The organism is Flavobacterium terrigena (assembly GCF_900108955.1).
GTDB lineage: Bacteria > Bacteroidota > Bacteroidia > Flavobacteriales > Flavobacteriaceae > Flavobacterium > Flavobacterium terrigena.
Genome location: NZ_FNYA01000002.1, coordinates 1 through 57,671 on the forward strand (window position 1 = coordinate 1; position 57,671 = coordinate 57,671).

Annotated in this window: 58 protein-coding genes and 2 tRNA genes (1 of these 60 running past the window's edge); 31 read left to right on the forward strand and 29 right to left on the reverse strand. The window is 31.5% G+C overall.

Features of this window, described 5'->3' with window-relative positions; all coding sequences use genetic code 11:
* On the reverse strand, nt 1–3,488 hold a 3,488-nt coding region (locus BMX42_RS03570), incomplete at its 3' end, for a beta strand repeat-containing protein (protein WP_143055600.1).
* Between the two features lie 256 nt (nt 3,489–3,744).
* Here BMX42_RS03570 and folE point away from each other — a divergent pair.
* The 5 genes from folE to BMX42_RS03595 all read left to right on the forward strand — a co-directional run bounded on the left by folE (nt 3,745) and on the right by BMX42_RS03595 (nt 8,210).
* Complete coding sequence (folE, locus tag BMX42_RS03575; protein WP_091308845.1) at nt 3,745–4,416, forward strand: GTP cyclohydrolase I FolE; 672 nt, start codon at nt 3,745–3,747, stop codon at nt 4,414–4,416.
* Between the two features lie 127 nt (nt 4,417–4,543).
* A complete protein-coding gene (gene cysS, locus BMX42_RS03580) occupies nt 4,544–6,022 on the forward strand; it encodes a cysteine--tRNA ligase (protein WP_091308849.1) in 1,479 nt (492 codons plus the stop codon).
* Nucleotides 6,023–6,060: 38 nt separating this feature from the next.
* A complete protein-coding gene (gene yidD, locus BMX42_RS03585) occupies nt 6,061–6,282 on the forward strand; it encodes a membrane protein insertion efficiency factor YidD (protein ID WP_091308852.1) in 222 nt (73 codons plus the stop codon).
* A gap of 69 nt (nt 6,283–6,351) precedes the next feature.
* A complete protein-coding gene (gene lgt, locus BMX42_RS03590) occupies nt 6,352–7,275 on the forward strand; it encodes a prolipoprotein diacylglyceryl transferase (RefSeq protein WP_091308855.1) in 924 nt (307 codons plus the stop codon).
* An 83-nt stretch (nt 7,276–7,358) separates the two neighbouring features.
* Complete coding sequence (locus BMX42_RS03595; RefSeq protein WP_091308859.1) at nt 7,359–8,210, forward strand: dienelactone hydrolase family protein; 852 nt, start codon at nt 7,359–7,361, stop codon at nt 8,208–8,210.
* A gap of 59 nt (nt 8,211–8,269) precedes the next feature.
* On the opposite strand, the gene BMX42_RS03600 is transcribed toward BMX42_RS03595, so the two are convergent.
* The 7 genes from BMX42_RS03600 to proS form a co-directional block, all read right to left on the reverse strand.
* Nucleotides 8,270–8,707 carry a hypothetical protein gene (locus tag BMX42_RS03600; RefSeq protein WP_091308862.1) on the reverse strand — a complete coding sequence of 146 codons (438 nt, stop codon included), beginning with the start codon at nt 8,705–8,707 and terminating at the stop codon, nt 8,270–8,272.
* A 135-nt stretch (nt 8,708–8,842) separates the two neighbouring features.
* Nucleotides 8,843–11,476, reverse strand: coding sequence for a T9SS type A sorting domain-containing protein (locus tag BMX42_RS03605; RefSeq protein WP_091308867.1), 2,634 nt, complete (start codon nt 11,474–11,476; stop codon nt 8,843–8,845).
* 192 nt (nt 11,477–11,668) lie between these two features.
* The gene (gene typA, locus BMX42_RS03610; RefSeq protein WP_091308871.1) at nt 11,669–13,465 is read right to left on the reverse strand and encodes a translational GTPase TypA; all 1,797 of its coding nucleotides are present in this window, start codon (nt 13,463–13,465) and stop codon (nt 11,669–11,671) included.
* 294 nt (nt 13,466–13,759) lie between these two features.
* The gene (rpsT, locus tag BMX42_RS03615) at nt 13,760–14,011 is read right to left on the reverse strand and encodes a 30S ribosomal protein S20 (RefSeq protein ID WP_091308874.1); all 252 of its coding nucleotides are present in this window, start codon (nt 14,009–14,011) and stop codon (nt 13,760–13,762) included.
* A 160-nt stretch (nt 14,012–14,171) separates the two neighbouring features.
* Nucleotides 14,172–14,243: transfer RNA gene (locus BMX42_RS03620), tRNA-Glu, on the reverse strand.
* A 33-nt stretch (nt 14,244–14,276) separates the two neighbouring features.
* Nucleotides 14,277–14,348: transfer RNA gene (locus tag BMX42_RS03625), tRNA-Glu, on the reverse strand.
* Between the two features lie 198 nt (nt 14,349–14,546).
* A complete protein-coding gene (gene proS, locus BMX42_RS03630; protein WP_091308878.1) occupies nt 14,547–16,025 on the reverse strand; it encodes a proline--tRNA ligase in 1,479 nt (492 codons plus the stop codon).
* 96 nt (nt 16,026–16,121) lie between these two features.
* On the opposite strand from proS, the gene BMX42_RS03635 reads away from it, so the two are divergent.
* The 7 genes from BMX42_RS03635 to BMX42_RS03665 all read left to right on the forward strand — a co-directional run bounded on the left by BMX42_RS03635 (nt 16,122) and on the right by BMX42_RS03665 (nt 22,514).
* Nucleotides 16,122–17,225 carry a hypothetical protein gene (locus tag BMX42_RS03635; RefSeq protein WP_091308881.1) on the forward strand — a complete coding sequence of 368 codons (1,104 nt, stop codon included), beginning with the start codon at nt 16,122–16,124 and terminating at the stop codon, nt 17,223–17,225.
* A gap of 66 nt (nt 17,226–17,291) precedes the next feature.
* Nucleotides 17,292–18,845 (forward strand): OmpP1/FadL family transporter, encoded by a 1,554-nt coding sequence (locus tag BMX42_RS03640; protein WP_091308886.1) that lies wholly within the window; start codon nt 17,292–17,294, stop codon nt 18,843–18,845.
* Between the two features lie 90 nt (nt 18,846–18,935).
* Nucleotides 18,936–20,261 carry a 30S ribosomal protein S12 methylthiotransferase RimO gene (rimO, locus tag BMX42_RS03645; RefSeq protein ID WP_091308889.1) on the forward strand — a complete coding sequence of 442 codons (1,326 nt, stop codon included), beginning with the start codon at nt 18,936–18,938 and terminating at the stop codon, nt 20,259–20,261.
* Between the two features lie 14 nt (nt 20,262–20,275).
* Nucleotides 20,276–20,650 carry a hypothetical protein gene (locus BMX42_RS03650; protein WP_091308893.1) on the forward strand — a complete coding sequence of 125 codons (375 nt, stop codon included), beginning with the start codon at nt 20,276–20,278 and terminating at the stop codon, nt 20,648–20,650.
* Between the two features lie 3 nt (nt 20,651–20,653).
* The gene (locus tag BMX42_RS03655; RefSeq protein WP_091308897.1) at nt 20,654–21,643 is read left to right on the forward strand and encodes a metal-dependent hydrolase; all 990 of its coding nucleotides are present in this window, start codon (nt 20,654–20,656) and stop codon (nt 21,641–21,643) included.
* A gap of 72 nt (nt 21,644–21,715) precedes the next feature.
* Complete coding sequence (locus BMX42_RS03660) at nt 21,716–21,952, forward strand: HP1242/YdcH family protein (protein WP_177169113.1); 237 nt, start codon at nt 21,716–21,718, stop codon at nt 21,950–21,952.
* Nucleotides 21,953–22,037: 85 nt separating this feature from the next.
* Nucleotides 22,038–22,514, forward strand: a complete 477-nt coding sequence (locus tag BMX42_RS03665) for a GyrI-like domain-containing protein (protein ID WP_091308902.1) — start codon at nt 22,038–22,040, stop codon at nt 22,512–22,514.
* A gap of 58 nt (nt 22,515–22,572) precedes the next feature.
* On the opposite strand, the gene BMX42_RS03670 is transcribed toward BMX42_RS03665, so the two are convergent.
* On the reverse strand, nt 22,573–23,004 hold the full coding sequence (locus BMX42_RS03670; protein ID WP_245748228.1) for an excinuclease ABC subunit B: 432 nt from the start codon (nt 23,002–23,004) through the stop codon (nt 22,573–22,575).
* 9 nt (nt 23,005–23,013) lie between these two features.
* Here BMX42_RS03670 and BMX42_RS03675 point away from each other — a divergent pair, with 9 nt between their 5' ends.
* From BMX42_RS03675 to gloA2, 4 genes are all read left to right on the forward strand, one after another.
* Complete coding sequence (locus tag BMX42_RS03675; protein WP_091308909.1) at nt 23,014–23,808, forward strand: alpha/beta hydrolase; 795 nt, start codon at nt 23,014–23,016, stop codon at nt 23,806–23,808.
* A gap of 60 nt (nt 23,809–23,868) precedes the next feature.
* Nucleotides 23,869–24,396 carry a DUF1456 family protein gene (locus BMX42_RS03680; protein WP_091308913.1) on the forward strand — a complete coding sequence of 176 codons (528 nt, stop codon included), beginning with the start codon at nt 23,869–23,871 and terminating at the stop codon, nt 24,394–24,396.
* Between the two features lie 73 nt (nt 24,397–24,469).
* Nucleotides 24,470–24,937, forward strand: coding sequence for a DUF1572 domain-containing protein (locus tag BMX42_RS03685; RefSeq protein WP_091308916.1), 468 nt, complete (start codon nt 24,470–24,472; stop codon nt 24,935–24,937).
* A gap of 13 nt (nt 24,938–24,950) precedes the next feature.
* A complete protein-coding gene (gene gloA2, locus BMX42_RS03690; RefSeq protein ID WP_091308920.1) occupies nt 24,951–25,334 on the forward strand; it encodes an SMU1112c/YaeR family gloxylase I-like metalloprotein in 384 nt (127 codons plus the stop codon).
* A gap of 46 nt (nt 25,335–25,380) precedes the next feature.
* Here gloA2 and BMX42_RS03695 read toward each other — a convergent pair whose 3' ends face one another.
* Nucleotides 25,381–25,722, reverse strand: a complete 342-nt coding sequence (locus BMX42_RS03695; protein ID WP_091308923.1) for a DUF2853 family protein — start codon at nt 25,720–25,722, stop codon at nt 25,381–25,383.
* Between the two features lie 135 nt (nt 25,723–25,857).
* On the reverse strand, nt 25,858–27,519 hold the full coding sequence (menD, locus tag BMX42_RS03700) for a 2-succinyl-5-enolpyruvyl-6-hydroxy-3-cyclohexene-1-carboxylic-acid synthase (RefSeq protein ID WP_091308926.1): 1,662 nt from the start codon (nt 27,517–27,519) through the stop codon (nt 25,858–25,860).
* A gap of 90 nt (nt 27,520–27,609) precedes the next feature.
* On the opposite strand from menD, the gene BMX42_RS03705 reads away from it, so the two are divergent.
* A complete protein-coding gene (locus BMX42_RS03705) occupies nt 27,610–28,104 on the forward strand; it encodes a GNAT family N-acetyltransferase (RefSeq protein ID WP_091308931.1) in 495 nt (164 codons plus the stop codon).
* Between the two features lie 63 nt (nt 28,105–28,167).
* Here BMX42_RS03705 and BMX42_RS03710 read toward each other — a convergent pair whose 3' ends face one another.
* The 4 genes from BMX42_RS03710 to BMX42_RS03725 all read right to left on the reverse strand — a co-directional run bounded on the left by BMX42_RS03710 (nt 28,168) and on the right by BMX42_RS03725 (nt 33,717).
* Nucleotides 28,168–28,758 carry a glutathione peroxidase gene (locus BMX42_RS03710; protein ID WP_091308936.1) on the reverse strand — a complete coding sequence of 197 codons (591 nt, stop codon included), beginning with the start codon at nt 28,756–28,758 and terminating at the stop codon, nt 28,168–28,170.
* Nucleotides 28,759–28,913: 155 nt separating this feature from the next.
* Complete coding sequence (locus BMX42_RS03715) at nt 28,914–29,522, reverse strand: murein L,D-transpeptidase catalytic domain-containing protein (RefSeq protein WP_091308938.1); 609 nt, start codon at nt 29,520–29,522, stop codon at nt 28,914–28,916.
* 107 nt (nt 29,523–29,629) lie between these two features.
* Nucleotides 29,630–32,866, reverse strand: coding sequence for a cytochrome c biogenesis protein (gene ccsA / locus BMX42_RS03720; protein WP_091308941.1), 3,237 nt, complete (start codon nt 32,864–32,866; stop codon nt 29,630–29,632).
* A 119-nt stretch (nt 32,867–32,985) separates the two neighbouring features.
* On the reverse strand, nt 32,986–33,717 hold the full coding sequence (locus BMX42_RS03725; RefSeq protein ID WP_091308944.1) for a biotin--[acetyl-CoA-carboxylase] ligase: 732 nt from the start codon (nt 33,715–33,717) through the stop codon (nt 32,986–32,988).
* A gap of 84 nt (nt 33,718–33,801) precedes the next feature.
* Between BMX42_RS03725 and rsfS the strand changes: the two genes are divergently transcribed.
* From rsfS to BMX42_RS03760, 7 genes are all read left to right on the forward strand, one after another.
* Nucleotides 33,802–34,170 carry a ribosome silencing factor gene (gene rsfS, locus BMX42_RS03730; protein ID WP_091308947.1) on the forward strand — a complete coding sequence of 123 codons (369 nt, stop codon included), beginning with the start codon at nt 33,802–33,804 and terminating at the stop codon, nt 34,168–34,170.
* A gap of 8 nt (nt 34,171–34,178) precedes the next feature.
* A complete protein-coding gene (gene ftsH / locus BMX42_RS03735; protein ID WP_091308951.1) occupies nt 34,179–36,164 on the forward strand; it encodes an ATP-dependent zinc metalloprotease FtsH in 1,986 nt (661 codons plus the stop codon).
* A 98-nt stretch (nt 36,165–36,262) separates the two neighbouring features.
* Nucleotides 36,263–36,865, forward strand: a complete 603-nt coding sequence (locus BMX42_RS03740; protein ID WP_091308956.1) for a lactate utilization protein B/C — start codon at nt 36,263–36,265, stop codon at nt 36,863–36,865.
* 1 nt (nt 36,866) lies between these two features.
* A complete protein-coding gene (locus BMX42_RS03745) occupies nt 36,867–37,670 on the forward strand; it encodes a phosphatidate cytidylyltransferase (RefSeq protein WP_091308959.1) in 804 nt (267 codons plus the stop codon).
* Nucleotides 37,663–38,322 (forward strand): phosphatidylserine decarboxylase family protein, encoded by a 660-nt coding sequence (locus tag BMX42_RS03750; RefSeq protein WP_091308960.1) that lies wholly within the window; start codon nt 37,663–37,665, stop codon nt 38,320–38,322. The genes BMX42_RS03745 and BMX42_RS03750 overlap by 8 nt, the downstream gene beginning before the upstream one ends.
* Nucleotides 38,323–38,607, forward strand: a complete 285-nt coding sequence (locus BMX42_RS03755) for an acyl-CoA-binding protein (protein ID WP_091308962.1) — start codon at nt 38,323–38,325, stop codon at nt 38,605–38,607.
* 45 nt (nt 38,608–38,652) lie between these two features.
* Nucleotides 38,653–39,426, forward strand: coding sequence for a superoxide dismutase (locus BMX42_RS03760; RefSeq protein ID WP_091308964.1), 774 nt, complete (start codon nt 38,653–38,655; stop codon nt 39,424–39,426).
* A gap of 56 nt (nt 39,427–39,482) precedes the next feature.
* Here the strand turns inward: BMX42_RS03760 and BMX42_RS03765 are convergent, their stop codons facing one another.
* Nucleotides 39,483–40,379, reverse strand: coding sequence for a coiled-coil domain-containing protein (locus BMX42_RS03765; RefSeq protein ID WP_091308966.1), 897 nt, complete (start codon nt 40,377–40,379; stop codon nt 39,483–39,485).
* A gap of 117 nt (nt 40,380–40,496) precedes the next feature.
* On the opposite strand from BMX42_RS03765, the gene BMX42_RS03770 reads away from it, so the two are divergent.
* The 5 genes from BMX42_RS03770 to BMX42_RS03790 all read left to right on the forward strand — a co-directional run bounded on the left by BMX42_RS03770 (nt 40,497) and on the right by BMX42_RS03790 (nt 44,797).
* Nucleotides 40,497–41,537 carry a formimidoylglutamase gene (locus BMX42_RS03770; RefSeq protein WP_091310840.1) on the forward strand — a complete coding sequence of 347 codons (1,041 nt, stop codon included), beginning with the start codon at nt 40,497–40,499 and terminating at the stop codon, nt 41,535–41,537.
* A 104-nt stretch (nt 41,538–41,641) separates the two neighbouring features.
* On the forward strand, nt 41,642–41,932 hold the full coding sequence (locus BMX42_RS03775; RefSeq protein ID WP_091308968.1) for a hypothetical protein: 291 nt from the start codon (nt 41,642–41,644) through the stop codon (nt 41,930–41,932).
* 5 nt (nt 41,933–41,937) lie between these two features.
* Complete coding sequence (locus tag BMX42_RS03780; protein ID WP_091308970.1) at nt 41,938–42,231, forward strand: cell division protein ZapA; 294 nt, start codon at nt 41,938–41,940, stop codon at nt 42,229–42,231.
* A gap of 207 nt (nt 42,232–42,438) precedes the next feature.
* Complete coding sequence (gene rny, locus BMX42_RS03785; protein ID WP_091308972.1) at nt 42,439–44,001, forward strand: ribonuclease Y; 1,563 nt, start codon at nt 42,439–42,441, stop codon at nt 43,999–44,001.
* Nucleotides 44,002–44,206: 205 nt separating this feature from the next.
* Nucleotides 44,207–44,797, forward strand: coding sequence for a porin family protein (locus tag BMX42_RS03790; protein WP_091308974.1), 591 nt, complete (start codon nt 44,207–44,209; stop codon nt 44,795–44,797).
* Between the two features lie 81 nt (nt 44,798–44,878).
* Here the strand turns inward: BMX42_RS03790 and BMX42_RS03795 are convergent, their stop codons facing one another.
* From BMX42_RS03795 to BMX42_RS03835, 9 genes are all read right to left on the reverse strand, one after another.
* On the reverse strand, nt 44,879–45,076 hold the full coding sequence (locus BMX42_RS03795) for a hypothetical protein (RefSeq protein ID WP_143055601.1): 198 nt from the start codon (nt 45,074–45,076) through the stop codon (nt 44,879–44,881).
* A 32-nt stretch (nt 45,077–45,108) separates the two neighbouring features.
* Complete coding sequence (ftsY, locus tag BMX42_RS03800) at nt 45,109–46,089, reverse strand: signal recognition particle-docking protein FtsY (RefSeq protein WP_091308978.1); 981 nt, start codon at nt 46,087–46,089, stop codon at nt 45,109–45,111.
* A gap of 107 nt (nt 46,090–46,196) precedes the next feature.
* Nucleotides 46,197–46,349, reverse strand: coding sequence for a DUF4295 domain-containing protein (locus BMX42_RS03805; RefSeq protein WP_091308981.1), 153 nt, complete (start codon nt 46,347–46,349; stop codon nt 46,197–46,199).
* Between the two features lie 63 nt (nt 46,350–46,412).
* The gene (rpmG, locus tag BMX42_RS03810; RefSeq protein ID WP_091308983.1) at nt 46,413–46,595 is read right to left on the reverse strand and encodes a 50S ribosomal protein L33; all 183 of its coding nucleotides are present in this window, start codon (nt 46,593–46,595) and stop codon (nt 46,413–46,415) included.
* Between the two features lie 20 nt (nt 46,596–46,615).
* Entirely contained in the window at nt 46,616–46,858 is a 243-nt protein-coding gene (gene rpmB, locus BMX42_RS03815) for a 50S ribosomal protein L28 (protein ID WP_091308985.1), read from the reverse strand.
* Between the two features lie 79 nt (nt 46,859–46,937).
* Nucleotides 46,938–48,185 carry a competence/damage-inducible protein A gene (locus BMX42_RS03820; RefSeq protein WP_091308987.1) on the reverse strand — a complete coding sequence of 416 codons (1,248 nt, stop codon included), beginning with the start codon at nt 48,183–48,185 and terminating at the stop codon, nt 46,938–46,940.
* Between the two features lie 70 nt (nt 48,186–48,255).
* Nucleotides 48,256–48,600, reverse strand: a complete 345-nt coding sequence (locus tag BMX42_RS03825; protein WP_091308989.1) for an Hpt domain-containing protein — start codon at nt 48,598–48,600, stop codon at nt 48,256–48,258.
* On the reverse strand, nt 48,600–49,211 hold the full coding sequence (locus BMX42_RS03830) for a fumarylacetoacetate hydrolase family protein (protein ID WP_091308992.1): 612 nt from the start codon (nt 49,209–49,211) through the stop codon (nt 48,600–48,602). The genes BMX42_RS03825 and BMX42_RS03830 overlap by 1 nt, the downstream gene beginning before the upstream one ends.
* Before the next feature lie 4 nt (nt 49,212–49,215).
* Nucleotides 49,216–49,986, reverse strand: a complete 771-nt coding sequence (locus tag BMX42_RS03835) for a 3'-5' exonuclease (protein WP_091308994.1) — start codon at nt 49,984–49,986, stop codon at nt 49,216–49,218.
* 151 nt (nt 49,987–50,137) lie between these two features.
* On the opposite strand from BMX42_RS03835, the gene BMX42_RS03840 reads away from it, so the two are divergent.
* On the forward strand, nt 50,138–52,252 hold the full coding sequence (locus BMX42_RS03840) for an ATP-binding protein (RefSeq protein WP_091308996.1): 2,115 nt from the start codon (nt 50,138–50,140) through the stop codon (nt 52,250–52,252).
* Between the two features lie 4 nt (nt 52,253–52,256).
* Here BMX42_RS03840 and BMX42_RS03845 read toward each other — a convergent pair whose 3' ends face one another.
* From BMX42_RS03845 to BMX42_RS03860, 4 genes are all read right to left on the reverse strand, one after another.
* Complete coding sequence (locus BMX42_RS03845; RefSeq protein WP_091308998.1) at nt 52,257–52,907, reverse strand: DUF2306 domain-containing protein; 651 nt, start codon at nt 52,905–52,907, stop codon at nt 52,257–52,259.
* On the reverse strand, nt 52,907–53,944 hold the full coding sequence (locus BMX42_RS03850; protein ID WP_091308999.1) for a YARHG domain-containing protein: 1,038 nt from the start codon (nt 53,942–53,944) through the stop codon (nt 52,907–52,909). Before BMX42_RS03850 ends, BMX42_RS03845 begins: the two co-directional genes overlap by 1 nt.
* 69 nt (nt 53,945–54,013) lie before the next feature.
* Nucleotides 54,014–55,306 carry a dihydrolipoamide acetyltransferase family protein gene (locus tag BMX42_RS03855; protein WP_091309001.1) on the reverse strand — a complete coding sequence of 431 codons (1,293 nt, stop codon included), beginning with the start codon at nt 55,304–55,306 and terminating at the stop codon, nt 54,014–54,016.
* Between the two features lie 84 nt (nt 55,307–55,390).
* The gene (locus tag BMX42_RS03860; protein WP_091309003.1) at nt 55,391–56,515 is read right to left on the reverse strand and encodes a glycosyltransferase family 2 protein; all 1,125 of its coding nucleotides are present in this window, start codon (nt 56,513–56,515) and stop codon (nt 55,391–55,393) included.
* A gap of 110 nt (nt 56,516–56,625) precedes the next feature.
* Here BMX42_RS03860 and BMX42_RS03865 point away from each other — a divergent pair, with 110 nt between their 5' ends.
* A protein-coding gene (locus BMX42_RS03865) for a CocE/NonD family hydrolase (protein WP_091309005.1) crosses the window boundary here: on the forward strand, nt 56,626–57,671 show its 5' portion. The gene runs 805 nt beyond the window's last position; the window shows 1,046 of its 1,851 coding nt (coding positions 1–1,046); its start codon is at nt 56,626–56,628; its stop codon lies beyond the right edge, outside the window.

Here is a 57,671-nt window from a genome sequence, read left to right on the forward strand (position 1 = left end):
CAACCTCCAGTTAATGGAATTGTATAATTAAATGGACTACCAACTGCTGTACTTGGAGTACCAGTTATAGTAATCGTATTTCCAGACCATGAAGCTATAACTCCTGGTGGTAAATCTGTTGGCGTTCCAATTCCTGTTGCTCCTGTTGTAGTATGAGTAATAGGTGTTAACAAAGTATTCTCACATAATGTTGGAGTTGATGAAGCTGCTGTAACCGTATTAGTTGGATTAACAGTAATTGTTCCTGTTGCATTTCCTCCACAACCTCCAGTTAATGGAATTGTATAATTAAATGGACTTCCAACTGCTGTAGATGGTGTTCCACTAATAGTAACCACGTTTCCAGACCATGAAGCTATTACTCCAGGTGGTAAATTCGTTGGAGTTCCAATTCCTGTTGCTCCTGTTGTAGTATGTGTAATAGGTGTTAATACCGTATTTTCACATAATGTTGGAGTTGACGATGCAGCTGTAACTGTAATATCAGGGTTAACCGTAATTGTTCCAGTAGCATTAAACACCCCACAACCTCCAGTTAATGGAATTGAATAATTAAACGGACTACCAACTGCTGTTGATGGAGTACCACTAATTGTAATCGTATTACCAGACAATGAAGCAAAAACTCCTGCAGGTAAATTTATTGGAGTTCCAATTCCTGTTGCTCCTGTTGTAGTATGTGTTATAGGTGTTAATAAAGTATTCACACATAATGTTGGAGTTGATGATGCAGCTGTAACTGTATTATCTGGATTAACTGTAATTGTTCCTGTAGCATCAACCGTTCCACAACCTCCAGTTAATGGAATTGTATAATTAAATGGACTACCAACTGCTGTACTTGGAGTACCAGTTATAGTAATCGTATTTCCAGACCATGAAGCCGTAACTCCTGCTGGTAAATTTGTTGGTGTTCCTATTCCTGTTGCTCCTGTTGTAGTATGTGTAATTGCCAGAGTTAATGGTGTATTTACACATAATGTTGGAGACGAAGATGCTGCTGTAACCGTATTATCTGGCGTAACAGTAATAGTTCCTGTTGCATTGAATGTTCCACAACCTCCAGTTAATGGAATTGAATAATTAAATGGACTACCAACTGCAGTAGTTGGTGTTCCTGAAATTGTAATTACATCACCTGACCATGAAGCTGTAACTCCAGGAGGTAAATCGGTTGGAGTTCCAATCCCTGTTGCTCCTGTTGTATTGTGGGTAATTGACAAAGTTAACGGAGTATTTACACATAATGTTGGTGTTGTTGAAGCTGCACTAACAGTATTATTCAAGTTAACTGTAATCGTTCCTGTAGCATTAACCGCTCCACAACCTCCAGTTAATGGAATTGTATAATTAAATGGACTACCAACTGCTGTACTTGGAGTACCAGTAATTGTGATTGTATTACCCGACCATGAAGCTGTAACTCCTGGAGGTAAATTTATTGGAGTTCCAATACCAGTAGCCCCTGCAGTTGTATGTGTAATTGAAGTTGTTAATGCAGAATTCACACATAATGTTGGAGTTGATGAAGCAGCTGTAACTGTATTTTCTGGCGTAACAGAAATTGTTCCTGTTGCGTCAACTGTTCCACAACCTCCAGTTAATGGGATTGTATAATTAAATGGACTTCCAACTGCTGTAGTTGGTGTACCAGTAATTGTAATTATATTTCCAGACCAAGAAGCTGTAACTCCTGGTGGTAAATTTGTTGGAGTCCCAATACCAGAAGCCCCAGTAGTTGTATGTGTAATTGAAGTTGCTAATGCAGTATTCACACATAATGTTGGAGTTGATGAAGCAGCTGTAACTGTATTATTTGGTGTAACTGTAATTGTACCTGTTGCACTAACTGTTCCACAACCTCCTGTTAATGGAATTGTATAATTAAATGGACTTCCAACTGCAGTAGTTGGAGTACCACTAATAGTAATTGTATTACCTGACCACGAAGCTGTAACTCCAGGAGGTAAATCTGTTGGTGTTCCAATACCAGTAGCACCTGTAGTTGTATGCGTGATTGCTGGTGTTAATGGAGTAATTACACATAATGTTGGTGTAGCAGATGCAGCAGTAACTGTATTATTTGCAACAACAGTAATTGTAGCTAAATTATTAAGTGGTGTATTTACTACTGGTGTTCCTGCAGCAACGTTAGTTACAGTATAATTATATGTTCCTGCTGTCATAAACGCTGATGGGGTTGTCCATACATTCGAACCAGAACTATTTAAAGTTATATTATAAGTAGTAGTTCCGTCGGTATAGGTAACAACTGCATTAGGTGGACCAGAAAAAGTTAATTGCCCAGTATTTCCAACACAAATTGTATTTCCAACTGCAGTAGCATTATTAGTACAATTAACGTCTAATAAAAATGAGACATCATCAGAATCCACACATTCAGGTGAAGTATTATTTCTTGCTCTTACATAAATAACTGTATCTGCACTCACTTGAAAAGCAGAAGGATTTGTAATATTACCAGTAACTGGATAATCATAAACAATTGAAGCTCCTAAATCAGTATAAAAACTAACCGTATAATCCGCTGGATTTAAAGGCGCTAACATTCCCGGTATTAAAGCTGTTAGATCAAAAGTAGGATTACAATCTCCTACTGGACCAGCCTGAATTCCAGGTGAAGTTAAAACTGGTGTTGAACCAAAATAAATATTTACAGAATCCTCAGATGGAGTTCCACAATCAGGATGTGTAACCACAACTCTCCATAAACCAGATTGAGTAACCGTGATGGATTTTGTAGTTAAACCTGGTTGTAAAACTGGACCCAAATACCATTGATATGCTAAAGTAGCTTGGTTAACAGGAGGGTTTTGAAAATTACAATGTAAAGTATATGAAGTTGTAGCGGCATCACAAATTGAAACCGTATTAATTGCAGGTGGTTTTGGGAATATAGTAGTTGATGTAGGTCCTAAATCTACTCCACAAACAACATCACAGTTAGTTGAACCAGAACCAGGTACAGATGCATTTGTTTGTTCCATTACAAACTGACCAGCTTGTCCAGAAAAATTTGTAATTAATAAAATATAGTTTGAACCAGGATTTGCATTTGTAATTGTAATGGTTTCAGTAGCGGCACCAGAATAACTACAGGCAACAATATTATTAGGAGAAGCAGGCGCTGTTAAATCAGCTAAACTATTACAAGCAGTAGTAGCCATTTGAGCGTTAGTAAACGGTCCCCAACAGATATAATCAATATCTAAATTATTAAGTGCTGGAGGATTATTCCCTTGATGTAAATTAAAAATTAAATCTCCCGCAAATCCAACTTGAAAAGTATACCAGTTTCCATTTGGAGCAGAGCCCAAACAGCCTGGAGAACCTAAGTTAGGACCAGCTAAACTTGGTCGAGGAGTAATGTTTCCAGAACAAATTGGAGAAGTATCCGAACAAGTTGTCTGGGAAAAAATGGAATTAAAACTTAAAAAAGTAAAAATTAATAGTAGAAAATTTTTCATTTTTTATATTAAATTAGTAAAATATTAGTTGATTGTTAATAGCAAAAATATGAAAAAATTTAACTTTTCATTAATAAAACGTTTTTTTAACAATACCATATGCTTTTCGTCGAATTAATCTGCATTTTGTCGATTTTGTATTTTGTAGAATTATAACAATTATCGAAAAATATTTTATAATTTACTTTCAAAAAATTATAAAACTAATTTATTTAGAAATGTATATATTTGCAGTAATTTGCAAATTATAGGTATAATGATTAATAACGAGGAACATAACGACGAAATAGGTAATAATCATATTGCCACAAACACTCACAACCCAATAAGAGAGGACGCTTTCGATATTTCTGACGAAGAGAAAATAACAAGAATTAAAAAAGACGTTGAAAACATTTTATTAACATTAGGTATGGACTTAACTGACGACAGTTTAAAAGGCACACCTAACAGAGTAGCAAAAATGTTTGTTAAGGAAATTTTTGGAGGATTACACCCTAATAAAAAACCAAGTGCTTCTACTTTTGACAATAAGTACAAATATGGTGAGATGTTGGTGGAAAAAAACATTGTAGTTTATTCTACTTGTGAACACCATTTATTACCTATATATGGTAGAGCTCATATTGCTTATATTTCAAACGGAACAGTTGTAGGTTTATCTAAAATGAACAGAATTGTTGAATATTATGCGAAAAGACCACAAGTTCAAGAGCGTTTAACGATTCAAATTGTAAAAGAATTACAAAGTGTTTTAAATACTGAAGACGTTGCATGTGTAATTGATGCGAAACACATGTGTGTAAACTCTCGTGGAATTAAAGATATCGAAAGTAGCACCGTTACTTCAGAATTTGGAGGAAAATTCAAAGACGAAAAAACAAAAAGAGAATTCTTAGATTATATTAAATTAGATACTAGATTCTAAATCCTAGCCCTGATTGCAGTGAAAATCCTTTTTATTTGATGGTTATCAAAACCAGCAAATAAAAAGATTGTAACGGAAAGCAGGAAATAGCTTCAAAAAAAAATTACAAAACAATAAATTAGGTAAAATGCAGCTTTACAAAACCAATCCACTTCAAGTGTATAATTCTTTATCGGGAAAAAAAGAAAATTTTAAATCGATTCACGAAGGTCAAATTGGTATGTATGTTTGTGGACCAACGGTTTACAGCAATGTGCATTTAGGAAATGTGAGAACTTTTATGAGTTTTGACATGATTTATCGTTATTTATTGCATTTAGGTTACAAAGTGCGTTATGTACGAAATATTACAGATGCCGGGCATTTAACAGATGATGGTGATGTAGAAAATGACAGATTTGTAAAACAATCTCGTTTAGAAAAATTAGAACCGATGGAAATTGTGCAGAAATATACTGTTGATTTTCATAGAGTTTTAGAAACTTTCAACTTCCTACCTCCTACTATTGAACCAACGGCAACTGGTCATATTTTAGAACAAATAGAATTAACTCAAAAATTAATTGAAACTGGTTTTGCTTATGAAAGTCAGGGTTCCGTTTATTTTGATGTGTTAGAATACAATAAACGTGGTTTAAATTACGGCGAATTAAACAATAGAAATATTGAAGATTTACTAGCCAATACAAGAGATTTAGACGGACAATCGGAAAAGAAAAACCCACAAGATTTTGCTCTTTGGAAAAATGCTTCTCCAGCACATATTATGCGTTGGAATTCGCCTTGGGGAGCTGGTTTTCCAGGTTGGCATTTAGAATGTACAGCCATGAGTACGAAATACTTAGGTGAAACTTTCGATATTCACGGTGGTGGTTTAGATTTAAAATTCCCACATCACGAATGTGAAATTGCACAAGGAACAGCTTGTAATGGCGCAAGTCCAGTAAATTATTGGATGCACACCAACATGCTTACCATGAATGGTTTACGAATGAGTAAAAGTACTGGTAATTATATTTTACCAATGGAATTAATTAATGGTGAAAATGATTTCTTTGAAAAAGCATTTGATCCTAGCGTAGTTCGTTTTTGTTTTATGCAAGCGCATTATCGTGGTGTTTTAGATATTTCTAATGAAGCGATGGTAGCGAGTGAAAAAGGCTATAATCGTTTGATGGAAGCTATGGATGTTTTAACAAAAATTGAAACTAGCTCTACTTCTACTGTTGATATTGCGTCATGGAAAAAAGAGTGTTATGATGCGATGAATGACGATTTTAATACGACTATTTTAATTGCGCAATTATTTGAAGCGGTTAGAATTATCAATGTATTGAATGATAAAAAAGAAACGATTTCTGCAGCAGATTTAGCAGAATTAAAAGCGACTTTAGACATTTTTGTTTTTGATGTTTTAGGATTAACAAACAAAAAAGCAGAAGGCGATAATAATAAATTAGGAAGCGTTATTGAAATGCTTATCGAAATGAGAATGGAAGCCAGAGCGAATAAAAACTGGGCCTTATCTGATGAAATTAGAGATAAATTAGCCGTTTTAGACATTCAGTTGAAAGACGGAAAAGACGGAACGAGTTTTACTCTTTAATTTAGGATTTTGGATTTACGATTTACGAAATATAAAATATGAAGAAGATTTTAATTTTTCCGTTCATCGTAATTATTCGATTTTATCAAATCGTAATTTCACCGTTAACGCCAGCAGCTTGCAGGTTTGAACCTACTTGTTCAAGTTACAGCAAAGAAGCATTAGAAAAACACGGAATTTTAAAAGGAAGTTGGCTTGCCATTAAAAGAATAGCAAGTTGTCATCCTTGGGGAAGAAGTGGTTACGATCCGGTTCCTTGAGTTAAGCAAAAAGGCAAAAGGGATAAGTTTTAAGTAAAAAGTTTAAATACTAAAATAATAATATAAAATATGATTTGGAATCCAACAGAAGGTATCGATTTAGGTTTTTTCATGATTCGTTTTTACAGCTTAACATGGGTTTTAGCCTTTGCAATTGGCTGGTACATTACAAAATTCATCTTTGAAAGAGAAGGTGAATCGGTTCAAAAATTAGACAATTTATTTGTTTATACGATTGTTGCTACAATGATTGGTGCACGTTTAGGTCATGTTATTTTTTATCAACCAGAATTATTCACACAAGATCCTTTAAGTGTTTTATTACCCTTTAGCACAAAACCAGAATTTCATTTTACAGGTTTTAGCGGATTAGCGAGTCATGGTGCGGCAATTGCCATCATCATCACAATGTATTACATCAAAACAAAAGTTTTACAACGTCCGTTATTATGGATTCTAGATAGAATTGTAATTCCAGTTTCTTCTGGCGCAATTTTTATTCGTTTAGGAAACTTTATTAATTCTGAAATTTTCGGAAAAGTGACTTCTAAAGATAGTTTCATGGCTATGAAATTCATCAAAGGAGAAGATAATTTACCTCCGCAATTGGCTTCACAATTAACAAATATTCCTGACGGAACTCAAGCGTATAACGCGATTGCAAAAGATGTTCAGTTTAAAGAAATTTTAGAAAAGATTCCATACAGATATCCAGCGCAATTGTTTGAGGCTATATTATACGTTCCTGTTTTCTTCATCTTATTTTACATGTATTGGAGAACGGATGCTAGAAACAAATCGGGATTATTATTTGGAACGTTTTTAGTATTACTTTGGTCGGTTCGTTTCTTTGTAGAATTTGTAAAAGACAGTCAAGGTGGCTTTGAAGAATATCCAATGTTCAATGCCTTATCAACTGGACAATGGTTAAGTATTCCTTTTATCATTATCGGATTTTATTTCATTTATGCCTCACAAAAGAAAACAGTATAACAACAGTTAAAAAACACGAAACACGCTTAGGCGTGTTTTTTTTATTCGTAATTTTGAGTAAACCAATACAAAATTCATAAATCATGAAAAAAATAGTCGCACTACTTTCCGTTTTATTATTTTCTATATCGTCTTTTTCGCAAAGTTGTTGCCAATTGACATTTGCTTCCAATGAAGGAAATATGGCGAAATTTACTACTGATGAAAACTTTATAGCTTCTCATCAAATCCCTTTAGATTATAAACACAATTCTGTAGTTGGTGGTGAAATGATAACTTTCAAAACTATTGATGTGACTGATGGAAATGCGTATTTAGTGAAATCGAAAACCAAATCTAAAAAATGGCTTTTTGTATATCAAGAATGGTGGGGATTGAACGATTACATCAAAAGACAAGCGGATATTTTATACAATGAAATGGGTGGAAATGTAAATATTTTAGCTATTGACATGTATGATGGAAAAGTCGCAACAACTCGTGAAGATGCTGCTAAATACATGCAAGGCGCTGATGAAAAACGTTTAGAAAACATTGTAAATGGCGCTTTAGGTTATGTGGGTAAAAAAGCAAAAGTAGCAAGTATTGGCTGGTGTTTTGGTGGAGGTTGGTCTTTGAAATCGGCAATTTTATCTAAGAAACAAGCCATAGGCTCGGTTATGTATTATGGAATGCCGGTTCAAGATGTAGAAAAATTGAAAACTTTAAATTGTGAGGTTTTAGGTTTATTCGCCACAGAAGAATGGATTTCTAAAAAAGTCATTGAAGAATTTGCAGCCAATATGAAATTAGCCAATAAATCGTTAAACTATAAAATTTTTGAAGCTGCTCACGCTTTTGCGAATCCGAGCAATCCTAAATTTGATGAAAAAGCTTCAACTGAAGCCAATGCAATGGCTTTGAAATTTTTGAAAGAAAAATTCAATTTAAAATAAATTCTGAATTAAAATAAAAACGGCAAACTCTAAAGTAGATTTTGCCGTTTTTTTATGTTTTATCCTCTGAACTTCCATTCAAATTCGTCATTATCATTGATGATAGCGCCAATTTCAACCTCAACCACTTCGTCATAATCCACGTGGAAAAACAACCAATTGTCTTCGTTAAAATAAATATCGATTCCTTCTTCTGAATCTTTCTCAAATTTGGTAATTTTATTTAAAGCTAAATCGCCATTTACTAAATCCCAAGGCTGATTAATAATAGAAGAACCAAACAATTTAACTGCTGGATTTGTTGTTGTGATATAACCCAACTTCATATCTTCCTCTACATAAAACGTCAACTTCATACGTTCTTTATTGTATACGTAAATTGTGTTGTTCTCGTCGTCTGTAAACGTCTTATTTGGCTTACCACATAATGCTTCCACATATTTCGGAGTCATACCAAACTCTAATCTATCAATTCCGTTTTTTAATTTAATTTCCATGATTCAAGGTTTTTGTATAACAAAGTTAGGGCTTTTAAATATTGATTGTGCAAATTCTTACAAAATATTAATTATAGGCATAAAAAAACCACGAAAATCAAGTGAAATTCGTGGTTCTTAAACTATTTATAAAAATTACTTTTTAATAATTTGAATGGATTGACTGCCTGTTGCAGTAGTTAATTTTAAGAAATAGTTACCCGAATTTAAATTAGATTGCAATTCAATTGGCAAATCATGTTTACCTGCTAAAAAAGTTTTGTTTGTGGCAATTGTTTGTACCAATTTACCTTGCACGTCATAAATTTCAACAGTAAGAGTTTCTGAGTTGTTTAAAGTAAACTCAAAAGTAGCGTTTGTTTCTATTGGGTTTGGATAAATAGACAAAACATTTTCTGATGTAGAAAATTCTAAAGTTCCTAAAACAGTATTCGTAAAACGTGCTAAAACTGCTAATTTATAATCAGAGGTGATTTCACTACCACCAACTACAATTTTACCATCAGCTTGTAACAAAATATCATCAATTGCGGAACTTAATCCTAAAACAGTAGTTAATTCTCCGTTTGTACCAAAAGTAGTATCAACAGAACCATCCGCGTTATAGCGGCTTATTGAAAAATGATCGTTTCTAGAACCTGCTTTAAGATATTTCCCGTCCGATTGTAAACAAAAGTTATTGTTTTTTGTCCCTACAATATCGTCTGAAACACCATTGATACCAAAAGTGGAATCAACAGAACCATCACTACTTAATTTTAAAGTTTTATAAATATTCATTGGTGTAGAAGTCGAATAAAAATTAATTAATAATTTATTATCAGGCAATATTAATGAATTTACAATTTTAATATTATTTGCGCTAGGAAAGTAAACAATTCCATTATTACCATAAGTAGTATCAACTGTTCCATTAGGTAAAATTCTAACCACAAAATAACTCATATCTGAAAAACCCGAAACATTACTTTCTTTAGAAAATCCAGAAATTAAATATTTACCGTCACTTTGCAAGTTAATTGAAATAGGAACTTCTAAGTAATCATAAATTAAATTTGGGCTTATTCTAAAATTAAATATTCCATTTGTTCCAAAAGACAAATCTAATGTTCCATCTAAATTAAACTGTCTAAATCCTAAATTATGACTTCCATTAGGCATAAGCTCTTCACAAGAAATTAAAATTTTATTATTTGGAGTATACAACAACGCATCAGCATGGTAAAAATTAAAATTTGTTAAATCAACAGCAACCCCACCATTAAAACCTGAATCAAATGTTCCAGCAGAATTTAAAAGACCAAGTTTAATAGAAGAATTACCTCCTAAAATAATTTTTCCCGAATTATCAAATATAAAATCAGAATAGTAGTCATTCAAAACAACTTTTCCTAAGGCTCCAAAAGAAGTATCTAATTGACCAAAAGCATCATACTTATATAAAGTACTAATAGGAGTTTTAACCAAAACAAAAAAATCACCAGTAGCATTTTTTCTCAAAAGAATATGTTTATCAACACCTAAATATACATTTTTTGTATTTGTAGCTATTAAAGTTCCATTAGAACTCAATTCAATTTCTTTAATTTTCGCATCGCTATTCATTCCTGATGTAAAACTATTACCACTAATAATAATATTTCCATTTGTTTTTATTTGTGACACTGAAGGTAAATCCGTTTCAAAATTACTTGTAAAAGCACCATTTGTACCAAAAGTAGTATCTAAATTACCAGTTGCATCAGTTTTTACAACCGAATAATCTAAATTACTCGAACATGCTATTAAAAAGCCACCTGTGGCTAACACTTTTAGCTTTGGTATGTGGTGCAAATTTGTAGCAGCACCAGTTGTTTCTAAAGACATCGCTATACCTAACATTCTATCTCCTGTATCGTTAAACGAAGTATCATATGCACCTGAACTAGTATGTTTTATTAAAACTATACTAGAACCCGACTTTCCTAAAACTACTATTTTCCCGTCTGATAAAATTTGTACATCTCTACCATAATTATGCCAAACATTAATTACTACACCATTAGAACCAAAAGCCGTGTCTAATGCTCCGGTGGCTTCTAATCGTACTAACAAGATTTTTTTTGCACCTGTTGCTCCAGTATCACCAACCACCACAATTTTACCATCTGTTTGTATTTTATGAGAAAATCCTTGATCTATAGAAGTGGAATTATAAGTAAAAATACCATCCGAATCAAAAGTAGTATCTAAAGTACCATCTGTATTTAATCGAGCAACCGCTAAATCGTTATTCGTCCCGTTACTGATATAACCCGAAACCACAATTTTATTATCAGATTGTACAGAAGCACATTTAATATTCATGTTTTGTCCAGACAAACTAATTGCTTTTGTACCTATAGTATTAAATGAAGTATCCAAAGCACCTTCGCTTGTTAATCGGGTTACGTTGTTTAATCCTGCTACAATTATTTTACCATCATTTTGTAAAGATACAGTTTGTCCTATTTTACCAAATAAATTACTAAAACCAACATTGCTAAATGTAGTATCTTTTGTTCCATCAGAATTATATCTTACAATTAATCCATAGGTAATGCCATTTTCGAAATAACGTCCAACATATATCATTTTACCATCGGGCTGTAAAATACCATCATAGGCATTTTGTATTGAAGGAGTATTAGATATTGGATTATTTATCAAACCATCGCTATCAAAAGTTGTGTCTAAACTTTGTGCTTTGGCAATAATGGAAAATAAGAAGAAAAGTAGTATTTTTTTCATTTGTAAGAAAAGTTAAATTCCTACAAATTAAAAATAAAAAAAACACTTAACCTATTTTTTGTGTGAATTATTAGTTTTAATATTTTGGAATTAGCAATGCTGTTATTGCTTCGTTCCTCGCAATGACTGGACATAAAAAAACCACGAAAATCAAGTGAAATTCGTGGTTTAATATATTTATAAAAAATCTAATTAGATTTTAAAACGTTTTCTTTCTGTTTCCGTTAAATAAATTTTTCTTAAACGGATAGATTTTGGTGTACACTCCACATATTCATCTTTTTGAATGTACTCTAAAGCTTCTTCAAGAGAGAAAATAACTGGAGGAATAATTCTTGCTTTTTCATCATTTCCAGACGAACGTACGTTAGATTGTTTTTTCTCTTTCGTTACGTTTACACACATATCATCACCACGAGAGTTTTCACCAATAACTTGACCTTCATAGATTTTAGCATTTGGCTCCACGAAGAATTTACCTCTATCTTGTAATTTATCAATAGAATAAGGAATAGCTTTACCTTTTTCCATAGAAATTAACGAACCTTTGTTACGTCCAGAAATTTCACCTTTGTATGGTTCGTATCCAATAAAACGGTGTGCCATAATAGCTTCACCAGCAGTAGCAGTAAGTAATTGGTTACGTAATCCAATAATTCCACGAGATGGAATATTGAATTTAATAATCATACGTTCCCCTTTAGTTTCCATGCTTAACATTTCACCTTTACGTAAAGTAACAAACTCTACAGCTCTACCTGATAAACTTTCTGGCAAATCGATAGTTAATTCTTCAATTGGCTCACATTTAACACCATCAACTTCTTTAATGATAACTTGTGGTTGACCAATTTGTAATTCGTAACCTTCTCTTCTCATAGTTTCAATTAAAACCGATAAGTGTAATACACCACGACCAAAAACCATGAATTTATCAGCAGAATCAGTCTCACCCATTCTCATAGCTAAGTTTTTCTCTAATTCTTTTTCTAATCTTTCTCTAATATGACGAGACGTTACAAATTTACCTTCTTTACCAAAAAACGGAGAATCGTTAATTGTAAACAACATACTCATTGTTGGCTCATCAATAGCAATTGAAGTTAACGCTTCAGGATTTTCAAAATCAGCAATAGTATCACCAATTTCAAAACCATCTACACCAATAATTGCACAAATATCTCCAGCAATTACACTTTCTACTTTCTTACGACCTAAACCTTCAAAAGTGTGTAATTCTTTAATTTTTGATTTTGTAATAGAACCATCACGTTTTACTAACGAAATGTTCATACCTTCTTTTAATTCTCCTCTTTCTAATCTACCAATAGCGATACGACCTGTAAATGCAGAGAAATCTAAAGATGTAATTAACATTTGAGGCGTTCCTTGTCCAACATTTGGAGCTGGTACGTGCTCAATAACCATATCTAATAATGCTTCCACATTATCAGTTACGTTTTCCCAATGGTCAGACATCCAGTTGTTTTTAGCAGAACCATAAACAGCAGGGAAATCTAATTGAGCTTCAGTAGCACCTAATTCGAACATTAAGTCGAATACTTTTTCGTGAACTTCTTCTGGAGTACAGTTTTCTTTGTCCACTTTATTAATAACTACGCAAGGTTTTAAACCTAAATCGATAGCTTTTTGTAATACGAAACGAGTTTGTGGCATTGGTCCTTCAAAAGCATCTACTAACAAACATACACCATCGGCCATGTTTAATACACGCTCTACTTCACCACCAAAATCGGCGTGACCAGGAGTGTCAATAATATTAATTTTAGTTCCTTTATAAGAAACAGAAACGTTTTTAGAAGTAATAGTAATTCCTCTTTCACGTTCTAAGTCGTTATTATCTAAGATTAAATCTCCAGTATTTTCGTTATCACGGAATAATTGACAGTGATACATAATTTTATCAACCAATGTAGTTTTACCGTGGTCAACGTGGGCAATAATTGCAATGTTTCTAATAGATGACATATATTCTTTTTTTGAAAGTGCAAAGGTACGTTTATTATCTTGATAATCAAACAACTATTTGTTTTGTTTTTTATTTGATAACATTTGAAGCAAAACTATTCATTTTCAACACACTAACAGTCGTGTGTTCCGCTATATCTTTTGTTTAATTGTCTTGAACACAATTAAACAAAAGGATGCCGCTTCACCCACGGCTAGAGAAGAAAATTAGGGTTTCAGAGCAAAAATCAAAAATTCTAAAACAAAAAAAGTCCTGATTTTCATCAGGACTTTTAATTTATCTTAAATTACTAATTATAAACTAGCAACTAATTTTGTTAACTTAGATTTTAAGTTTGAAGCTTTGTTAGCGTGGATAATGTTTTTCTTAGCTAACTTGTCGATCATTGAAATAACTGTAGGTAATTTTGCAGCAGCTTCTGCTTTTACAGTTGCTAAACGAATTGCTTTAATAGCATTACGCGTAGTTTTGTGTTGGTATTTGTTTAATACTCTTCTTTTTTCGTTGCTTCTAATTCTTTTTAAAGCTGACTTATGATTTGCCATTTTCTTAATTTTTAAATTGTAATAACTTTATTTACTTATTAGTAAAAACAAGAAAAACCTCCCACAATTGATCTTTCAATCAATCACTTCAGTTTTAACTAACAAAACAAAAAAGGAGACACCATTTCTTGTTTTATAAAACTATTTCAAAACTAATTTGTAGTCCGTAGGGGAATCGAACCCCTCTTACCAGGATGAAAACCTGGCGTCCTAACCGATAGACGAACGGACCATTAACTGATTTATTGTTTCAGTAAAAACATTGTAGTCCGTAGGGGAATCGAACCCCTCTTACCAGGATGAAAACCTGGCGTCCTAACCGATAGACGAACGGACCATTGCATTTGCTGTAATGCGAGTGCAAAAATACAACTATTTTTTATTTGTGCAATACCTGAGGTAAAAATTTTGTATTTTTTTTCAAAACCTCAGCTTAAGCCCTTATTTATAAGATATTTAGCTATTTCAAAAAAAATTAATTTTTCAAAATCTCAAATATCAAATCGTAAATCACAAATTGTAAATCGTAAATTCCCTAATATGCTTTTGCGAAAAGAACTCTTCCTTTTGAAGGCGCTCCTGTTAAAACACAATCTCCAGCTTCTTCTACTCTATCCAAAGGAATACATCTAATAGTCGCTTTCGTTAAATCTTTTATTTTCTCTTCTGTTTCTGCCGTTCCATCCCAATGAGCCGACACAAAACCAGTTTTATTCTCTAAAACATCTTTAAACTCTTCAAATGAATTTACTTCCGTTGTATGAGCTGCTCTGTAATCCACCGCTTTATTAAATAAATCCCTTTGAATTTGTACTAATAAATCTTGGATATAACTTACAATTCCTTCCGCTGGTTTTACTTCTTTAGTTAACGTATCTCTACGAGCTACTTCAAAAGTTCCGTTTTCTAAATCTTTCGGACCAACCGCTAAACGAACCGGAACTCCTTTCAATTCCCATTCCGCAAATTTGAAACCTGGCTTTTGCGTCGTTCTATTATCAAATTTCACAGAAATGTTTAATTTCTTAAATTGAGCTACCAAACCATTTGCTACTTCAGAAATCCTATCAAATTCTTCATCCGTTTTAAAAATCGGCACAATAACTACTTGAATTGGTGCTACATTTGGAGGCAACACTAATCCGTTATCGTCTGAATGTGTCATCACTAACGCACCCATTAAACGAGTTGAAACTCCCCAAGAAGTTCCCCAAACAAATTCTTGTTTTCCTTCTTGATTCGTAAATTTCACATCAAATGCTTTAGCAAAATTTTGACCTAAAAAGTGAGACGTTCCTGCTTGTAACGCTTTTCCGTCTTGCATTAATGCTTCAATACAATATGTTTCATCTGCTCCAGCAAAACGTTCTGTTTCAGTTTTCAAACCTTTAACAACCGGAATTGCCATGAAATTTTCAGCAAAATCAGCATAAACATGCATCATTTTTTCAGATTCTTCAATTGCTTCTGCTTTAGTTGCGTGAGCTGTATGTCCTTCTTGCCATAAAAACTCAGCTGTTCTTAAAAACAAACGCGTTCTCATTTCCCAACGCACAACATTCGCCCATTGGTTAATCAATAAAGGTAAATCTCTATACGATTGCACCCATCCTTTATAAGTACTCCAAATAATCGCTTCAGAAGTTGGACGAACGATTAATTCTTCCTCTAATTTAGCATTTGGATCTACCATTAATTTCCCAGGTTTATCTGGATCGTTTTTCAATCTATAATGAGTTACAATTGCACATTCCTTTGCAAAACCTTCCGCATTTTTTTCTTCTGCTTCAAACATGCTTTTCGGAACAAATAAGGGGAAATACGCATTACTATGACCTGTTTCTTTAAACATTTTATCAAGTTCCGCCTGCATTTTTTCCCAAATTGCATAACCGTATGGCTTAATCACCATACAACCTCTTACTCCAGAATTCTCTGCTAAATCAGCCTTTACGACTAATTCATTATACCATGCAGAATAATCTTCGCTTCTAGTTGTTAAATTTTTACTCATTTTTATAATATTGGCACAAAATTTGTTTTATTTGTATTAATTTAGTGGTACAAAACTACTTAATTTTGTAAAGACCAACAATAAAATTTACCATATATGAAAACAAATTACATTTTTCAGCTAAAAACACTTAGATTTTTAAGTCTATTTGTTGGTGCAATCACAGTGACAGCTTGTGGTTCGTATCAAAATTCGTCATATTATGACAATGATGGCGTTTATGGACCTGACAAAACTGTTACATATGAGAGAACAACTCAAGACAATAACACGGTTGCAACAGATAACAAATATGCACAACAGTTTAAAGATATGGAGGCCGATTTTGGCCCAACAGAGGTTTTAACCGATGTAGACAACTACAAATCAACACAAGACACTGTATACGTTCAAGAATCCGAAACCAGATATGCTGGTTGGGGCGAAAACCAAACTAACAATGTTACCGTAAACGTTTATGGTAATTCTGGTTGGTACGGAAACGGTTGGTATGGCAACAACTGGGGTTGGAATAACGGATGGTACGGAAACAATTGGGGTTGGTACGGAAATGGATGGTATGGCAATAGCTGGGGCTGGAACAACGGTTGGTATGGAAATGGCTGGTATGGTGGGTATTACGGACCATATTGGGGTAATGGATATTATGGAGGCTACTATGGCGGATATTACGGAAATGGATGGTACAATAGCTACTATGCAAATGGATGGTACGGACGAGGAAATATAGCATACAATAGCAGTCCGCGTGGTGGAAATGGATACAGAAGCAATGGAAATGCTGGTAGATATTCTTCAGGAAGAAACGGAAATGTAATTGGAAACCCAAGAAATCAAACTTCTCAACCGAGAGGGAACGCTATTGGTAATCCTAGAAATCAAACTTCTCAACCAAGAGGAATTTCTACTCCAAGAGGAAATACAAATGTTGGTACGCCTAGAAATCAAACTTCTCAACCAAGAGTTATTATCTCTCAACCAAGAGGAAACAACAACTCTGGAACACCAAGAAATCAGACTTCTGAACCAAGATCTACTTCAACTCCTAGAATGGATACACCAAGAAATGATTCTCCAAGAAACGACTCTCCAAGAACAATATCTACACCAAGAAGTTCAGACTTCGGTGGCGGAAGAAGTTCTGGTGGCGGTTCAATGGGCGGTGGAAGATCTGGCGGCGGAGGTCGTGGTGGAAGATAATAAAAAAATAATTTCAAAAACCTGTTTGTAACTACAGGCAGGTTTTTTCAAACTATATAAAAACATATGAAAAAGATATTACTTTCCTTATTAATAGGTGGCTCTTTTATGGCTAACGCACAAGAACCTGCCATATCAGATGCTTTACGATATGGTGTACAAAATTTAAATGGAACAGCTCGCTTTAGAGCAATGGGTGGTGCTTTTGGAGCAATTGGTGGAGATATGTCTGCTATAAATATCAACCCTGCTGGTTCTTCAATTTTCAATTTCAACCAAGCAGCTATTTCATTATCTAGCATTAATAGAAGCAATAATGCTAGTTATTTTGGCACAAGTAGCACAACAAAAGAAAACACTTTAGACATCAATCAATTAGGTGCTGTTTTTGTTTTTAATGATAAAGCTTCAAAAAGTGGCTGGAAAAAATTTGCTTTAGGTCTAAACTATGAAAACGCCAATAATCTTGACGATTATATTGTTAGTGAAGGTGTTAATCCATACAATTCAATGGATAATTATTTTCTAAACAGAGCGCAAGGTTTTGAACTTCAATATTTACAAACACAACCCGGAGAATCTATCGGAAGTTTATATCAATACCTAGGAGAAAATCAAAATTTAGGTTTCGATGCACAACAAGCATTTTTAGGTTATCAATCCTATGTATTAAGTCCATTAGACGAAAGTGATGAGCATAATACAGATTATTTCACAAATGTACCTACTGGTGGAAATTACTATCATAAAAATACTATCCAAGCCAAAGGTTATAACGGAAAATTCACCGCTAACTTTTCTGGAGCTTACCAAGACAAATTATATGTGGGTATGAATATGAATTTCCATTTTACAGATTATGTAAGAACTTCTTCTTTATATGAAAGTAACTTAAATGATTTTTACGATGATGGTTATAGCATTGATGCTGTAAGATTTAATAATGAATTATACACTTATGGTTCAGGATTCTCTTTAAACTTAGGAGCTATTTACAAAGCGACAGAAAATGTTCGTGTGGGTTTAGCATATGAAACTCCAACTTGGTACCGTTTAAACGACGAACTAACACAAAGCATTTCATCAAATTTTTATGACGCCACAACAGATTCAATGAATCAATCTTATGTTAATCCAGGCATAGTAAATGTTTATCCAACCTACAAAATTCAAACTCCAAGTAAATTAACGGGTAGTGCAACAGTTTTATTCGGTAAAAAAGGTTTATTAAGTGTTGATTATTCAACAAAAAACTACGCAAAAACAGAATTTAAACCAAATAACGAAACCATTTATAGCAGGTTAAACACTCAAATGAAAGACCAGCTTCAAGATAGCTATGAGTTACGTGTTGGTGGAGAATACAAAATTCAAAAATGGAGTGTTAGAGGTGGTTACCGTTTTGAACAAAGTCCATATAAAACAGATTACGCTTTTGGTGATTTAATGAGTTATTCTGGTGGTTTAGGTTATAATTTCGGAAAATCTAAAATTGATATTTCATACACTAACGAACACCGCGCAAGAACAGAAGCTTTATTAACTTCTGGATTAAACGACACTGCTAGAATTAAAAATTACAACAACAATGTTACTTTATCATACGTGATAAATTTTTAAATAAAATACAAATATTTCACAAATGTCGCTTTACTTCAAGTTAAGCGACATTTTTTTATTAATTTTGCACCCTGAAATAAAACAAATACTATGAGAACCAAGTCTTTAAAGAAAAATAAAATTAACGTCATTACATTAGGTTGTTCTAAAAACGTATATGATAGTGAAGTTTTAATGGGACAACTTCGTGCCAACGGAAAAGAAGTAACACACGAAGCCACTAAAGACGAAGGAAACATTATTGTAATTAATACATGTGGTTTTATTGATAACGCCAAAGAAGAATCGGTAAATACGATTTTGGAATATGCCGAAAAAAAAGAACAAGGTTTAGTAGACAAAGTTTTTGTTACCGGTTGTTTGTCTGAACGTTACAGACCAGATTTAGAAAAAGAAATTCCAAATATTGATCAATTTTTCGGAACAACAGAATTGCCTTTATTATTAAAAGCATTAGGTGCCGATTATAAACACGAATTAATTGGAGAACGTTTAACTACAACTCCAAAAAATTACGCGTATTTAAAAATTGCCGAAGGTTGCGACAGACCTTGTAGTTTTTGTGCAATTCCATTAATGAGAGGAAAACATAAGTCGACTCCAATTGAACATTTAGTGATTGAAGCCGAAAAATTAGCTAAAAACGGTGTAAAAGAATTAATTTTAATCGCACAAGATTTAACGTATTACGGTTTAGATTTATACAAAAAAAGAAATTTAGCGGAACTTTTAGAAGCTTTAGTTAAGATTGAAGGAATTGAATGGATTCGTTTGCATTACGCCTTCCCTACTGGTTTCCCGATGGACGTTTTAGAATTAATGAAACGTGAACCAAAAATTTGTAATTACTTAGATATTCCATTACAACATATTTCTGATAGTGTCTTAAAATCGATGCGTCGTGGAACTACTCAAGAAAAAACGACTAAATTAATTCAAGAATTTAGAGCCTTAGTTCCAGAAATGACAATAAGAACGACTTTAATCGTTGGTTATCCTGGTGAAACGGAAGAAGATTTCAATACTCTTAAAAATTGGGTGGAAGAAATGCGTTTCGAACGTTTAGGATGTTTTACTTATTCTCACGAAGAAAACACACATGCTTATTTATTAGAAGATGATGTTCCAGAAGAAGTAAAACAAGATAGAGCCGCTCAAATTATGGATATTCAAGCACAAATTTCTTGGGATTTAAATCAAGAAAAAATCGGACAAACGTTCAAATGTGTTATTGATAGAAAAGAAGGTGAACATTTTGTAGGAAGAACAGAATTTGATAGTCCAGATGTAGATAATGAAGTATTGATTGACGCTTCAAAATTCTATTTAAAAACGGGTGATTTTGTAGATTTAAAAATCATCGACGCAACAGAATTTGATTTATATGCAGAACCGGTAGAGGTTAGTTCAAAATAATCATCTTAACAACAATGAAGAATTATATTATTTGGTTATTAGTACTGTTTTCAAACGTTTTACTTGCTCAAAATAAAAGTAATTTAGTTTTTGAAGATGGTATATATTCTGTAGAAATTCAAATTGAAAACGGAAAAGACTATTTAAAATTAGATAAGGAAAACAAATTTCAAATAGTAACTAAAAATATTGATCCTGTAAATCTGATGTGTTCGGGACGAAATTTAAAAAGAGGCGAATTATCAACAGATAAGAACATCACTAATTGGTCTTTAACCATTATTAAAGAAGGTCTTAAAGACGAAAAGTATTCCTTATCTATTTCTTTTAGAGGTAAAAAAGGAAAATTATTTACACATCAATTTCTAATTCCAGTAAAACAAAACTAATCAATGGATTCATTATCGCAAATTGTCTTAGGAGCTGCGACTTTTGCATTAATAAAAGACAAAGAAATCGGTAAAAAAGCTTTGCTTTATGGTGCTATTTTAGGTACTATTCCCGATTTAGATGTATTAATAAATCCTTTTTTTAACAAAATTGAACAACTTTCTATTCATAGAGCGTTTTCGCATTCCATATTTTTCTCCTTAATTTTAAGTTGGCTCTTTGGAAAATGGTTTGCTAAAAAATACAATTCCCCATTTAAATCATGGTTTTTGGCAAGTTTCTTAGCTTTATTTACTCATCCATTACTCGACATTTGTACCACATACGGAACTAGAATTTTATATCCTTTAAGTATGGATTTCTATTCTTTAGATAATGTTTTTGTAATTGATCCATTATATACAACTTGGCTACTTATAGGTTGCATTACTTTATGGATTATGAAAAATACGAATCCCAATCGACAAAAAGTTATTCATTATTCCTTAATTCTTTCTACAGGATACTTACTTTTTGGTTTAGTAATAAATTTATATGTGAAAAATATTTTCGTGAATCAATTAAAAGAAAAAAACATCACTTACGAGAAAATAAAAATTGTACCAACACCTTTTAACACCATACTTTGGGAAGCCATTATAAAAACAAAAGATGGCTTATATTATAGCGATTATAGTTTATTAGACAAACATTTACCAACACAATTTCATTTTGAAAAAAACGATATTAATTTCATTGCTGAAAAGAAAAAAATTAAAGCTTTAGAACCGTTTTTTAATTTCACAGAAGGTTATGAATTAGCACGAATGGAAAACGGAAAAATGAATATTTACGGTACAAAATTTGGTCCAATTGATATTCAAAACAATAAAGCGGAATTCTTTTTTCCTTTAGTTTTCAATGCGAACGGAACTTATAGTTCTGTAGACAAGCAACCTAATAATTACAGTGAAATTTTCAGTAAACTTTGGATTAGAATTCAGGGTAAATAACTGTATGACAAATATCATATTTATTGCGTTTTAATTTTCAGAACTTTGATATAGAAAATTAAAACAAAGATTATGATAACCAAACACAATTTAACCCAAGAATTTCCAGAGTACGAAACAAAAATTAACAATTTAAAAATTGAAAATCCACATTTCAAAAAGTTATTTCACGAGTTTGACGAATTAGACCATGAAATCTACAGAGTTGAAAGCGATTCAGAACCCGCTTCAGACGATACTTTGAACGATTTAAGAAAAAAAAGAGTGCATTTAAAAGATGAAATTTACCAGTTTTTAACGAATAATTAATCTCCCCTTTTTTATTTTGATAGAATCTCTGCAAGCCTATTTTTTGCAGGGATTTTTTTATATATTTGATTTTTATTCATACACTATGACACCAAAAATCCTAACTATAGCACCAAAAAAACTAATCGGATATTCTGTTGAAATGTCTTTAATAGATAATAAAACATTTAGTATTTTCAGTCAATTAATGCCTCGTTTAAAAGAAATCAAAAATCCAAAAAGTGCTGACATTTTTTGTGTTCAAGTTTATCAACCAGATTATTTTACCAATTTCACTCCAGAAACCCTTTTTACAAAATGGGCTGCTGTGGAAGTTAAAGACTTTGACAACATTCCTGAAGGATTTGAAAAACTAGAATTAACTGGTGAAAAATACGCTGTTTTTTTATATAAAGGTACATCTGAAATGTTTCCAAAAACTGCACAATATATTTATGGAGAATGGCTACCAAATTCAGGTTTTCAATTAGATAACAGACCTCATTTTGAAATTATGGGAGATAATTATTTAGGCCACGAAAACCCGGAAAGTGAAGAGGAAATTTGGGTACCAATTAAATAAGTATTCAGTAAAATAATCCTAAAACTTTTAACTTATCCCTTTTCACTTTTGCCTTAACCTAATTCAATTGCTCACTAAACAGTCTAATTAAAGTCTCACCATCAACCATATGATTTGGAGAATCTTCAATTAACCTTAAAACGCGTTTCATTGCATACGGATCTAAACCCATATTAATTCCGATTTCGTTGATTTTCACTCGTTCTCTTTCGTGTAAAACGTCGTCAGAACGCATCAATAAAGCCAAACGATAAAACTGACAAATTCTATTTAATTCGTCTTTAATCACACTTACTTCACTTTTATTTTCATAAAGTTTATGCAACGTTTCTTTATCAACACCTAATTCATAAGCAACAATCTCAATAAAATCATATTCTCTGTCGTGCAATTCGCCATCAATTAAAGCAAACGCAATCATTTCTTTTAACAAACTTATTTTTTCTTGAGTAGTTTCCATCAAAATTCTTACTTTTATAATATTCTTCAAATATAAAAAATGATACGATTTTTAAGCCTATTATTACCACTTTTTTTGTTTTCTGTAAACCAAATCGAAGCACAAAACCGCTATTCTACCTTTGAGATAGATGCACCACAACTACAAACTAAAAAGAAAATTTGGGTGTATTTACCCTTAAATTACGAAAAATCAACCAAAAAATACCCTGTAATTTACATGCATGATGCGCAAAATTTGTTTGATACGATTGCTTCTTTTGGTGGTGAATGGAAAATTGACGAAACCTTAGATAGTTTAAAAGCTAAAGTCATTGTAATTGGCATCGAACACGGAAATGAAAAACGTTTTGGAGAACTAACACCTTATAAAAACGAAAAACGTGGTGGTGGAAATGCAGATGCTTATTTAGAATTTATCGTAAAAACCTTAAAACCACAAATTGATTTGACTTACAGAACCAAAACAAATGCTAGAAATACTTGTATCTGGGGAAGTTCGCTTGGCGGATTGGTTTCTTTTTATGCCGCTTTGAAATATCCAGATGTGTTTGGAAAAGTAGGTTGCTTCTCGCCTGCTTTTTGGATTAATAAAGAAGAAATTTTTCAGAAAATGGAAAACACGCCAAACTTCAATACCAAAATTTATTTGCTCTGTGGCGACAATGAAGGTAAGGAAGACATGGTTACGAATATGGAACAAATGGAAACACTTATTAATTCGAAACGATGTGAATGTAAGAAACTCAATAAATCTGTAATTGTAAAAGGTGGTGAACATAACGAAAAATTATGGCGAAATGCGTTTGCAAAAGCGTATCTTTGGCTTTTCTAAGAATAATTACGAATGTTACTCTGAGCGAAAGTAAAGAGGAAACAAATAAAACCTAAAAAAATGAACAATAACGATATCTTCAAAAAACTACGTGTTGCCTTACAATTACGTGACGACCAAATAGTTGAAATTTTAAACCTTGTCGATTTTAAAATGTCGAAAGGTGAATTAGGTGATATTTTCCGTGCGGAAGATCATGCTAATTTTATGGAATGTGGCGATCAAGTTTTACGTAATTTCTTAAACGGATTAATCATTCATTTACGTGGTACGAAGGAAAATCCGAAAAATCCTCGTGATGTAATCAAATCACACAAAGATTACGAAACACAAACGGAAAGAACAGACAAAACCATTTACGAACCGAAGAAACCTTACAACAAAACGGATAGTAAAACGCAATTTAAACCAAGAACAGGCGATAAAAAACCTTTCGCAAAAGATGGTGATAAAAAAGAATTCAAGCCGAAAACTGGTGAAAGTTCAGATAAAAAACCAGCTTTTGGAAAGAACAAATTTGGTAACGACAAAAAACCAGCTAAACAAAACCCAGTAGAAAAATTCAAGTTTAAAGACGGTAAAAAATAAAACGAAATCCTCAATTGATATTGAGGATTTTTTTATATTTACGAATGAGAGAATAACACAGTTACACATAAGCATGAAAAACACACAACAAATCGCTTCCCGTTTTAGAGAAGTCATTTTAAATGGAACTTGGATTGCCAACACCAATTACAAAGACCAATTAACCAATTTAGATTGGGAAATCACAACAAAAAAATTTCATTCTTTTAATACGATTTCCGTGCTTTCTCAACACATTCACTATTATATTTCTGGGATTTTAAATGTTTTGAATGGCGGAACACTCGATATCAAAGACCAATTTAGTTTTGATTTCCCTGTTATCAAATCACAACAAGATTGGGATATTTTTCTAACTAAATTTTGGAAAGATTCCGAAGAGTTTGCCGGCTTAATAGAACAAATGTCTGATGAAAAATTAGAAGCCGTTTTTGTTGATGCAAAATACGGAACGTATCAAAGAAATATTGACGCGATGATTGAACATGCTTATTATCATTTAGGTCAAATTGTTTTGATTAAAAAAGGATTGACTCAATAATTACAACTCAAAAATGCTTAAAAAAATTCATCATATTGCCATTATTTGTTCGAATTACGAAAAATCAAAGCAATTTTATACGGAGATTTTAGGATTCGAAATCACTCAAGAAGTCTATCGTGAAGAAAGACAATCCTACAAACTAGATTTATCTTTAAATGGGAATTATTGTATCGAATTGTTTTCTTTTCCAAATCCGCCAGAAAGAGTTTCCAGACCAGAAGCTCGAGGCTTACGTCATATTGCCTTTGAAGTAGACAATATCGAAAGTGCAATAGAAACATTATCAAAACACAACATCAAAACAGAACCCATAAGAATTGATGAATTCACCCAAAAAAGATTTACTTTTTTCGAAGATCCTGATCAATTACCAATCGAATTATATGAAATTTAATAATACAAAAAATCCTGAACTTTCATTCAGGATTTTTTTATACTTTTTATTTGTAAACCGACTCTTTTTTGAAGTGAACCGCTAATAAATAATATACTACAGCTCTGTATTTACTTTTGTTCGAACGACCGTATTTCTCAATTACGGCATCAATACCTCTATCTAAATCTGCGCCATCTTTTAAACCTAATTTCTTAATTAAGAAATTATTTTTTACCGTTGCTAATTCTTTTTCATCTGTTCCAGAAACAGTTGAAGAATCATTATTATAAATCGATGGACCACAACCAATAACTACTTTAGTTAATAAATCCATATTAGCAGTTACACCACATTTGTCTTTTAAATCTGCAGCATACTTTACTATTAATTCATCTCTTTTACTCATAATTACATATGTTTTTTATTAGTTACTTCTCAAACTTACAATAATTTACTTAAAAAATAAAGAATTTGATACTAAATTTAACATTTTAATAATAAAAATAATACATAAAAAAGAACAAATAATGAAGTTTAAAAACTATAAATTCTTAAAATAATCCAACAAAATACTATTATTCAATTTTTCTGGAGTGAAAATTTCTAAAATAGATGGAGTATTTTCATCTGAAATAAACGAATTCCAAACTGATTGCAATTCCTTCTCATCTTGAACGGAAGTATAATTAAACTTGTACATTTTAGCCAAATGCTCTGCCGTAAATTGATGCGTTGTTTCGAAAAAAGTATTAAAAGTTTCGTTTTCTTGATGACCTGGTAAAATTCTGAAAATACCGCCACCATTATTGTTAATCAAAATAATTTTGAAGCTTTTAGGAATATAATTATTCCATAACGCATTACTATCGTACAGAAAACTAATGTCACCAGTTATTAAGATTGTTGCTTTTTTGTTTGCTAAAGCCGCTCCAATTGCCGTTGATGTGCTTCCATCAATACCACTTGTACCACGATTACAAAACACTTCAATGGTTTTATTAATATGAACCAATTGAATGTAACGAATTGGCGAACTATTACTGACTTGTAACTGAATATTTTCCGGTAAATTCTGACTTAAAAAATCGAAAACTTTAAAATCAGAAAACGGAATTTCCGACATATAGCTGTCGTGTTTCGCTAATCTGTTTTTCCAAATGGTTTGAAAAGTCGATTTATAATCTAAAGAAATTGTATTATTTTCTATTAATAACTGATTAAAAAAAGTTGAAATATTGGTTTGAAAATGTTCCGATAAACAACCATATGTATCATAAGCACGAATTTCATCAACATGCCAATGCTGTTTCGGTTGATAGCTTCTCAACAAAGCTTTTATACGTTTAGAAACTACCATTCCGCCAAAAGTTAACAGAATTTCTGGTTGAAAATTCAATTTATCTTCTTCAGAAAAAGTGGTCACTAAAGTATCAATTCGATCAATAAAACTTGGATGATGTAAATTGGAAGTTTTCTCTAATAACACCAAAACACTTTCGTCTTGCGCTAAAATTTCAATATATTTTTGTTCAATGGAATTAGGCAACAACTCGCCTACTAAAATCAATTTCTTTTTCGCTGATTGCCATTCTGAAACGAACTTAGTATCTAAATTAAATGCCGCTTTTTCAACATTTGAAACAGGAATTTGCGGAACATAAGTTGGCTCTAAAAGTGTTTCATACAAAGGTTCTTCAAATGGAACGTTGATATGCGCTGGACCTTTTTGAGAAATGACCGTTTCAATCGCTGAAACAATTAAACTGTCATTTATTTCTGAAGCATTTTCAGTTAAATTGGCAGAAAAAACAATATGATTCGCATATACATTTTCTTGACGAATCGTTTGTCCGTCTCCAATGTCGATTTTATTTTGTGGTCTGTCCGCAGAAACAACCAATAAAGGAATTTGACTGTAAAACGCTTCGGCAACAGCTGGATAATAATTCAATAATGCTGAACCAGATGTACAAACTACCGCGACAGGTTTTTGTAATTGTTGCGCCAAACCTAAAGCAAAAAAAGCCGCACAACGCTCGTCGGCAATGCTATAACACGTAAAACTATCTTGATTAGTAAATCCGATAGTTAAAGGTGTATTTCGTGAACCTGGAGAAATTACAATATGTTGAATTTCCTTTTGGCGAAAAATTTCAATGACAGCTTGCGCTAATGGTATTTTTGGGTATAAGTTGGCTTTCAATTTATTAGATATGAAATTAAATTTTCAATTACAAACTTACAAATTTACCCACATTTTTTATACTTTTATCTGATAAATAAATCCTTCAAAATGAATCCGATAATTCGAAATTACAATCCCGAAGATTGCTCATCAATTTTAGAAATCATTAACGACCAAATTTTAAATGGTGTGGCTTTGTACGATTATCAACAGAGAAGTTTAGTGCAACAATTGGCTATTTTTGATGATAAATTGAAAAAAGATTTCCCGATTATTGTCGCAGAAATAAATAATGAAGTGATTGGTTTTGGATATTATAGCGAATTCCGATTTAGAGAAGCGTATAAATTCACCGTTGAACATTCCGTTTATGCTAATAAAAACTACATTGGAAAAGGAATTGGTAATTTATTATTAACCGAATTAATTACTTTAGCAAAAGATCAAGGTTTACACACGATGATTGGCGTTATCGATTCGGAAAACGAAAGTAGTATTGCTTTCCACGAAAAATTCGGATTCGAAAAAGCAGGTTTTTTAAAAGAAACTGGATACAAATTTGACCGTTGGTTGCATTCTGTTTTTATGCAGAAAATGTTATAGAAATCAGTCTCAGTTTCCAGTCTCAGTTAACAAACACTGAAAACTGAGACTTAAAACTTAAAACTATTTTCCTTCAATCCAATTTGTAATTGATTTGTCGTTTGGTAGAACTCTTGGTGAAATCACATCGAATAAATGTCCGTTTTCATCAATTAAATATTTCTGAAAATTCCATTCCACTTCGCTGTCTTCCAATCCGTTTTTAGATTTTTGAGTTAAGAATTGATACACTTCATGCATATCACTTCCTTTTACAGATATTTTTTCCATCATTGGAAAAGTCACCCCATAATTCTTTTTACAAAACGCACCAATTTCTGCATTTGTTCCTGGTTCTTGTGCGCCAAAATTATTAGCTGGAAAACCAACAATTACAAAATTTTTATCTTTATATTTTTCGTAAATCGCTTGTAATTGTTCATATTGAGGTGTTAATCCACATTCTGAAGCCGTATTTACAATCAGTATTTTTTTTCCTTTTAAGGATGCGAAATCAAATTCGTTTCCAGATAAATCCTTTACTTTAAAAGTATATATTGAACCTTTTTCCATAGTTTTTGTTGTTGAATTATTTGGTGATAAATTACTTTTACTAGTTTGATTACAAGCCAATGAAAGCGCTAAAATTGCCGTAAATGTGTGAAATAGTTTCATCCTTAATTTATTTTATTCTCAAATGTAAGAAAAGATATAGCAAACAAGAGTTAATGTTGTATTAAAAAACCATTATTCTGTCATTTCGACGCAGGAGAAATCTTGTAAAGTAATTCAGATTATGTGATTTCTCCCCTTGGTCGAAATGACAAAAATTAATAATAAATATACATCAATATATTTTTATCCGATTTATCTAAAATATCTTGAATTCGCAAATAGAATTTTTCGTTTAGCATTGGACAGCCCCAACTTAAAACAATGGGAGAAATTTGTTCTGCATAAGGCATCTTTTTATGAGAATGCAATACAATATTTCGCAGATAAGCATTACTGTTTGTAGTATCTAAACCATACATTTTATAAGCTTTCCCGAAAGTTCCATTATAGGAATTTCCAATATAATATTTTCCTAAAGATGTCATTAAAGAACCATCAGTATTGCTAAATTGTAATTCACCCGTAGCAGTTGCAGAACCCGAACCATGTGCGACTAAACCCGAATCGGTAATTTTATTTTTTTTCGTATCGTAAACAAAAAATCGAAATTTATTTGATGGAATTCTCATGTCTAAAAGAAAAAAAACATCCTTATTGTATTTAGAATTTTTCTTTAGAAATGATTTTATTTCTTCAGCTTTACTTAAAGTTTTATCAACAACATTTTTCGAGATATTATTATCCGAAGAAGTGTTCTTTAAATAGAAATTACACAAAAGCGCTATTCCTAAAACCGATAAAACGATGATTACTTTTTGCTTCATAGTAAAATTGTTTATTAAGAAATAAACGACAAAAAAATTGATTTAGTATATAAAAAAACCTGACAAGTTTAAAAATTGTCAGGTCTTTTTATTTGATATTTTAACAATTACTTTTTCTTCTTATAAAATCTTCTATACTGAACATATGCTACTGCTGAAATTGCAAGAACAATTGACAGAGCATAAGCGTAATAAATTACATTTTGTTGTTCTCCAGAAGCGTAAGAATGCAATCCACTTAAGTGAAAATTTACTCCAAAATATGTCATTAAAATACTTGCAAAAGCTAAAACTGACATAAAATTATAGGCAAATAATCCGCGTAAAGCTGGCACAAATCGTGCATGAATTACAAAAGCGTACACCATAATACTAATTAATGCCCATGTTTCTTTTGGATCCCAACCCCAGTAGCGACCCCAACTTTCGTTAGCCCATTGTCCACCAAGGAAGTTACCAATAGTAAGCATAACTAAACCTACAGTTAAAGCCATCTCATTAATATATGTTATTTCTTTGATGTTTAATTCCATTTTGGCTTTATTCTTCTTGTTTGTAAATATTATCAAAAACAAAGAAACTAATCCTAAAATCATGGCCAACGTAAACGGTCCGTAACTCGCTACAATAACCGCTACGTGAATCATTAACCAGTATGAATCTAACACAGGTTGTAAATTTGCAATACTTGGATCCATCCAGTTCCAATGTGCCACCATCAAAATAATAGAAGTTACAAAGGCACCAGCTGCAACTGTTAAAGGTGATTTTATCCAAATTTTACCAGTTACGATAAATAACCATAATGGCGTTACTCCAAGTAACAATGTAAACAACATAGTTGCCCAAGCCACATAAATCATACTTTCATAGGCATCAGACCAAGGCGCATGTCCTGAAATATACCAACGAACAATTAATCCTGCTAAATGTAAAATGAATAATAAAATAATAGTTCCGTGGAAAAACTTCACTACATAATTTACCCATTTCTTTTTGTTGAAAATTTGAACAATTACAAATACGAACATTAAAGTTCCGGCGTACATATACCAAGAAAATAACTTTTTGAAAATATCGTATTTATTGTATTGTATTTCCGCTTCTAATTTATCATCAGAAAGCATTATTTTTCCACCAAATTTCTTTTGATAATCTGATAATCCTTTTAATAAACTTTCTGCGTTTTTGTAATTTTTAGATTGTGATGCTCTTGCTGCTTCACTAAAATAAAATGGAATGATATTTTTAACAACATCTAAATTTGTTTTGGTTGGATGTTGCAATTCTAAATAAGAAGCCCATTTGTTGTTGGTATCCTTTGGAAGAGGAAAAAACCTTAAAATTTGTCCGCTTATTGCTGAATACAATAAGTTTACTTTTTTATCTGCATCCAAAAAATCTTTCTGAAACTGATCTGGGACGGCAACTTTATACGCTTCGTCCGTTTGTTTTTGCAATTTATAATTTCCGAAATCATCGAAAAAACTAATTAACGGTGCATATTTTGCTTCTTTATCAACACCAATAATTTTACGAATACTGTCGTTTCCTCTTTTTAAATAAATAATTGGAATTTGGTACCAAAATTCAGGAAATTGATTCATTGAAATTAAAACCTGATCTGAAGTATACCCTTCGAATGTATCACTTTTAGAAACTTTTCGTAATAATTCAGATGAAAACGTATTTACCGGTTTCATTCTTCCACTATAATCTTGAATAACTAATCTTCCGAATTTTTCTGCGTGATCTGCAGAAACCATATATTTTTTAATCTCTTTTAAAGATTCCGCAACTGTTGGCATTTTTGGTTTTTGAACCGAAGTGTCATGCTGATGTGGTTCTGTTCCGTGATTATGTCCGTCGTGATTGGTATGATTGTCTTGAGCAAATCCAACTAATCCGAAGAAAAACAACAATACTGTTAAAGCCGCTTTTTTCGCACGAATTTTATCAAGTTTTATAATCAAATCATTAAATCTGGTGTTTTTATCAAACAAAATAGCCATTAAAGCAAAGTATAATAAAAAGTAACCGATATATGTAATCCAAGTTCCCCAAAAATCATGATTTACAGAAAGTACTGTTCCTTTTTCGTCTTCATCAAAACTCGCTTGAAAAAGTCGGAAACCTTTATAATCTAAGACATGATTCATGAAAATATCATATTTAAAACTTTCTTTTCCATCAATAACATCAATTTTACTTTTAAATGCCGAATAACTTTTTTCCGTTCCCGGTTGTTTGTCCGCAATAAAATCATTCAATTTTATAGAAAAAGGCAACGTATGAACTTTACTTCCGTACATTAAAGTGAAATCTAATTTTCCAATTTTAAAACTTTTAGGCTCACCTTGTTTTCCTTTAGATCCCATTAAAGTAACAATTTCTTCTTTGTTCTGAGAAGTCACTTTTACCACAATGGCATCATCTGTTTTTTTATCTTTATAATTGTCGTTAGAAGCTAAAACCACTTCTCCATTTTGAGCTAATTCAGGAAGAACAAACTGAATTCCACCTGCATTATATAATGAACGGAACATTAACGGACTAGGTTGATCTTTTGCAATTGTACCTTGCATTTTATCTGCCATTCGCATAAAATTACCATCAAAAGGGGTTTGAATGGTATAAGCTTCAGCAATTTTAGTAATATTTACAGCTCCTTGTGTGAATTTATTGAATGCAAATAACACATTACTAATGTTTTTCACTTCACCATCACGTAAAAAATGTTCTTTTCTACTTCCACCACTTGCTTCAACAAGTTTAATATATAAATCACCTTTTGCATTTGGTTTGAATGTTTCAGAAGCATTCATGATAAATTCCTGTAATTCAATTTTATATGGAACATCTGAAAAATCATCAGAATACGAAAATGAATTATTTACAGCTTGAGAAAGTAATAATTGTTTCTCAATTGTTTTACGTTTCATTTCACCTTTATAATCTCCATCAACAAATGCTGTAAGATGCGGCATATCTGAATACACCATATTAGCTGTTGCACCTTCACGAATTGGCATTAATCCTTCGTAACTAATATATCTCGTAACAAAAGCTCCAATAATTATAAAAATAAAAGACAAGTGCAATAACAAAGTTGCCCATTTTTCTCTTTTATACAATTGGTAACGTTTGATGTTTCCGAAAAAATTAATCACAAAAAATACCATAATGGCTTCAAACCACCAAGTGTTGTAAACTAAAATTCGAGCAGTTTCTGTATTATATGCATCTTCTATGAAAGTTCCTGCCGCCATTGCAGCTGCAAAACCGATAAATAAAAGTGCCATTAAGCGTGTAGAATATAGTGCGGAAAGTAATTTCTGTAACATAAAATGTTGTCTTTTTTTAAAGTAGTGCAAATGTACAGAATTGAAAATAAAGAGTAACTATTTTAACAAAATTTAATAAATGAAATGTAACAGGAAACCAAAAATTAGAAGCTCAGAATTTAATATAACATTTTAACCTCTTTAATATCAAACAATTGTAAACTATCATCTTCAAGTTCAATTTGCAACAAACCATTTGGCAAAACTTGCTTGATAATTCCCATAAATTTTGTTTCTGAAGCATTTTCAAAAGCCATTGGTACATTTTTTTTGAATAAATTTTCGTGATATACTTCCCAAAAATATTTCGCCCCTTCATTTTTATACAAATTGATATTGTTTTGAAATTGGTTTAAAAAAGTCAATAACACTTCTTCTTTACTCCATTCTTGTCCGGAAATATTTTTTAAAGAACTCGCTTGTGGCAGATTTGAAAAGTTTTCTTGGTTCACATTTATGCCAATTCCAATGATTGAAAGTATTTCTGAATTGCTTTTAAACTGATTTTCAATTAAAATGCCACAAATTTTCTTTTTATCTGCCAAAATGTCGTTTGCCCATTTGATAGCTAAATTCGGAATTTTTAAATTAGAAAACGTTTGAAATAAGCTAACAGCAACGACCACATTTAAATTAAAAACTTCCTCAAAATTAAGCAACACATCTTTTATCAAGACACTGAAAGTAAGGTTTTTACCATTTTCTACTTCCCAATTCGCACCGCGTTGCCCTCTCCCATTCGTTTGGTTTTCAGCCACCACAACTGTGAAATTATCTACGGTTTGTTTTGTAGTTAATTCTTTTAAATAGCTGTTTGTTGAATCAATGGCAGGGAGTTTGATAATATGCATATAAGAAATTTTGTTATTACTTAATTGAAGTTACAAAAATAAAGACAAAAAATGATACCTTTGCACAAAACGAATAAATAATAGATGACGAAAAATATTAGCACAGATGATTTACTAGCAAGTATCATCAAAGGAATAGAAGATGTAAAAGGATTAGATATTGATATTCTTGATTTAAGAGGGATTGACAATAGCGTTTGTGATTATTTTGTAATTTGCAATGGTAATTCAAATACCCAAGTAAATGCAATTGTAGGTTCTGTACAAAAAGGTGTGTCAAAAGAATTAAAAGACAAACCTTGGCATGTTGAAGGAACAGACGTTGGAGAATGGGTATTAATGGATTATGTGAGCATAGTAGTACACGTATTTCAAAAACACATTAGAGAGTATTATAACATTGAAAGCCTTTGGGGTGACGCAAAAATTACCTCAATCGCCAATAAATTCTAAACCAAATTATGTCAGAAAAAGAAAACGAAAACAAAAACAAGCCAGTTATTAAGGTAGTTAAACTTGGTCCTTGGTTTTTTCCAATATTAGCCGTTTCAATAATTTTATTAATCAACTTTTTTAATGGTGGTTTCGATATGAATTATCCGAAATCGACTTCTATTTCTTCTTTTTATGATTTATTGAATAAGAATCAAATTGAAAAAGTAGACATTTTAACAAGTACTTCTGGGAATACCGCTGAAATTACATTAAAAAAAGCTGCTTATAAATCTTCAAAAGACGAAGAATTAAAAAAGTTAACTAAAGAAAAAGGTCCACACTATCTAGTAAAAGATGTAGGAAGTTTAGAATTGTTTCAGAAAAGATTAGAAGAAGCTAAAGGCAAAAATCTAATTTCTGTGTACGATTTAAAACCAACAAGCAACTGGGGTGAATGGATCGGATTATTATTGCCAACACTAATTTTTATTGGATTTTTCTATTTCATATCGAAAAGAATGTCTGGTGGCGCTGGTGGTGGTGGTCAAATATTTAGTATCGGAAAATCGAAAGCTAAATTATTCGACGAAAAAAATGACGTAAAAGTTACTTTTGAAAATGTTGCTGGATTAGAAGGTGCCAAAGAAGAAATACAAGAAATTGTAGAATTCTTAAAAACGCCTGAAAAATATACAAGTATTGGTGGTAAAATCCCAAAAGGAGCCTTATTAGTTGGACCTCCAGGAACAGGAAAAACCTTATTAGCCAAAGCTGTTGCAGGTGAAGCTAACGTACCCTTCTTCTCTTTATCAGGATCTGATTTTGTAGAAATGTTCGTTGGTGTTGGAGCTTCTCGTGTAAGAGATTTATTCAAACAAGCCAAAGACAAGGCGCCAGCTATTATTTTCATTGATGAAATTGATGCTGTAGGAAGAGCTCGTGGAAAAAACAACATGTCTGGAAGTAATGACGAAAGAGAAAATACGTTAAATCAGTTATTAACTGAAATGGACGGATTTGGAACTAACTCTAACGTAATTGTATTAGCAGCAACCAACAGAGCTGATGTTTTAGATAAAGCATTAATGCGTGCTGGTCGTTTCGACAGACAAATTTATGTAGACCTACCGGACATTAGAGAACGTGCTGCTATTTTTGAAGTACACTTAAAACCAATTACAAAATCGGAAACATTAGATGTTGAATTTTTAGCGAAACAAACACCTGGTTTTTCTGGAGCAGATATTGCCAATGTTTGTAATGAAGCCGCTTTAGTTGCTGCAAGAAAAGACAAAAAAGCAGTAGATAAACAAGACTTTTTAGACGCTGTTGACAGAATTGTTGGTGGTTTAGAAAAGAAAAATAAAATTATCACTAAAGAAGAAAAACACGCTATTGCGATTCACGAAGCTGGTCACGCGACTGTAAGTTGGATGTTGAAACACGCGGCTCCTTTAGTAAAAGTTACCATCGTTCCTCGTGGACAAAGCTTAGGTGCTGCATGGTATTTACCGGAAGAAAGACAAATCGTAAGAACCGAACAAATGTTAGACGAAATGTGTGCTACAATGGGCGGTAGAGCTGCTGAAAAAGTAGTTTTCGATAAGATTTCAACGGGAGCACTTTCAGATTTAGAAAAAGTTACCAAACAAGCTCGTGCGATGGTTACAGTTTATGGTTTAAACGATAAAATCGGAAATATTACATATTACGATTCTTCAGGGCAATCTGATTATAATTTTTCAAAACCATATTCAGATGATACTGCAAAAATAATTGATGCGGAGATTTCTGGATTAATTGAAAAACAATACCAAAGAGCGATTACAATTTTAACTGAAAACAGAACAAAATTAGAAGCTTTAGCGGATATTTTAATCGAGAAAGAAGTTATTTTTAAAGACGACTTAGAAACGATTTTCGGAAAGAGACCTTTTGATATTGAAGAAGTAAAACCTGAAACAATGACGGAGATTATTTCTAAATCAGATTCAGAAAGCATTACCGAATAAGTTATTAACAATCTATTGTATAAAAAATCTTAACCTAGAAGTAATTTTAAGTTAAGATTTTTTTATATTTGATGCTTACGAATATTTACAGATTTAAAATGAATATTTTCAAAAAAATATTTGGCCATCAAGACGACGCAGAAGATCAAGAAAAAAACGTTTCTAAAAGCCAATATACACCAGACATAAATACGCCAGTAGACGAATTATTTACCATTAACTTTAAAAATAATGGTGGAAAATTCATTTATTGTTCTAGTATGAATGAGGTTCACGATAACTTTGAAAATATTTTAGAAGAAAATGATTGGTTTGAAAATGAAGTAAAATGTTTTGATTCGAGATTATTTCACTTTTTAGATGAAAACAGATTAGAATACAAAAACGTTACAAATCCTACATTCTTTTTTACACCTTGCGAAAACTTAATTGCTGATGAAGGTTCTATCCTATTCTCTTCAAAACAATTAAAACAATATAAAATAGACGAATTACCTACAAACATTATAGTATTTGCTTCAACAAGTCAATTAACTATGACTAAAGGTGACAGTTTAAGAAATATCAAAAACAAATACGACAAAGAATACCCAACAAATATTACTGCAATTAAGTATTTTGAAAAAACTAAAGAAGAAGATTTTCTTCATTATGGTAGTTGCCACAAAAACTTATACTTAATACTACTAGAAGATTTATAAAATGAGTGAAAATGTTATAAGAGCAAGTAGTGGTGCAGTTTATATTGCATTACTTATATTTTGCACACTTTTTTCGCCAATAACCTTTCATATTTTATTCACGGTTTTTATGTGTTTAAGTATTTATGAATTTTCAAAAATGACCAATTACAAATACTATTATTTATTTGCAATTGGAGGAATATTAATTTCTGTGTTGTTTTTCATAAGCCAACTTCCACCAGTAAATTTAATATATATTGCTTTTGGATGTGTTGTTTTTAACATTTTACTGTTGTTCAACTTATTCAACAATAAATCGTTTCATAAATACCACAAAACGTATAGCCATTTGTTTCTATACATTACTTTACCATTTATTTTATTATTATCAATACCAAACTTCATTGCGCCTGCGAAATACGAAATCGTTTTAGCAGTATTTATAATGATTTGGTGTAATGACACATTTGCCTATTTAGTTGGGAAATCAATTGGAAAACACAAACTATTAGAAAGAGTTTCTCCTAAAAAAACCATTGAAGGTTTTCTTGGCGGAATTGTTTTTACCATACTTGCTTCTTTAATAATAAGTCAATTTTATACTTTTTTTAGTGTAACTTTGTGGATTATTACAGCAATTGTAATTGCATTATTTGGTACTCTTGGCGATTTAGTAGAATCTAAATTCAAAAGAGAAGCTGGCGTAAAAGATAGCGGAAACATCATGCCTGGTCATGGTGGTATTTTAGACCGACTAGATAGTGTTATATTTGTAGTTCCGTTTTTATATGTTTTATTTTTAATTTACTTTTATTATGCTTAAGTTTCATCCAGAAGGATCTAAAATTATTTTAATTTCAGCTTTAATTACCGTTTTAGGTATTTTTGGTGTAGACTATTTGTTGCACGACAACACAGTTATACGCATAATAGTTCAATGTATTTTACTATTTCTATTAATCATGATTCTTCAGTTTTTTAGAGACCCAACTCGAGTTGCAGATAACAGCGACAATCATGTATTAGCTCCAGTTGATGGAAAAGTTGTGGTTATTGAAGAAGTTTTTGAACCAGAATATTTCAAAGACAAAAGATTAATGGTTTCTATTTTTATGTCGCCAATAAACGTTCACGTAACAAGATATGCAGTTAATGGAATCGTAAAATATAGCAAATATCATCCTGGTAAATTTTTAGTCGCTTGGCACCCAAAAGCGAGTGAAGAAAACGAACGTACTACTGTGGTTATTGAAAACAGAGTGTATGGCGAAATTATGTACCGACAAATCGCTGGTGCATTAGCAAAAAGAATTGTAAATTATGCAGTAGAAGGCATGAGAGTAGTTCAAGGTAAAGATGCTGGTTTTATTAAATTTGGTTCTCGTGTTGATTTATATTTTCCAATTGGAACAGAAATCAATGTGAAATTAGGAGATAAAGCGATTGGAAACAAAACTATAATTAGTAAAAAATAAATGAGTAAATTGTCGTTAGATGAAAGATTCCAGGAAGCTATTCGTAATGCCAACGAAAAAATTCCTAAAACTTCTGTACCGCAAGATGTACAGCTAGTGCTTTATGCCTATTACAAACAAGCTCTTTCTGAAAACATAAGTTACAGTCATCACGGTTATGAATCGGATGAAGTAATTACCGCTTTTAAACAAAACGCTTGGATGCAAGTAAGACATCTTAGTGCCGACGAAGCCAAAGAAAAATATATTGAAATTATAAATCAAATGCTAAAAGATAGACAGTAATGTTTATCTTTTTTTATTTTTGCAGAAATCTAAATTATAAAATAAATGAAAAATAGAATACTAGTATTAACATTCGCCACAATAATTGGTTTTACAAGCTGTGGAAAAGACAAAGAATTGGTAGAAGTTACCATTCCAGAACCAGAAAAAATTGAAAAAACTGCAATGGGAAATCCTGCAGATGTAAAAGCTGATGATGCTGAAGGTGCTTTTCAAATGAAAGGTTTACCTTATACATATAATGGTTTAGAGCCTTTTATTGATGCTAAAACAATGGAAACTCATTATTCTAAACATCATGTTGGATATTGCAACAAATTGAACGCAGCCGTAAAAGGAACCGATTTAGAATCTAAATCAATTGAAGAAATTCTTAAAAAATTAGACATGAGTAAAGCTGACGTTAGAAATAATGCTGGTGGATACTATAATCATAATTTCTTTTTCGAAACCTTAAACGCAAACGGCGGTGAAGCTACTGATGAAGTTTTAGAAGCTATTAATACCGATTTTGGTTCTTACGATGAATTCAAAAAACAATTTTCAGAAAGCGCTACAAAATTATTTGGTTCAGGTTGGGTTTGGTTAATAAAAGACAGAACTGGAAAATTAGTGATTTCAACTACTTCTAATCAAGACAATCCTTTAATGTCAAAAGCCGAAGTAAAAGGAACGCCAATTTTAGCTTTAGATGTTTGGGAACACGCTTATTATTTAAAATATCAAAACAAACGTAAAGATTACATAGATGCTTATTTTAATGTGATTAACTGGAAAAAAGTTAATGAAAAATTTAAAGCAGCTGCTGTTACAGAATAACAGAAACAAAAAAAGTCCCAATAAATCGGGACTTTTTTTATACTTGAAAGTAATTTTTATCTTAATTGGAAACTGTTTTTAGAAACTAATTCTCCATTTTTGTCAAACACATTTACAAAGTAAGAACCTGCAGTAATGTTTTTAACTGGTAAATCTTCTTGTACTTGTACTGTTTTGTTTTCGTATTTAACTGTTTTTTGGAAACTATATGGTAAATAAGTAGAACCAAACGTTTCTGTTTTTTTCTCACCTAAAACGTTGTTTTTACTATCAATTACTTGAACATAATATAATCTGTCTCCAGTTTTAGCTACTTGATTTTCTGCAATTGTAAAGCTAATTTTTAAAACATCTGCTCTAGTTGCTTTGTCAGTATCAACTTGCTTACCTGAACTTCTTTGTTTTACTGCTAAAGTAGTTAAGTTTAAAACTGATAATTTCTGAGCTTTTTCAACCGTTTTAGACAAATTTTCGTTTTTTGCTGCCAAAGTATCATTTGCAGTTTTTGCATTAGATAATAATACAGTAGTACTATCTAAATTTTTAGTCAATCCTACATTTGCTTCTTTTAATGTATTATTTTCAGCAATCAGATTGTCCATTTCACGTTTCAATTTCACGTACTCATTTTTGTACTTAGAAAGTTCTGCGATACTACCATCTGATTTTTTAATTTTTTCTAATAATTCAACAATTTTCGCTTGTTCTTCTTCTAATTCTCCTTTTAAAGCAGTGTTGTCAGCAATAGCAGCATCGTATTCTGTAATTTTCGCTTCTAATTCTGCCTGAAATTTTTCTTTCTCAGTCATCGTTTTAGACAAGCTTGAATCAACATCACTTTTGTCTTGATTCAATTTATACACATACGCTAAACTTCCCATTAGAAGTAAGGCTAAAACTACAATAGCCGCTTTTAATCCTGAATTTCTAGGATTTGATTGATTTAATTCCATACTTAGTTTGATTTAGGTTAATTATTCAACACAAAAATAAAATTTTATTTATTTCTATTACTATATAACGTAATGTATGTTGAAAATATTATATTTGATACACATTTAAATTTCAAAATGGATAAATTAAACGTATTCAGCTCTAAAGATTTAGCTAAAATCACGCAACACAGAAGTGGCGAAATAAAGTTTGGCGAGAAGATAATAACCGTTCCAAGTGATGAAAATTGGATAGAATTTATAACAAATTGCGAAGCAAAATTTGTTTTACTTGGTTTACCTGAAGATATTGGTGTAAAAGCAAATTTAGGTCGAACTGGCGCTGCAACCGCTTTTGAAAGTACCTTAAAAAGCCTTGTCAACTTTCAACATAATAAATTTTGTAAAGGAAGCGAATTGATTGCTTTAGGTGAAATTGATTTTTCTAAAGAAATGGAAATTTCAAAAACTTTAGACACAACAAACAAAGAAGATCGAAAAAAACTTTTTAGTTTGGTTGAGAATATTGACAAAGATGTTTCTTTCGTAATTAGCACGATTATTAAAGCGAATAAAATTCCGATTATTATTGGTGGCGGACATAACAATGCTTACGGAAATATAAAAGGATTGGCTTTAGCAAAAGGAATGCCAGTAAATGCTATAAATTTTGATGCACATACCGATTTCCGAATTATGGAAGGTCGTCATAGCGGAAATGGTTTTACTTATGCTTTTGAAGAAGGTTTCTTAAAAAAGTATTTCATCTTCGGATTACATGAAAATTTCGTATCAAAAAGCGTTTTCAACACCTTAAAAAACATTGAAGAACGTGTTAAATACGTAACATATGAAGAAATTGCAGTTAGAAAATCGAGAAGTTTTTCAACAGAAATAACAAATGCTTTAAAATTTATTTCCAACACACCTTTTGGTTTAGAATTAGATCTAGATGCCTTACCAAACATTCATAGTAGTGCGATGACATTAAGTGGTTTTAGTGTAGAAAAAGCTCGTAATTTCATCCATTTAGTTGGAAAAGAAGAAAATGCAAGTTATTTTCACATTTGTGAAGGCGCACCAGATTTGGATTTATCAAACAATAATCATTTAACCGGAAAATTAATCGCGACATTAATTTTAGACTTCATAAAGAGTAAAAAGCCAAACGAAAATTAAGAAATAAACACTCGAGAAAAAAACTTTATAATTTTTGAAAAAAAGTATTGGATTTCGAGATTGAAGTTTTAAATTTGTAAAATCAAGAAAAGAATTAAGTTGTAATGAGCGAATTGTCAAAAGTTATTGATTCTTTAGAAGTAAAGTTCTTTAAATTATCTAAAAAAATAGAAAATTTAGAGAAATTGAACGAAAGTTTATCTAAAGAATTGAGAGAAATAAAACAGACAGCCCAACACGAAAATGAGAAAGTAAACTCATTGAAAAACGAGTTGGAAAGCTTACGAATCACAAATTCTCTTCTAGGCAGTGAAGAATACAAGAAAGAAACAAAACTGAAAATAAATTCGTTGATTAGAGAAATCGACTATTGTATAGCTCAACTTTCTGAATAATAATTATGGCAGAAAAGTTAAAAATAAAAATTTCAATTGCAGACCGAGTCTATCCATTAACAGTGGAAACTACTCAGGAAGAAGGTCTAAGAACGGCGTCTAAAAAAATTGATGCTACTATTAAAAAATTTGAAGCTAGCTATGCTGTAAGAGACAAGCAAGATGTATTAGCCATGTGCGCTTTACAATTCGCTTCTCAAATAGAACAAACACAAATAGATACTTCTACAGATACCGTAGAAGCATTTGAAAGATTGAAAAAACTCGACGAAAAAATTGAAGGTTTACTTTCAAAATAAGAAATTACGTTCATACAAAAACACTAAAGTACTGCCCACATTAGTAAATATTTGATAAACTCAACACTAACTATTAAATGAGTGAATTTGCAATAGTAAAGCACGTCCTTCACGGGAATCCTTGATCATTGTTTTAGCTCAAATCCTGTCTGAATCGAGTTTATTCAAACACCTGATGTGGGCTTTTTTATTAAACTAAATTAAACTATGGAATTAACAAGTATAATAATTGGAATCGTTGTCGGATTGGCTATAGGATTTGCAATTGCTAAATTTTTAGAAAAAAGCAATGTATCAAACCTAATCAAAAATGCTAAAAAAGAAGCGGGTTCAATTTTAAGAGATGCTAAATCAGAAGCCGAAGCTGAAAAGAAAAATAAGCTATTACAAGCCAAAGAAAAATTTTTAGAATTAAAATCGGAACACGAAAAGGAAATTTTGTCAAAAGACAAAAAAATGGCTGAAGCCGAAAAAAGAACAAGAGATAAAGAATCTCAAATTTCTAATGAATTAGCCAAAGCAAAGAAAGTTAACGACGAAGCAGAAGCAAAAATCGTTGAGTACAACAACAAAATTGAAAACTTAGAGAAAAAATCTCAAGAAGTTGACAAATTACATAAAAGTCAGATTGAGCAATTAGAAGTAATTTCTGGTTTATCTGCAGATGAAGCTAAAAATCAATTAGTTGAAAGTTTAAAAGCTGAAGCGAAAACAAACGCAATGGCGCATATTCAAGAAACTATTGAAGAAGCTAAAATGCAAGCGCAACAAGAAGCTAAGAAAATCATTATCAGCACAATTCAACGTGTTGGTACTGAAGAAGCTGTTGAAAATTGCGTTTCTGTATTCAACATTGAATCTGACGATGTAAAAGGAAGAATTATTGGTAGAGAAGGAAGAAACATTAGAGCTATTGAAGCAGCAACTGGAGTTGAAATCATTGTAGATGATACACCTGAAGCGATTATCTTATCATGTTTCGATCCTGTTAGAAGAGAAATTGCTCGTTTAGCACTTCATAAATTAGTTACTGATGGTCGTATTCACCCAGCTCGTATTGAAGAAGTTGTTGAAAAAACGAAAAAACAGATTGAAGAAGAAATCATCGAAGTTGGTAAACGTACGGTTATCGATTTAGGAATTCACGGTTTACACCCAGAACTGATTAAAATTGTAGGTAGAATGAAATACCGTTCTTCATACGGACAAAACTTATTACAACACTCAAGAGAAGTTTCTAAATTATGTGGTTTAATGGCTGCAGAATTAGGATTGAACGTCAAATTAGCAAAAAGAGCTGGTTTATTACACGATATTGGAAAAGTTCCAGATACAGAAAGCGAATTGCCACACGCAATTTTAGGTATGCAATGGGCAGAGAAATACGGTGAAAAAGAAGAAGTTTGTAATGCAATTGGAGCTCACCACGATGAAATTGAAATGAAATATTTAATTTCTCCAATTATTCAAGTATGTGATGCGATTTCAGGAGCAAGACCAGGTGCACGTCGTCAAGTATTAGATTCTTACATCCAACGTTTAAAAGATCTTGAAGAAGTAGCCTATAGTTTCCCTGGAGTTAAAAATGCTTATGCGATTCAAGCTGGTAGAGAATTACGTGTGTTAGTAGAAAGCGAAAAAGTTTCAGACGATTTAGCTGCAACTTTATCTTTTGAAATTTCACACAAAATTCAAACTGAAATGACGTATCCAGGCCAAGTTAAAGTAACAGTAATTAGAGAAACAAGAGCGGTTAATATTGCAAAATAATCTCTAAGATCAATAAATTAAAAAATCCGATTTCAATTGAAGTCGGATTTTTTTTGCTCCATAATAATGTAATGATTTGTAATAATAATATAACAAATAACACTTGGAACAAATCTAACTTTACAACATCGAAATTACATAAAACATAAGTAATCGATATTAAGGAGATTTAAAAATCTAGTTTTTTTAACCAAAATTTATTATTATGAAAAATGTCATTTTATTACTTACGAGTTTTATTTCAGTAACAGCTTTTTCGCAGGAAGAAGTAAAAAGCTCAAGCGACGCTAGATTTGGAATCAAAGGTGGATTAAATTATTCCACTGTTACTAAAGGCGATTTTGAAGAAGGATTAGATCCGAGAACCAGTTTTTATATTGGATTTGTTAGTGAAATTCCATTAGTTGGAAGAATACTACATCTTCAACCTGAAATGATATATTCAAGACAAGGTTTTGAAAGCAATTACTCTTTTTTAGGTGAAAATTACAACGATGTATATCAAGTAGATTATATCAATATTCCAGTATTATTAAAACTTTATGCTGGGAATACACTTTCATTTGAATTTGGACCTCAATTTGGATTAAAAGTTAATGAAAAAATAGTGCGAAACGATTCTGAAGTGGAAGAAAATGATATCAATTCGTTTGATACCGCATTAGCAGGTGGAGTTTCTTTAAATTTTGATAAATTCTTCTTATCTGGAAGATACACCTATAGTTTAAATGAAATTATTAAAGATTCAAATAGTAAAAATTCTGTGTTCCAAATTGGAGGAGGTTTTAGATTTTAATCTCATTTTGAATTATATAAAAAAGTCCGTCCCGATTTCATCGGGACGGACTTTTTTATTGGGTTTTATATATTTTTTAATCTACTTATTTTTTTTTGCCGTTTTCTTCGTTTTTCCGTTAATTACTTTAATCGCAACATACATAAACAATATAAAAGAGATTAATCGCAAGAACATAAATATGCTTTCGCTTTGCATAAATCCTAAAAATTTCAAATCAAAAGGCAAAGCCAAGAAAGCAGAAATAACTGCAATTAATAACAATTTTGAATTGGTCATATTTTTAAAAAAACCCATCATACTTTATAAAATTAATTAAAGAAAGAATCAACAAACTCTGATTTATTAAACACCTGTAAGTCTTCAATTCCTTCACCTACTCCAATATATTTCACTGGAATTTGAAATTGATCTGAAATTCCAATTACGACACCACCTTTTGCAGTTCCGTCTAATTTAGTTACTGCTAAACAAGAAACTTCTGTAGCTGCTGTAAATTGTTTAGCTTGTTCAAAAGCATTTTGCCCTGTTGAACCATCAAGCACCAACATGACGTCGTTTGGCGTATTTGGAACCACTTTTTGCATTACATTTTTCACTTTGGTTAACTCGTTCATTAAACCAACTTTATTGTGTAAACGACCAGCTGTATCAATAATAACCACATCAGCATTTTGTGCTACAGCAGATTGCAAGGTATCAAAAGCAACAGAAGCTGGATCCGAACCCATTTGTTGTCTCACCATTGGCACACCTACTCTATCCGCCCAAATTTGTAATTGATCAATTGCAGCAGCTCTGAATGTATCAGCAGCACCTAATACTACGTTGTAACCCGCTTTTTTAAACTGATATGCTAATTTTCCAATAGTTGTAGTTTTACCAACACCATTTACACCAACCACCATAATTACGTATGGTTTAGTATCTTTTGGAATGGTAAATTCAGAATCGTTTCCGGTATTTGTTTCAGATAAAAGCGCACCGATTTCTTCTCTTAAAATTAAATTAAGTTCATCTGTACCTAAATATTTATCTTGAGAAACTCTTTTTTCAATGCGTTGAATAATTTTCAACGTGGTATTTACACCAACATCTGAAGAAATAAGTACTTCTTCTAAATTATCTAAAACTTCATCGTCAACTTTAGATTTTCCAGCAACTGCTTTAGTTAATTTAGAAAAGAAAGACGTTTTAGTTTTCTCTAAACCTTTATCTAAAATTTGCTTTTCCTGCTCAGTAATTACAGGTTCACTTTTGTTAGAAGAAAATATTTTTTTAAAAAAACTCATTGTATTAAGTAAGTAATGATATGATTTTCATTATTATGGAACAAAAATAAAATAAAAAAAGCTACTTTCAAATGAAAATAGCTTTTTTAGTATCTATATTGTACAGATTATTTCTTTTTTAAGAACTCATCTACTTCTTCTGGACTCATTACTGATTCCACAAATGTATAAGCTCCAGTTTTAGGAGACTTCACCATTTTGATTGCTTTAGTCAATCTTTTAGAAGCTGTTTGTAAAGTTGCTACGGTTTTCTTTGCCATGACTTAATGTTTTATTGAATTTAAAAATTTCAAATACGATATTTGAAAATTAAAAATTTCTAATTATTTAATTTCTTTGTGAACAGTTACTCTTTTCAAGATAGGATTGAATTTTTTGATTTCCATTCTATCTGGTGTGTTTTTCTTGTTTTTAGTCGTGATATAACGAGAAGTTCCTGGTTGACCAGATTCTTTGTGCTCAGTACACTCTAAAATTACTTGGATTCTATTACCTTTCTTTGCCATTTTGATATATTTTTAAATGATTAAACAGATTTTACAAATCCATCAGCTTTAGCTTTTTTCAAAACCGCGGCAATACCATTTTTGTTAATTGTTTTTAATACTGCTGTAGATATTTTTAGGCTCACCCATCTATCTTCTTCAGCAATGTAAAAACGTTTTTTCACTAAGTTCACAGAGAATTTTCTCTTAGTTTTATTCATCGCGTGAGAAACGTTGTTTCCAACCATTGCTCTTTTTCCTGTTAGTTCACAAACTCTTGACATTATTCTAAACTTTTATATCGTTATTCTAAATAAGGGTGCAAAGAAAAGGATTTTTCATTTACTATGCAACTATTTTTTATTAGTTTTTTGAAATTTCTTTATATATCATTTCAAATGCTTTGTTAACCGCCCTATCTATAACCTTTTCGCGCGGTTGACCAAAATTAAATTCTTCTACAAAAACTTCTTCTGGAGTGGCAATTGCGATAAAAACAGTGCCAATTTCAGCATCACTTTCTCCTTTTGTTGGTCCGGCGTTTCCAGTTGTAGCAATCGCATAATCTGTGTTAAAAATAGTTTTACAATTCAAAGCCATTTCCTTCGCAACGTCAGCACTCACAACAGAATACTGATTTATCGTTTCCGAATTTACTTTCAATAAATCAATTTTAACCTGGTTCGAATAGGCAACAATTCCTCCCTGAAAATATGCAGAAGCTCCTGATACTGATGTAATTAATTCTGAAATTTTTCCGCCAGTGCAACTTTCTGCAGCAGACAAAGTTAATTCTTTTTTTACTAATGCTCTTCCAACAATGACTTCAATGGTTTCATCTTCGTCATAACCCACAATAATTTCACCAATAATAGGCTGTAATTTTTCTACTTCATGTAAGATTGCCTGGCTTAAGACGACTTCACTTTCACCACGAGCAGTCAATCTCAATCGAACTCTTCCTGGACTTGGCAAATACGCTAATTTTATAAAACTCGGTAAATTATTTTCCCAATCTTCAATTTGTTCTGCAATTAAACTCTCCCCACGACCGTAAGTCATTAGTGTTTTATGAACAATGAAAGGTCTATCGAATTTTTCAATTAAATACGGAATCAATTCATTATCAACTAAATATTTCATCTCAAAAGGCACACCAGGTAAAGAAACAAACACTGTGTCTTCATGCTCTACTAACATTCCAGGCGCCGTTCCTACTTTATTAAAAAGTACTTTTGATTTTGATGGCACTAAAGCTTGTTCAATATTTACTTGTGTGATTGGTCTTTTATAAAACCCTTCAATCATTTCTTTCACATGTGCTAAAACAGCATCATTTTGTACCAAAACATCATCAAAGTATTCACAAAAAGTTTTTTTAGTAATATCGTCTTTCGTTGGTCCTAAACCACCAGTAATAATTACTACATCGAAATTATTCTGAACATCGTTAAGTGCTTTTAAAATATGATTTTTATCGTCGGAAATGGAAAGCATCTCATAAGTTGCAATTCCGATTTTATCTAATGCTTTTGATATGTAAGAAGAATTTGTATCGACAATTTGACCAATTAATATTTCATCTCCAATAGTAATTACTGCTGCTCTCATTTTATAAATTTGTGTAAAAATAAGAAAACCACGCCAAAAGCGTGGTTAATTTTTTTATAAAAGTATGAATTTACAACTTAAAATCTTTTTTGATTTCGTCCGTTGCTTCACCTATTCTTGTTTTAAGAGATTTGAAAACGTCTTTAATTTCTTTTCGTTTTCCTTCTGCTTTTGTCCAATTCATAATCAGCATATTATCTTCATAAGCAATATCCATACCTAATAAATCTAAGGTTGGCTTAATTTTATGAGCAGATGCATACGCTTGAGTGTAATCTTTTAATTCAATAGCATTTTTCATCGACTGAATTTCGACAGGAACTTCATCTAAGAATAATGACACAATTTGCAAGGCAAAATCATTATCGTTTTCAGAAATTTCATAAACTTTAGATAAATTGTATTGTAAAGCCATTATTTTACTTGTATTTTAAACATTTGTTTACCTTCTAAAAACCCTTCTAAAATATCATTTTCCTTTACAGCTGCAACACCTTTTGGTGTACCTGTAAAAATAATATCTCCTTTTTTTAAAGTGAAAAATTGAGAAACATACGAAACAATTTCGTCTATGTTCCACAGCATCATAGAAGTTGAGCCTTTTTGAACGATTTCTGAGTTTTTTCTTAATTCAAAGTTAATATTTTCTAATGAACTATAATTCTTTTTCGGCAAAAAGTCTCCGATAATCGCCGAATGGTCAAAAGCCTTAGATTTTTCCCAAGGTAACCCTTTTTCTTTTAACATAGTTTGCAAATCGCGAGCGGTAAAATCAATTCCTAAACCAATTTCATCATAATATTTATGAGCAAATTTTGGACTAATATACTTTCCGACTTTACAAATTTTTACCAAAACTTCTACTTCATGATGCACATCATTACTGAATTCTGGAATTGTAAAAGGTGTTTTCTTCGGTAAAATTGCCGTATCTGGTTTCATGAAAATAACGGGTTCATCTGGACGCTCGTTATTTAATTCTGAAATATGGTCGGCGTAATTTCGGCCAATACAAATAATTTTCATAAACTTATTTCGTGTTTAAACGTCTTAATTTCAAACCTGTTAATACTTTTTTAGTGTATAGTGGAAAATCGGCACCTTGAATCCAACCAAAATAACCTGGATCTTTATCAAAAACATCATCTACTAAAACATTCTTGTATTTTCCAAAACTGAACATTTCCTGACCTTTATCATTTAAAACAATCATACCCGCAAAATCGACAGATTTTTTTCTAGTTGTATATTCAGACAACGCTTTCATATCATTTTGCAAATCTGGATATCTTTCCAATTGCCCTAATAAAATTTCATAAGTTGCCATCGTATCAGCTTCTGCAGAATGTGCATTTTCTAATGTTTTGCCACAATAAAATTTTAAAGCTGCAGAAAGTGTTCTTTCTTCTTTTTTATGAAAAATGGTTTGCACATCAACTGAAACGCGATTTTTCATATCGAAATCAACGCCAGCACGAATCATTTCTTCCGCTAATAACGGAATATCAAATCTATCAGAATTATATCCTGCTAAATCTGAATCTTTAATCATATTGTAAATTTGAGAAGATAATTCTACAAAAGTTGGTTCATTGGCTACTTTTTCATCTGTAATCCCATGAACAGCCGTAGATTGTGGTGGAATTGGAATTGTAGGATTTACTAACCACGTTTTACTTTCTTTATTTCCGTTTGGAAACACTTTAAATATGGCGATTTCAACAATTCTGTCTTTTCCAACATCAATTCCTGTGGTTTCTAAATCAAAGAAACAAATTGGTCTTGTAAGTTTAAGTTCCATTTTTACATTTTAGGCGACAAAGATAAAGCATAATGACTTTTTCAATAATTAAATCTACAATTTTTTTGACAAACTTTATTTAAAACAAGAAAAATACCATTAAAAAAATGCTTAATATTGTATAGTAACAAAAAGTAAATCAGTGTTTTACATGAAATTAAAAACCACAAATACTTATTCTAAAATTATTATTTTAATATTTATATTAAGTAGTATTAGTTTGGTGTTGTTTGCTGGATTACTTTTTTATGTCAAAAAACAGCAACATATCGATTATATCGAAACGAAAAATCAATTTAAAAAAGACGTTTTAGCCATTTACAAAATGGAAGTTCTGCAAAATGAATCGTATGTAAATGACATTGTGTATTGGGATGATTTTGCAAAATACATTAGTACAAGAAATGAAGCTTGGTTTAACACTTCTGTTGCGACTTCTATCAACACACTTAACTTTGAACAAGTGATTGTATTAGATAAAAATGGAGCGTTAATTACTAAAAGAACTAAAAATCCAAATGTTTTACCTGATTTAAATGCCACTGCTGCAGCAGCTATCAAAAATATTAAACTACACGATATGTATAGGTTTTACAAAAAAACCAATGTGGGATATATTGAAATAATTGGTTCTGGAATTTATAATTCTACCAATGCCAATAAAAAATTTGGGACTCCTTATGCTTATTTCTTTGTTGTTAGGCTTTTAAATGATGCTTTTTTTGAGAAATTAAACATCATTAGTAGTTCTAAATGTCAAATCACAAATACATCTTATCCTGAAAACGATTCGAAAGTTAGCATTGAAATTGCGATGTTAAACGAACACAGAGCCAAAATAGCCAACTTTTTATTTATCAGAGATTACCACAATAATTTTAATATTTTAAATCATTTTATCTATTGTATTACTTTACTTTCGTTTCTCAACTTGTTGATTTACTTCTTATTTATAAAAAAATGGGTAAATAATCCTTTAAATTTAGTTCGAAAAATACTTGAAAACAATAACACTAAGGCAATAAATCGTTTAGTGGAATATAAAGGAGAGTTTGGATACATTGGTAAGCTTTTCAAAAACAATAAAGAACATGAGAAATTATTAAAAAAAGCCAAACTAAAAGCCGAGCAAAACGACAAATTAAAATCGGTGTTTTTAGCCAATTTATCGCACGAAATTAGAACACCAATGAATGCTATTTTAGGTTTTACACACTTATTGAAAAACGACAAATTAAATTCAGACGAAATAAAAGAGTATTTAGATACGATTGAAAAAAGCGGGAATAATTTAGTTTTGATTATTAACGATTTAATTGAAATGTCGAAAATTGATGCGAAACAAATTATTCCAAATTACACATCAGTAGATTTAAATAAGAGCTTGACTGAAATTTACGAAACCATAAAAGTAACCATTCCAGAAGAGAAAAATATTGTTTTTACATTTAAAAAAGACAAACAACACAATAACATTTATGTAAAAATTGACGAAACTAAAGTGAAACAAATTTTGGTGAATTTAATTACCAATGCCATCAAATATACAGACAGTGGAGAAATTTCATTTGGATTTGAAATCAATTCCGAACAACAAGAAATACATTTTTTTGTACATGATACTGGCTATGGAATTAGCAATGAAGACCAAGCTTTAATTTTCGACAGGTTTAAAAGGATTGATAATGATTACACCACAAAATCATCAGGTTTAGGTTTGGGATTATCAATCACAAAAGCTTATTTAGACATGATGCAGGGCAGTATTCGTTTGACTTCTTCTGTTGGAAATGGTTCAACTTTTTACTTTTCAATACCGTTAGAATTAGCAACAAAAAAACCTAAAAATAAAAACATAGATATAGATACACTTTCAGTAATTTCAACTCAAATCACTTCAAACAAGCGAATTTTAATTGCTGAAGATGACGAAATAAATTATTTGCTTTTAACCAAAATGCTAGCTCCTTATAAAAACTTAGAACTTGTTAGAGCAAAAAACGGCAAGGAAGCTGTAGATATTTTCACCAACGACAATGCTTTTGATTTAATACTTTTAGATATTAAAATGCCTATTATGAATGGTTTTGAAGCTTTTGAACAGATCTCTAAAACGAAAACTACCATTCCAATTATTGCACAAACGGCATTTTCTTCAAGTGATGATGTCAAAATGATTACCAAAACGGGTTTTACAGATTATATTTTAAAACCAATAGATCGAGAAAAGCTTTTCGATTTAATGAATCAGTATTTGAACAAATAAAACCTTATTGATTTATTTTACGCGTTTTCATCTTATTCGAAATAAAATAAATGATGATAATTTCTGCGACTAAAAGATTGAACGTCCAACCTAACCAAGCTACAATTCGGTAAGCCTCCATTTGTTGTGGATGAAATAGAAATACAATGATGTATTTAAACAATCGTAATGATATTGCAGAAAGTGTTAAAGCAAAGCTTCTGATGGCAAATTTCTGATGGTTTATAATGTCTTTTTTCAGTATGAAATAAACGGAAAGAAACGTAAAACTCATCCATAAAACAGACAAAATTACAAAGGCGGTTTTTGAAAAAATTCCTCCATTGGCATGATAGGACATTACCAAACCACTTGGTCCTGAAAGAAATAAGATGATCACAGCATATACTCTACCCGACCAACGATGCACATTTATATACTTTCTTTTTATGGTTTTAGAAAACTGAAAAAAGCCCAAAATCATTAAAAAAATACTAGTGTAAACGTGAGTGAAAAACGCAATTTTATAATAATCTAAAGCAATTTCATCTTGTTTGATTCGTAAAAATGCCACATCAGTGTTATATGGAATATATTGAAGCGTAATTAACAACAATAAAAAGGAGAAGTAAAAATAACTTCCCCAGATTATATATTTAGAAATTCTAGCAAACATTATCTTCCGAAATGATCATAATATTCTTTCGCATTTTCTTCGTAGCGCAATAATAATGCTACGTTTTCTTTTTCAATCTTAGTCAAATCTTTAGTAACATCTGAAAAAACAGGCATATACCAAGAATGATAATCAAAGAAACCACGTAGTGTTTTATCTCGGAAAGCAAAACCATGACGCGCAAAAATTAAGTTTCTTAAGATGAAAACATCGCCTTTAGATAAGTTTTCGACCAATTCTTTTTTTAAGATTTCTGTAGAAGGATTTATTTTAAAAATAGTATCTGTAGTCGTAAAATATTGTTCATCATCATAAGATTGCTTAATTGGATTTCCCACGCTATCTTCAGAATCATATTCTACTTTTTTGATTGCAGATTTATGAAAATCTACAAATCTGTCTTCAATTTTATTATTCGGATTGTATTCAAATATTTTTTTAGATAGTTCTAATTTTCTCTTATTGATTTTGTTTTCTTTTACCTTGAATGCATTCCATTTTCCAGAAAGCAGTGTGTCTTTCTTCTTGATTGTCAATACAAATTCACCGTCGGATTTTTCATTTCCTGGCTCTTTAACATTGATTTCGAAAGTAAAAGGCGTTTCAGTAACTTTTCCTTTAAACTTTTGAATATTTCCACTTACAATTGAATGCCCAATAATTTCAGTTCCTTTTATTTTATCAATCGAAAAGGTTATTTTTTTATTGTATTCATAATCTATTCCAAAAAAATCTTCATCAATATATTCTTCTTCGTTTTCATTTTGTGGCATATCATCTGTAAATTGACCAACCCAATATCCTAGCAAATCTGCTTTTGTGGTAATGGTCAAATTAGTATTAATTGTAGGTTCATCAAACTTGATGTTTTCTGCAATTAAAAAATCGTTATTCACTTCTGTTTTAATCGCGTCTTTGCAACCAAACAAGGAAATTGCCAATGCGAAATAGATGATTTTTTTCATAATTCTGTGAGTTAAATTGGTTGAATGGAGAATATCAAACATCGTACCAATTATATTAACTAAAATTAACATAATTTATTGGATAAAAAAAATACCCGATAATTTCTTATCAGGCATTTTAAAAATATGTTTTTTAGATGCTTAGAAATCTCTATTGATATCAAATGCTTCTAAATAATCTGCTACACGTTTTACGAAACTTCCACCTAAAGCACCATCTACAACTCTATGGTCATAAGAGTGAGATAAGAACATTTTCTGACGGATTCCAATGAAGTCACCTTCTGGAGTTTCAATAACTGCTGGTACTTTTCTAATCGCTCCTAAAGCTAAAATACCAACTTGTGGTTGATTGATAATTGGCGTACCAAAAACTGAACCAAATGTACCAACATTAGTAACTGTATAAGTTCCACCTTGCGTATCGTCTGGTTTTAATTTTCCAGCTTTAGCACGACTTCCTAAATCGTTAACCGCTTTTGCCATTCCAACTAAATTTAATTGATCTGCATTTTTAATTACAGGAACAATTAAGTTTCCGTTTGGTAAAGCTGCTGCCATTCCTAAATTGATGTTTTTACGTTTGATAATGTAATCACCATCAACAGAAATATTCATTCCTGGGAAATCTTTTAACGCTTTTGCAACCGCTTCCATCATAATTGGAGTGAATGTTAACTTTTCACCTTCGCGTTTTTCGAAAGCAGTTTTCACTTTATCTCTCCATTTTACAATGTTTGTTACATCTACTTCAATAAACGACTGCACGTGTGCTGAAGTTTGTACCGAAGCTACCATGTAACCAGAAATTAATTTACGCATTCTGTCCATTTCCACAATTTCGTCTCCACCATTTACTGACGGAGCTACTTTTTCAGTAGGAACTGGAGCTGAAGCAACTGGAGTTGCTACTTTTGCTGCAACAGGTTGATTACCTCTATTCGCAATATATTTTAAAATATCTTCTTTGTTTACACGACCATCTTTACCAGAACCTGCAATAGATTCTAATTCTGCTAAAGAAATCCCTTCTTCTTTTGCCATGTTTTTTACTAATGGTGAAAAGAATTTATCTGAACTTGAAAAATCTGCTGGAGCTGCAACTTCTTTTGCTACTTCAACTGTTTTAACAACTTCTGCAACTGGCGTTGCTACTGCTTCAGTTGTAGCTGCAGGAGTAGAAACTGCACCACCTTCTGTTTCAATAATGGCAATTGTTTGTCCAACTTGAACCACATCATCCACATTAAACAAAATTTCAACTAAAGTTCCAGAAACTTCAGAAGGCACTTCGCTATCTACTTTGTCTGTAGCAATTTCTAAAACCGCTTCGTCCATTTCAATGGTTTCGCCAACTTTTTTTAACCAATTTGTAATGGTTGCTTCCGCAACACTCTCTCCCATTTTAGGAAGTTTCAATTCAAATCTTGCCATATTATTATTGTAATGTTGTGTTTTAATCTTTGGAATACAAAATTAATAAATATTTTGATGTTTTATCACGAAATAATCAAAAAATCAAAAATTTATAACTTGACCTCTATCATTTGCATTATTACTACCAATTAGGTAATTTGATTGCGAAATATAGTTCTTAAAAGTAATATTCTTCGATTTATTTTTTTCCATAAAATCGATAATTTCTGAAAAAGAAAAAGAATTCACATCAAAAACCACTTCAATATTTAAATTTTCGATAGTTGCAAATTGCTTAAAATCAGTTAAATATTCTTGTGGTTTATTTAAATTCAATTGAAGAATTTCTTTTGAAAAAACGATATATTTATCAATATTTCTAACCGTATTTTTTTGTTGTTTTTGTTTAAAAATCGTAAAAACGAAGCTTCCAACTTGCATCATCACATCAAAAACTACCGACTTTTTAAAATGTTTTTTATAGAAAAATTGCATCGCTTCACGAAAACGTTTTAAATATTTCTCATCACGAACGGTGCTTTCTCCTTTATAATGAATCACCGATGTTTCATGAAAATAGAAATTCTCTTTTCCTAGTTTCTGAATCATATAACTCAAATCGATATCATCCGAATACATAAAGCAATTTTCATCAAAACCGCCCACTTGCAAATACAAATCGCGTTTCAAAACCATAAAAGCACCAACTAAAATATCCACTTTCCCAGATTGATTTTCGGTAAGATGTTGCGCATAATATTTTCCAAAAGAATTCGAAATTTTATACAATCCGAAAATTTTGGTAAAGGCAACCCAAGGAGTTGGAACGCCACGTTTGCTTTCTGGAAGAAAATTTCCAGTTCCGTCGATAAGTTTACATCCGATAATTCCAAGTTGTGAATTGTGAGTTGCGAATTGTGAATTCAGGATTTTCTCAAAAGCATCTTCTGCAACAATAGTATCAGGATTTAAAATGCAAATATATTCGCCTTTCGCTTCAGCAACCGCAATATTGTTTCCTTTCGGAAAACCAACATTTACTGGATTTTCAATCAATTTAATCATTGGAAACAATTGTTTCATCATTTCGCAACTATCATCCGAAGAATTATTATCGACTACAATAATTTCAGCATCAAGATTCGTAAGTGCTTTTTGAACACTTAAAACACATTGTTCTAAAAAGTAGCGAACGTTATAGTTGAGGATGATTACGGATAGTTGCATTGTGCGAAGATAAAGAAACTTTGTTTTTAATAAAACCTTAACAAAATAATTAAAAAAAAACTTAATATCTTAGTGAATTGAAAATTTTAATTATTCTAACCAAAAACAAGATGAAGTTTATTTTAAATACCGTTTTACTTTTATTGTCGTTTTCCATGTTTTCTCAGGAAGACATTAAGACCAATTATGACAAAAAAGAAGTTTACATAACCATGAGAGATGGCGCTAAACTATTTACAGCAATTTACACTCCTAAAGACATTTCTAAAAATAAAAAATACCCAATTTTGATGCAAAGAACATGTTATAGTATTGCGCCATATGGAGTAGAAAACTATAAAAAAACTTTAGGACCAAATACATTTTTATCTAAAGACAAATACATTTTTGTTTATCAAGATGTTAGAGGACGATATATGAGTGAAGGTGTTTTTACCAACATGACACCGCAAGTAGTTCATAAAACCAAGAAAGATATTGACGAAAGTACTGACACATACGACACGGTAGATTGGTTAATAAAAAACATCGATTTTAATAATGGTAAAGTTGGTCAATATGGAATATCATATCCTGGTTTTTACTCAGCAGTTGGTACTTTAGCAAAACATCCAGCCTTAGTTGCGTCTTCGCCTCAAGCGCCAATTTCCGATTTCTTTTTTGATGATTTTCATCATAATGGAGCTTTCGTAATGGGTTATTTTAAAACTTTTCCTGTATTTGGCGTTCAAAAAACCAAAGCTGAAGATAAAGCATGGTATTCTGACCAATCCATAAAAACGACATCAAAAGATGGATCTGTTTTTTATAATGAAATCGGCACATTAAAAGAAGGTGTTGATAAATATTATAAGAATAACTTTTTCATGCAAGAAATAGTGAATCATCCAAATTATGATGAATTTTGGAAATCTAGAAATTTACTTCCACATTTAAAAGACATTAACCATGCTGTAATGACTGTGGGTGGTTGGTTTGACGCAGAAGATTTAGCGGGTCCGTTAAACATTTATAAAACGATAGAAAAAAATAATCTTAAAGCTAAAAACACAATAGTAATGGGGCCATTTTCTCATGGTGGATGGTCTAGAGAGTCTGGTAAACATTTCCATAATAATATTTATTTTGGTGACAGTATTGCTACTTTTTATCAAAA

Coding starts and splice junctions, on each gene's coding strand:
- folE (WP_091308845.1), top strand. CDS start 3,745: ATGATTAATAACGAGGAACATAACGACGAAATAGGTAATAATCATATT.
- cysS (WP_091308849.1), top strand. CDS start 4,544: ATGCAGCTTTACAAAACCAATCCACTTCAAGTGTATAATTCTTTATCG.
- yidD (WP_091308852.1), top strand. CDS start 6,061: ATGAAGAAGATTTTAATTTTTCCGTTCATCGTAATTATTCGATTTTAT.
- lgt (WP_091308855.1), top strand. CDS start 6,352: ATGATTTGGAATCCAACAGAAGGTATCGATTTAGGTTTTTTCATGATT.
- BMX42_RS03595 (WP_091308859.1), top strand. CDS start 7,359: ATGAAAAAAATAGTCGCACTACTTTCCGTTTTATTATTTTCTATATCG.
- BMX42_RS03600 (WP_091308862.1), bottom strand. CDS start 8,707: ATGGAAATTAAATTAAAAAACGGAATTGATAGATTAGAGTTTGGTATG.
- BMX42_RS03605 (WP_091308867.1), bottom strand. CDS start 11,476: ATGAAAAAAATACTACTTTTCTTCTTATTTTCCATTATTGCCAAAGCA.
- typA (WP_091308871.1), bottom strand. CDS start 13,465: ATGTCATCTATTAGAAACATTGCAATTATTGCCCACGTTGACCACGGT.
- rpsT (WP_091308874.1), bottom strand. CDS start 14,011: ATGGCAAATCATAAGTCAGCTTTAAAAAGAATTAGAAGCAACGAAAAA.
- proS (WP_091308878.1), bottom strand. CDS start 16,025: ATGAGTAAAAATTTAACAACTAGAAGCGAAGATTATTCTGCATGGTAT.
- BMX42_RS03635 (WP_091308881.1), top strand. CDS start 16,122: ATGAAAACAAATTACATTTTTCAGCTAAAAACACTTAGATTTTTAAGT.
- BMX42_RS03640 (WP_091308886.1), top strand. CDS start 17,292: ATGAAAAAGATATTACTTTCCTTATTAATAGGTGGCTCTTTTATGGCT.
- rimO (WP_091308889.1), top strand. CDS start 18,936: ATGAGAACCAAGTCTTTAAAGAAAAATAAAATTAACGTCATTACATTA.
- BMX42_RS03650 (WP_091308893.1), top strand. CDS start 20,276: ATGAAGAATTATATTATTTGGTTATTAGTACTGTTTTCAAACGTTTTA.
- BMX42_RS03655 (WP_091308897.1), top strand. CDS start 20,654: ATGGATTCATTATCGCAAATTGTCTTAGGAGCTGCGACTTTTGCATTA.
- BMX42_RS03660 (WP_177169113.1), top strand. CDS start 21,716: ATGATAACCAAACACAATTTAACCCAAGAATTTCCAGAGTACGAAACA.
- BMX42_RS03665 (WP_091308902.1), top strand. CDS start 22,038: ATGACACCAAAAATCCTAACTATAGCACCAAAAAAACTAATCGGATAT.
- BMX42_RS03675 (WP_091308909.1), top strand. CDS start 23,014: ATGATACGATTTTTAAGCCTATTATTACCACTTTTTTTGTTTTCTGTA.
- BMX42_RS03680 (WP_091308913.1), top strand. CDS start 23,869: ATGAACAATAACGATATCTTCAAAAAACTACGTGTTGCCTTACAATTA.
- BMX42_RS03685 (WP_091308916.1), top strand. CDS start 24,470: ATGAAAAACACACAACAAATCGCTTCCCGTTTTAGAGAAGTCATTTTA.
- gloA2 (WP_091308920.1), top strand. CDS start 24,951: ATGCTTAAAAAAATTCATCATATTGCCATTATTTGTTCGAATTACGAA.
- BMX42_RS03695 (WP_091308923.1), bottom strand. CDS start 25,722: ATGAGTAAAAGAGATGAATTAATAGTAAAGTATGCTGCAGATTTAAAA.
- BMX42_RS03705 (WP_091308931.1), top strand. CDS start 27,610: ATGAATCCGATAATTCGAAATTACAATCCCGAAGATTGCTCATCAATT.
- BMX42_RS03710 (WP_091308936.1), bottom strand. CDS start 28,758: ATGAAACTATTTCACACATTTACGGCAATTTTAGCGCTTTCATTGGCT.
- BMX42_RS03715 (WP_091308938.1), bottom strand. CDS start 29,522: ATGAAGCAAAAAGTAATCATCGTTTTATCGGTTTTAGGAATAGCGCTT.
- ccsA (WP_091308941.1), bottom strand. CDS start 32,866: ATGTTACAGAAATTACTTTCCGCACTATATTCTACACGCTTAATGGCA.
- BMX42_RS03725 (WP_091308944.1), bottom strand. CDS start 33,717: ATGCATATTATCAAACTCCCTGCCATTGATTCAACAAACAGCTATTTA.
- rsfS (WP_091308947.1), top strand. CDS start 33,802: ATGACGAAAAATATTAGCACAGATGATTTACTAGCAAGTATCATCAAA.
- ftsH (WP_091308951.1), top strand. CDS start 34,179: ATGTCAGAAAAAGAAAACGAAAACAAAAACAAGCCAGTTATTAAGGTA.
- BMX42_RS03740 (WP_091308956.1), top strand. CDS start 36,263: ATGAATATTTTCAAAAAAATATTTGGCCATCAAGACGACGCAGAAGAT.
- BMX42_RS03745 (WP_091308959.1), top strand. CDS start 36,867: ATGAGTGAAAATGTTATAAGAGCAAGTAGTGGTGCAGTTTATATTGCA.
- BMX42_RS03750 (WP_091308960.1), top strand. CDS start 37,663: ATGCTTAAGTTTCATCCAGAAGGATCTAAAATTATTTTAATTTCAGCT.
- BMX42_RS03755 (WP_091308962.1), top strand. CDS start 38,323: ATGAGTAAATTGTCGTTAGATGAAAGATTCCAGGAAGCTATTCGTAAT.
- BMX42_RS03760 (WP_091308964.1), top strand. CDS start 38,653: ATGAAAAATAGAATACTAGTATTAACATTCGCCACAATAATTGGTTTT.
- BMX42_RS03765 (WP_091308966.1), bottom strand. CDS start 40,379: ATGGAATTAAATCAATCAAATCCTAGAAATTCAGGATTAAAAGCGGCT.
- BMX42_RS03770 (WP_091310840.1), top strand. CDS start 40,497: ATGGATAAATTAAACGTATTCAGCTCTAAAGATTTAGCTAAAATCACG.
- BMX42_RS03775 (WP_091308968.1), top strand. CDS start 41,642: ATGAGCGAATTGTCAAAAGTTATTGATTCTTTAGAAGTAAAGTTCTTT.
- BMX42_RS03780 (WP_091308970.1), top strand. CDS start 41,938: ATGGCAGAAAAGTTAAAAATAAAAATTTCAATTGCAGACCGAGTCTAT.
- rny (WP_091308972.1), top strand. CDS start 42,439: ATGGAATTAACAAGTATAATAATTGGAATCGTTGTCGGATTGGCTATA.
- BMX42_RS03790 (WP_091308974.1), top strand. CDS start 44,207: ATGAAAAATGTCATTTTATTACTTACGAGTTTTATTTCAGTAACAGCT.
- BMX42_RS03795 (WP_143055601.1), bottom strand. CDS start 45,076: ATGACCAATTCAAAATTGTTATTAATTGCAGTTATTTCTGCTTTCTTG.
- ftsY (WP_091308978.1), bottom strand. CDS start 46,089: ATGAGTTTTTTTAAAAAAATATTTTCTTCTAACAAAAGTGAACCTGTA.
- BMX42_RS03805 (WP_091308981.1), bottom strand. CDS start 46,349: ATGGCAAAGAAAACCGTAGCAACTTTACAAACAGCTTCTAAAAGATTG.
- rpmG (WP_091308983.1), bottom strand. CDS start 46,595: ATGGCAAAGAAAGGTAATAGAATCCAAGTAATTTTAGAGTGTACTGAG.
- rpmB (WP_091308985.1), bottom strand. CDS start 46,858: ATGTCAAGAGTTTGTGAACTAACAGGAAAAAGAGCAATGGTTGGAAAC.
- BMX42_RS03820 (WP_091308987.1), bottom strand. CDS start 48,185: ATGAGAGCAGCAGTAATTACTATTGGAGATGAAATATTAATTGGTCAA.
- BMX42_RS03825 (WP_091308989.1), bottom strand. CDS start 48,600: ATGGCTTTACAATACAATTTATCTAAAGTTTATGAAATTTCTGAAAAC.
- BMX42_RS03830 (WP_091308992.1), bottom strand. CDS start 49,211: ATGAAAATTATTTGTATTGGCCGAAATTACGCCGACCATATTTCAGAA.
- BMX42_RS03835 (WP_091308994.1), bottom strand. CDS start 49,986: ATGGAACTTAAACTTACAAGACCAATTTGTTTCTTTGATTTAGAAACC.
- BMX42_RS03840 (WP_091308996.1), top strand. CDS start 50,138: ATGAAATTAAAAACCACAAATACTTATTCTAAAATTATTATTTTAATA.
- BMX42_RS03845 (WP_091308998.1), bottom strand. CDS start 52,907: ATGTTTGCTAGAATTTCTAAATATATAATCTGGGGAAGTTATTTTTAC.
- BMX42_RS03850 (WP_091308999.1), bottom strand. CDS start 53,944: ATGTTAATTTTAGTTAATATAATTGGTACGATGTTTGATATTCTCCAT.
- BMX42_RS03855 (WP_091309001.1), bottom strand. CDS start 55,306: ATGGCAAGATTTGAATTGAAACTTCCTAAAATGGGAGAGAGTGTTGCG.
- BMX42_RS03860 (WP_091309003.1), bottom strand. CDS start 56,515: ATGCAACTATCCGTAATCATCCTCAACTATAACGTTCGCTACTTTTTA.